The sequence below is a fragment of the Bradyrhizobium sp. Gha genome, from assembly GCF_900113735.1.
Taxonomy (GTDB): Bacteria; Pseudomonadota; Alphaproteobacteria; order Rhizobiales; family Xanthobacteraceae; genus Bradyrhizobium.
This window is the reverse complement of record NZ_FOQM01000013.1, coordinates 114,171-167,775: the sequence shown is the minus strand read 5'-3', so window position 1 is coordinate 167,775 and position 53,605 is coordinate 114,171. Positions and strand designations below refer to the sequence as shown.

The following is a 53,605-nucleotide window of genomic DNA, read 5'->3' as shown; positions in this document are numbered from 1 at the left end:
ATGCAACGCATCGCGCCGGGAGCCTCGAAGGATGGTGTCGTGGGCATCTATGTCTACATGCTGCGATGTGCGGACGGCTCCTTCTACATCGGAAGTGCCACCGGTGATGATACGTCCCAGCGGGTCGACCAGCACAATGCCGGCGCCTATCCGGGATATACTCATTCGCGGCGTCCGGTCGTCCTGGTGTGGTCCGAGCATTTCGATCGGATCACCGACGGCATCGCGGCGGAGCGGCAGCTCAAGGGCTGGAGCCGTGCGAAGAAGGAAGCCCTCATTCGGTCGGATTGGAAGGCTGTGAGCCAGTTTGCGCAACGGCGGGCTGGAGCGCCTAGGTCCAAGAAGTAGGCGTCAGGCAGTCGGGCGTTCATCCTTCGAGGCTCTCCATGGGACGCGTTGCGTCCCATGGAGAGCCTCGAAGGATGACGGAATGGAGAAGAGCTCTGGAACGTTGAGCCTAGAACGTATTCCGCAGCAGCGGGTACTTTGCCTCGATGCCGTCGAGACTGAAGGTGAATTCGACGACGCCCTCGGAGGCGGCGACGATGTCGTCGGCGGGGGGCGCGAAGGTCTGCAGGAACGAGACGATCGACTCCACCGGCGCAGCCGGCGCCGTTCGAGCAGCCGGCGCCATTCGAGCTGGCGGCGCCATTCGAGCTGGCGGCGCCATCGGGACGAGGGGTGCGGTGGGCACCTCGACGACCTCTGCGAGCACGCCCAGCGTGGGCTCGTACGTGACCGGCACGGCGGTCTCGGGCGCGATGTGCACGGCCTTTGGCTGCACGGTCTGGGTCTGCTCGCGCGGAAACACGCGCGGCATGGTCGCCGGCGACCAGCCGAATGCGGAGGTCACGCTGGCGGCAGCCGCGGCGACGTCCCCGCCACTCGCAAGCGCGCGCCAGGTCTGGACCGCACGCTTGGCTTCCTGGATGTTTTCAAGGAATGCGAGCTCGGAATGATAGCGGCGCCAGCGTCCGGTCTCGAACATTTCGGAGAGATGCTCCAGCCGCTGTTCGGCAAGAACGCACCAGCGTGCCGCAAGGTCGCGGTCAACAGCCGTGCTTTGGCGATGTGTCATAAACCAGCCCGTCAGGAGAAAATACGGACGCGACGCAACGCACACGAATCAATTTAAACGCGACGTGATTATTTTGTGGAAAAGTTTTGACTTGTCCAGCAACGACACGGCTTGCGTCACGAAATACCGTAGTCGCGCGGAGTTCGCAGGGGTTTGCGAGTCAAGCTGCGCACAAGCATAGCGGGCTTGCCGCGTCCCCGGTCCGGCCTCGCGACCACGATCGCAGCTGCGCCTCAACCGCAAGCTGATCACGCCTGGCGCTTGCACATGGCGATTCGAGACATCGGATGAGCCCAAAAGAAAAGACCCGTCCGGGGGGACAACCGGACGGGTCGAGCCATATGGGCGCTTGGGGTGGATGGGCGCTCGCGCCTGATATGACTGATGGGGAGGGATGACCGCTCCCACATAATTTGGTCGTGGCACCACGCCGAACGTTCAATGCGGCGTTCGATTTTTCGATCTTTGGCCGACGCGCAATGTTGTTGCGGGCGCTACTGCGCTGGCGGCCTATCCGCCTGAAGAATCGTGGATTTATCGCCGGAATCCGACAGCGAGGGCTGCTGCTCGAGGGCGCGGATGCCGGGGTCCTCGCGACGCTTCCCGGCATCTTCACGTTTAAGTGTAGCGGACGCGGCGGCGACCGGCGTCGTGCCGTCGGCCGGAATGGCCATCACCGCAGCAAACGCATCGGGCTCGCCGTCGCCATAGAGATCATCACGCCCGGGTGAACCGAGGTCGCGCGCGGTCTTGGCCAGCGTCATGCGCAGCGCTTCCGGCTTGAGCGCGTAGTTGCGCTCGAGCAGCAATGCCGCGACGCCGGAGACGTAGGCCGCCGAGAACGAGGTACCCGACGTGATCTGGTATTTGCCGTCGGGCGCCGGCAGGAAAATGTCGACGCCGGGCGCGGCCAGCGCGACGTAATTGCCGCGGTTCGACGCGGTGAACAGCTTGTCCTGCTGATCGGTTGCGCTCACTGCGATCACGTTGGGATTGGCCGCGGGATAGAGCGGCGGCGATTTGGCGCCGGCATTGCCGGCCGCCGCGATCAGCACCAGGCCGCGCTCGGCACTCGCCGCGATCGCGCGCTCGATCACCGCGTCCTTGGGACCGGCAAAGCTCATATTGACGATCTGGGCGCCGTGCTCGGCGGCATAATTGAGCGACCGCAGGATGACGTAGGACGAGCTCTCGGCACCGCCGGCAGTGCCGCCGAAGGCCCTGATGGCGATGATGCGCGCTTCCGGCGCGCTGCCCATCAGCTTCGCATGGGCCACGATCGCACCGGCAATGCCGGTGCCATGGATATGGGCGCCCTCGCCGCTGCCGAGCGCGTCGAAGACGTCGGTAATGGAATTGGCGAGTTCGGGATGTTTTGCGTCGATCCCGGAATCGATCACCGCAACGGTCACGTTGGCGCCGTGCACCAGCGTGTGCGCCTGCGGCAGCCGCAGCTTCGACAGCGCGTATTGCGCCGGATCGCCTTCGGTCGGCACCGCCGGCTTCTGATCCTGGAGTACATAGCGGAAGTTCGGCTGCAGCGAGCGTACGCTGCCATCAGCGGCGAACTCGCGGCGCGCCGCGTCGTAGGGCCGGCCGTCGCTGATGCGAAACAGGCCGACCGTAGCCCCGATCAGCGGGACATTCTCCGAAGAGACGCGGGTCAAGCCGTGGCGTCGCGCAAGCTCGTCGGCTTCGGCCGGCGACAGCGCGCCATCGATCTCGGCCACGAATTCGTTGGCGAAACTGCGCGACGACAAGGCAAGCGGCGTAGCATTGCCACGCCCCTTGCCGGCGCTCTTCTTGGCCGACCTGCCGGAGCCGTCGCCGCCGCCATTCGGCTGGCCGAGGCATTCGCCGTCGCGATAGCCGTTAGAGCAGGCCGGATAGAGATTTGGCGAGTAGCGCGCGTAGGGCAGCACGGGATTGACGGAATTCGGCGCAATCCGCGCGATGGTATGAACCGTCGGCGTCACGTGCGGCGTCACATGCGGACCGTGATCGCCTCCCACGACGCGCGCCGCGACGCCCGGAGAGATCGTCGGCGTACGCGTGGGAACGCTGATCGTCGGCGTGCGCATGATCGCCTGGGCGTCCGCCACTCCGATCCCGAGACAGGCGGCGAGCAGGAGCCCGGCTCCAGCCGAGGAAGCATAGGCACCGGCTCGCAGCTTACTCTCGGACTTGCGCATCATCGGTGCAGGCGATTAGGGCGCCGCCACGGCGAGGTTGACGAACTTCTCGCGCTGCATCCTGCCCAGGAGCGCGGCGAACTCGTCCTGGCTCATCGCCTTGTCGAACTGGAGGCGGAACATGCCGCCTTTGGCATCGCCGATGATCGAGGCCTGGTAATTGTCGAGCAGCGCCGTGATGTCGGCGACGCGCGCCTCGGGCGTGAAGCGCACCAGCGCCCGCGAAGGTGTAGCCGCCCCGAGCTCGCGCGTCATCGGCGCACCGGTCGAGAGCGAAGCAGTCTGGAAGGTCGCGGGCTGGGTCTTCATCAAGACGGCGCCGATGATGCCGGCCTGGAGCAGCAGCGCGATCGCGCCGAGGGTCGCCGACCAGGCCAGCGTGCGCGGCGACAGGCTCGCGAAGAACGTAGCGATACGCGCCGAGAGCGGCAGCGAACCGGTCGCCCGCGCGGGCTCAGCGTCGATTGCGGCGAACAGCTTCTGCATCGCGCGCGCCGACGGAGCACCCAGGCTCTCATTCAGGTGGATCGTCTCTTCGTATTCGCCGCGGATCGCCGCATATTGCTTTGCGAGTTCCGGATCGCTGGCAAGTGCTTCCTCGACGCGCCGGGTGTCGCGCGGGTTCAGCGTTCCGGCGGCGTACCACGGCAGCAGCAACTCGATCTCTCCGGGCTCTCGCTCCAGCATCTTCTTGCTCAAAGCCATCATGGCCAGCCTCGCTCAATGCCGGCTGCCTGCAGCAGTTCGGCCAATTTCTTGCGCGCATAGAAGAGGCGCGTCTTTACCGTGTTCTCCGGGATCCCGACGATCTCGGCCACCTCTTCCACTGATTTCTCGTGGTAGTAGACGAGGTCGACGATTTCCCGATGGTCCGGCGAGAGGCCCGTCAGACACTCCCGCAACGCTTCACTGGTATCTTTCTTCTGAACCGCCGTTTCTGGATTGTCGGATGAATCCTCGATCGCATTGGCGGCCTCGTCGTCCAATTCAAAATCCTTTCGGCGGCGAAGCGCAGAGAGGGCCTTGAATCGGGTGATTGCCAGCAGCCAGGTGGAAACGGCGGATCGGCCCTCGAACTTGCCGGCCTGACGCCAGACATCCAGAAAAACCTCGCTGATAAGGTCTTCCGCCGTCTGCTCGTCCCGCACGAGTCTCAGCCCGAACCTGTAAATCCTGACATGGTGCCGCCCGTACAGCACCTGCATGGCGAGCCGGTCACCCTGGGCGATCCTGGCGATCAGGACCTCGTCCGTAGCCGCCTGTGTCACGCTCAAAGCCGGTCTCGCAAGATTGGTCGGGTCGAGGCGGGGGACGGTTCGACGGGAGGGGCGAAATCAACCTACCGCGGTCATGCTGGGGATTGTGTGATCTACCCCACATGCGCGCGATTTTCTCGTCGCACACGCGGCCGTCGGTCTTTTGGCTCGATAACGGTAACATAATACGGGAATACTCTGTTGCGGACTTGCCGTGGCCGACACGGACGGCTCGATCGCGCCGACGTGTCACACGCCCCTGTGAACCATATGTCGCGCGGCGCCGGATTTGGTCCGGCGATATCGCCTGGGGATGCCAACTGACCGCCAATTCCCGCGCTGCCACAAGACCCCTCTCCGCGCGGAGCCCCCCGGGATTCGGCGCAAAAGGATACCAAACCTAAAGGCTTGCCACGTAGATTTTTTCGGCTGACATCCACCCATTGGCGAGGACCATGAGCACGGCCGCGACGTCCTTTCCGGAGAGGAGTGCCGCAGAGGTCGCGGATATCGTCCTCGCGCCCGAGGCGGCCGCCCCCGGAGCGCTGGCGCGCCGGGCCCGCCAGCGCCGGCAGATGTATATCGGCCAGGCCGTGAGCTATTCGCTCGGCGCCTCCGTGCTGCTGCTCTATGCCTATGACGGCGCCATCCACATCAACGTTCCATCGCTGTTCTGGGTCGGCGGCCTCCTGATCATCGGCATCTTCACGGTGATGTCGGAGGCCGGCGTCGGCGAGAAGCACGACGACCATTATCTCACGGTCTTCCAGATCTCAGCGCACATGGCGCTGCAATTCATTTTCCTCGTGTCGGTGCCGACGATCGGGATCGCCTTCATCAGCGTGCTGTTCCTGATCTTCGCCTTCGGGTCGCTGCGCATGACCTCGGTACAGGCGATGCTGACATGGGCGATCGCGACGGTCGCGCTTGCGGGCGTGTTCCTCGGCTCCGATCTGCCGATCGGCATGCCGGTTGCGACCCGGCTCGAGCGGATCGCGTCGATGCTGTGCTTCGTGCTGGTGATCGGCCAGTGCGCCTTCCTCGGCCTGTTCGGCGCCACGCTGCGCAAGATCCTGTACCGGCGCAGCATCGAGCTGAAGGCGGCCTATCGGCGCATCGAGGAGCTCGCCGAGCTCGACGAGCTGACCGGCTCCTACAACCGCCGCTGCATCATGCGGCTTCTCGACGCAGAGATCGAGAAGTCGCGGCAGGCCGCCGCGCCATGCGCCGTCGCGCTGATCGATCTCGACTGGTTCAAGCGCATCAACGACGCCCACGGCCATCCCGTCGGCGACGAGGTGCTGCGGACCTTCGCCATCACCATGTTCGCCAACATCCGCCCCGGCGACCGTTTCGGTCGTTATGGCGGCGAGGAGTTTCTGCTGCTGCTGCCGGGCACCGAGCGCGACGCCGCATCGCGCATGCTCGACCGGCTGCGCGGCATCGTCGCCGATCTCGACTGGAACGCATTCTCGCCCGGCATGCGCGTTACGATTTCCGCCGGCGTCGTGACGCTGCGCGACAATGATACTGCCGATACGTTTCTCGCGCGCGCCGACAGCGCGCTCTATTCCGCCAAGGCTCAGGGCCGCAACCGCATTGCCACGAGCTGACCAATCCATTTGTTGCCGGCAGGCAGGAACGCGCCGGACCGAACGCTCCAGGACAGGGCTATGACATCCAAATCCGTCAAATCATCAGAAAACATCCTGGACGAATTGCAGTCGGCGCTCGCGCACGGCACCGTAGCCCGCCGGGTCGAGACGCTGCGCCGGGTCACCGATCTCTTCCTCAACAACGTGGTCGATTATACCGAAGACCATGTCCGGGTGTTCGACGACGTCTTCCAATGCCTGATCGAGCAGATCGAGACCTCGGCGAGGGCGCTGCTCGCCGACCGCCTCGCCCCGATCGCAGCCGCGCCGCCGCAGACCATGCGTGCGCTTGCGCTCGACGACGTCATCGAGGTCGCAGGTCCCGTGCTGTCGAAATCAGAGCGGCTGGACGAAACGACCCTGCTGGATATCGCCCGCTACAAGAGCCAGGCCCACCTCAAGGCGATCTCGCTGCGGCGAGTGCTGTCGGAAGCACTGACCGACGTGCTGGTGACACGCGGCAACGAAGACGTCGTGCAGTCGACGGTCAACAATCCGGGCGCGCAGCTCTCCGAGGGCAGCCTGACCGATCTCGTCACCCGCGCCGAGCGCGACGACGACCTTGCCGCCTGCATCGGCCTGCGGCCCGACCTGCCGCGGCATCATTATCTGAAACTGGTCGCCAAGGCGTCGCTGAGCGTCCGCAGGAAGCTGGAGGCCGCTCATCCTGAACTCGCCGACGAAGTCTCGAGCGTGGTCCGGGAAGCCGCGCAGCGGGTCCGCGCCGCCGCCACGACCAAGCAGACCCAGATGGCACGCGCGCTGGTTAAATCGCTCCATGACGACGGCCGTCTGACCGAATACCAGGTCGCCGCCTTCGCCGAGCAGGGCAAGTTCGACGAGGCCAATGCCGGGCTCGCGGCGCTCGCCGACGTTCCGGTCGAGACCGCCGAGAACATGATGATCGAGAGCCAGGCCGAGGGTCTGATGATCCTCGCCAAGGTCGCCGGCATGCAATGGACGAGCGTTCGCGCGATCATCGCCATGCGCGATAAGCTCTCGGGCGGGCCGAAGGCCGACATGCTGACGCTGCGCGACACCTATGAGAGCCTGCGCAGCTCCACTGCCCAGCAGGTGCTGCGCTTCCACCGCATGCGGGGCACGACGTCGGCGGCCTAATACCGCAAGACCTTCGACCCGACCACCGCACCGATCGCGGTCACCGCCGCGGTCGCGATGGTGTACCAGGTCGCGACGAACAGCGGCGAGTCGTCCGTGCAATGCGAGGCGTAAAGGGTGGCGGCGAGCCCGGCCGACAACAGGCCGGCGAGCGCGCCGGAAAGCGCAGGCCGCGACGGCGCGCCGTGGCGCAGGCCGAACAACGCGCCCGCCAGCAACGGCAGCGACATTGCGGGGATCGCCGACAGGCACGCCCGCGAGTTCTTGCCGACGAGCCGCATCGTCATCGGCATGGCCGGCGCCATCATCGCCTCGCTGCCGATCGCGACTGCAAGCAATCCCACCGGCAGCAGCAGGAGCCAGCCCCAGCCGCGCATCAAGGCTTCCGGCCGCGACAGATGCAGGCTGATGATGATGGCGGGGATCGCCAGCGACAGCGTGACCGCGAACTTCATGTCGAAGAACGGGTTGTGCATGGCGCTCATCACGTCCGAGCGCACGCCGAGGAACGTCGCGAAGATCAGGATCGACAAGGGCGCCGCGACCAACAGTCCCGTGGTCAGCAAGGCGCCCACGCGCGGGGCGTGGCGGGCGTTGTCGGCCGCGAGCGTGCGAATGAGTTGATCGGTGTCCATGACTAGTGGTTCCGTAGTTTGGCGGTCAGGGCCGCAAGCCCCCGATGCAGCGCGACCCGCACCGCACCTTCGCTCATCGCAAATTTCGCCGCCGTGTCCTTGATCGAGGCGCTGTCGACCGCGATCGACTGCAACACGTCGCGCTGACGCTGCGGCAGCGTGTTGAGCTGCGTGGTGACCTCGCCCGCCGAGGCCGTCTCCTGTGGCGCTTCGCCGGGCAGCGTCTCGGCGAGATCGTCGATGTTGACGAAGATGCGCCGGCCGCGGCGCCTGAGCGCATCGATCAGCTTGTTGCGCGCGATCGCGAACAGCCAGGGCGCGAAGGGCGCTTCGCTGTCCCAGGTGTGCCGCTTCAGATGCACCGCCAACAAAATCTCCTGCACGATATCCTCGGCCTGATCAGGGGGCTGCCCGGCCCGCGTCAGGCCGCGCCTCGCAGCGGCGCGCAGCACCGGCGTGACCGCCTTCAACAGGCGATGATACGCTGCATCATCGCCTGCCATGGCCGACCGCATCAGGCCGGTCCACTCGTCCTCACGTCCGCGCACGCGCGCCCCTCACCATTGCAATTCGGCCGCTTTTTCAATTTGTTACGCCTCGGCCTGCACGATCACGAAGTCGTGATCATGGCCGGATCCTGCCCCGAAGCAGCCGCAGAAGCTGCGTCAGGGCTCATAACACCGATCGGAGCCTCCCGCATCCGTCAGGCCGCCGCGGCCGGCCGGTTTGCCCCGGATTTGCCCGGTGTGGCCCGAAGATTCCCATATTTTGCCCCGCTGTCGTCATGCCGCGGGGTCTCTGTTCGGTATCGGGATGGGCGAATTGGGGAGACCGTCAACATGATGAAAGCCAGCGGGCGCGCGGCATGGATTGTTTTGGCCGGACTATTGCTGCTGTTTGGAGCGGCAGTACAGGCCACGCCGAGTTCTGCCACCAGCGCAAAGCCGGACAAACAGACCGATGCAGCCAAGCCGGGCAAGCAGCGGCACCACGCCTCTCACCGCCACACCGACAGCAAGACGGCGCAGAAATCCGACGACAAGGCCAACAAGGCGGACGCGACGCCCCCTGCCGACGAGGCCAAGACGGACAAACAGGCAGACAACAAGGCCGCCAACGACGCCCCGCCCTCGAACCAGATGCCGCCGGAAGTTGCCAATGCCAACGCGCAGGTCGCCGCCGCCGACACGACGCCTGCCGCCGCAGCGTCGGCGATGACTGGCCGCGTCAACGACAATATGCAGGCGGCGACCGATAGTCCCGCTGCGGCTGGCGCCGAGAACCAGGTCGTGGCCGCCGATCAGCTCAACGACCTCGACCGCGCCCTGCAACAGGACAACCCGGCGGCGCCAAAGGCGGCGGTCGCCGCAACCGACGCACAGCCGCGCCCGGCGCCGGTGATGGCGAGCAGCCAGCCGAGCTCGGCCTGGGATCAGAGCTCCCTGATCGGCAAGATCTTCATTGGCGTCGGCACACTGCTGACGCTGGCCTCCGCCGCGCGCATGTTCATGGCCTGAGTCCTCGGGACGCGCTCACCTCGCGCGTTCCAGCCCCTTGAAGGCATCCGCGCCAGCGGGCACATTGCCCGCTCAAATCAAACGCGTGGGTGGAGCATGAGCACGTTCGAACACATCATCGTCGAAAGCCAGGGCGCGGTCGGCGTCATCAAGCTGAACCGGCCGAAGATGCTCAACGCGCTCTCCTTCGGCGTCTTTCGCGAGATTGCCGCGGCCGTCGACGATCTCGAAGCCGATGACGCGATCGGCTGCATCGTCGTCACCGGCAGCGAAAAGGCCTTTGCCGCCGGCGCCGACATCAAGGAGATGCAGCCGAAGAGCTTCATCGACATGTTCTCCGAGGATTTCGCCGCGATCGGCGGCGACCGCATCGCGCGCTGCCGCAAGCCGACCATCGCGGCGGTGGCGGGCTACGCGCTCGGTGGCGGCTGCGAGCTCGCCATGATGTGCGACTTCATCATCGCCGCCGATACCGCCAGGTTCGGCCAGCCCGAGATCACGCTCGGTACCATCCCCGGCATCGGCGGCACCCAGCGCCTGACCCGCGCGATCGGCAAATCCAAGGCGATGGATCTCTGCCTCACCGGTCGCATGATGGATGCGGCGGAAGCCGAGCGCTCGGGCCTCGTCAGCCGCATCGTACCCGCCGACAAGCTGATGGAAGAAACCATGGCGGCCGCGGAGAAGATCGCCGCGATGTCGCGGCCCGCGGTGACGATGGCCAAGGAAGCAGTCAACCGTGCCTTCGAGACCACCCTGGCCGAAGGCATGAGCGTCGAGCGCAATCTGTTCCACGCGACCTTTGCGCTGGAAGACCGTTCCGAGGGCATGGCCGCCTTCATCGAGAAGCGCAAGCCGGTGAACAAGAACCGATAAGGCTAGCTGGCGCGGCTCTGCTCCAGGGCCGCGCCGACCAGCGCGCGATAGACGCGCTCCGGCCAGGTTTTGGGGCGATCGAGGCCGAGGCGTGCGAGACAGGCCTGATCGGCCGTATCAGGCTTTCGCATCACCCCCAGCCACAGCAGGCTCGCCAGCGCACGCGATGAATGTTGGGCGTTTTGCAGTATCTCCAGCGCCGGAATAAGGCGCTGCTCCACCTCGGTGAAATCAGAGCCGAACGGAAACGACGGCAGCAGCCCGGCCTCGCGTGCGGGCTTGAGCGCTGCCGCGATCCGCTCAGGATGATTTTCGCGCCGGGCCGCAGGGATCTCGTAGCCCCGCGGCAGTTTGCCGGCGTCCTTTGCCATCCGCGCCAACTCGTCCTGGAAGCGCGAGTCGGCAATCCCCAGCATGGCCGCGATCACGTCGGCGTCCGATTTTCCCCTGAGATCGGCAACGCCGTATTCGGTGACGAAGACGTCGCGCAGATGCCGCGGAATCGTCTCGTGTCCGTAATGCCAGAGGATATTGGATTGCGGCGCGCCGCCGGTCTGCCGGGTCGCTTCGAAGGTCAGGACCGATCGCGCCCCACGAAGCGCAAAGGCCTGCGCCACGAAATTGTACTGGCCGCCGACACCGCTCACGACCTGGCCGTCGTCAAGCCCGTCCGACACAGCCGCGCCCAGTAGCGTCGCCATCATGGTGACATTGATGAAGCGTGCATCGACGCGGGCGCGCCGCTTCTCATCCTCCGTGCCGTAGATCTCATTCGTGAACGACACAGGCATCATCCGGATCCCCGCGATCCGGTCCGGCGGCATCTCGCGCAACGCGCGATAGAACGATTTGGGGCCGAGAAAGAAGGCGCCGTGCAACACCACGCCCTCGATGGCGCGCTTGAGAATGCCGGCGTCGATCAGGCCGATGAAGGCCTCGGTGACCATCTCGCTGACGCCGTAAAGGCCGGCCTCGAAAGCACCAGCTTCCTGCGCGACGGCTGGTCGCGTTGGAGACAACCGAGCGACAATCTCGCGAAACGCCGTGCTCTCGCGATGGCGCAGGATGAGGCCCTGCGCCACCGCATCGCCGACCTGCCCGATGCCGATCTGCAACGTGCCGCCGTCACGCACGAGGGCCGCCGCGTTGAGGCCAACGGCATATTTGGTATCCGAGATCGGCGCCGACGGCGGCGCGAACAGCGGAAAGTCGGTCGCTGCACTGTCCAGCACGGCGCTGAACTCGTCGGCCGCGAGATCGCCCTCGCCCGGCATGAATGGCAGCTCGGAATTCACCTGCGCGATCAGCCTGAACGCTGCGCGTCCGGCACGGCGTTCGCGCAGCACATCCAGCGTCGTGTCGGTGTTGCAGGACAGGCTGTAGCGCGGCACGCCGTCGATGATGCGCTTGGCCACCAACTGTGTCACCACGTTCATCCCGCGTGCAAGGAGATAGCTCGCCGCATGGGTATAATTGGCCGAGATGTAGTTCTGCTGCGCGATCGGCACGTGCAGCCAGCGCCCGGCGAGAAAGAAGAATTCGACGACGTTGATATTGGGCGGCAGCCGATTTTCGCGCAGCGCATCGGCATAGGCCAGATCGGGATACGAGCCGAACAGGCGGTCGATCACGGGCATGATGAAGCGCTGTTCGATCAGGGCCTTCGGCCTTGGCTTCTCCAGTGTCAGCGCCGACAGCAATGTCAGCTTGATGTCAGAATCGGCGCAGGCTCGCGCATAGAGCGCGTTGACCACATGATTGGCCTTGCCGAGGCCAAGCGGCAGTCCGACCACCAGATCGGTTCCGACGTCGCGAATGATCTCCTCGGCGAGCGCATCGGGATCGGAGAAGAACGTCGGCGTCATCCGTGGCGTCCGGACCGCATGACAGGCACACCTGACAGAATTGGACTGCGGGATCCTATAGCGCATTTGGGCTGGGGTGGGTGTGTGACGCACCTGCAACAAGCACGGAATACATGGAGGTTTTCCCCGCGGCAGTTTGCCTGCGGGACCGCCGCTGGGTAAACAGTTAAGAGAGCCGCCGTCGGCGGGGGCGGACAGCCGGGGTTTTGCGGGATTACATGATTGGGCGTGCCGCCAGAGCTGGTCGCGTGATGACGCGGCATCGATCGGGCGTGGGTCCTGTCCTGGCGACGTGGACGACGTTGGCGCTCTGCTGCCTGCCCGCCACGGCCCGTGCGGAGGCCCTGCCGGAAGCGCTGGCCAAGGCCTACCAGACCAATCCACAGCTCAATGCCGAGCGCGCAAGGCAGCGCGCCACCGACGAGAACGTGCCCCAGGCGCTGGCCGGTTATCGGCCGCAGATCGTGGCTAGCCTCAGCGCCGGCCTGCAGGCGGTGCGCAACCTGCTTCCTGACAACACCATCCAGACTGCAACGCTAAAGCCCTGGACCATCGGGGTCACGGTGTCGCAGACTCTGTTCAACGGCTTCCGGACCGCCAACAGCGTGCGGGTTGCCGAACTCCAGGTGCAGTCCGGCCGCGAAGCCCTGCGCAATGTCGGTCAGGGCGTGCTGCTCGACGCGGTGACCGCCTACACCAACGTGTTGGCGAACCAGTCGCTGGTTGAAGCGCAACGCTCCAACGTCGCCTTCCTGCGCGAGACGCTGTCCATCACCCAGCGCCGTCTCAACGCCGGCGACGTCACCCCGACCGACACCGCCCAGGCCGAGGCCCGCCTCAACCGAGGCCTTGCCGATCTGAACGCTGCCGAGGTCGCGCTCGCGGTGAGCCAGGCGACTTATACGCAGGTGATCGGCAATGCGCCCTCCGCACTTCGGCCCGCAGAGGTTGTCGATCGCTATCTGCCGAAGAGCCGCGAGGATTCGATCGCGATGGCGATCCACGAACATCCGGCGGTGATGGCAGCCAGCTTCGACGTCGACGTCGCCTCGACCAACATCCGCGTGGCCGAAGGCGCGCTGCTGCCGAGCGCCAGCCTCCAGGGCAGCGTCAGCCGCAGCCGCGACAGCGACCAGACGCTCGGCACCTTCGGCACCGACCAGGCCTCGATCGTCGCCAACGTCACCGCGCCGATCTATGACGGTGGCCAGGCGGCTTCACAGACGCGGCAGGCCAAGGAGGTGACGGCGCAGAGCCGCCTGGTACTCGACCAGGTGCGCAACCAGGCGCGCACCGCAGCTGTCAGCGCATGGGTCGCCAATGAGGGCGCCAAGATCGCGGTGTCGGCCTCGGAGTCCGAGGTGAAGGCCGCAACCGTCGCGCTCCAGGGCGTGCAGCGCGAGGCCGCCGGTGGACAGCGTACCACGGTGGACGTGCTGAACTCGCAGGCCGATCTGATCCAGGCCAGGGCCCGTCTGATCGGCGCGCTGCGCGACCGCGTCATCGCCTCGTACACGCTGCTCAGCGCCGTCGGCCATCTCGACGTCAAGACGCTGAGCCTGAACACGCCGGACTATCTGCCCGAGGTGCACTACCAGCAGGTCCGCGACGCTTGGCACGGTCTGCGCACGCCGTCGGGGCAGTAATTTCGAATCCTCGGGTCGCGAGAGGACACCTACTCGTTCGTCGAACGGGCCTCGCACGACCAAGCCGGTGATCGCGAGGGCCGCAGTCTCGCAAAACATGAGGCCTGGCTTACGGGTCTGCCCTGTCCGGTCGTCCGCCTTGACCTTCGCGGCCGACTGCGGAGCTGGTCGAGCAGCTATGCAGTGACTTGGCGGGACTGCCAGGCTGATATGCTATCTTTCGGCGCCTATCGAAACGCCGGAGCAGCCATGACCGACAAGATCTACGCGCGAGCCGCGCAACCCGCGACGCCGATCGATTTCGATGTGCCTGCGCATGCCTGCGATTGCCATACGCACATCCATGGCGATGTCGAACAGTTTCCGTTTTTCGCCGGGCGCGTCTATACGCCGGGACCTGCGAGTCCGGAAGAGATGGCGGCGCTGCACAGGGCGCTGCATATCGAGCGCGTGGTCATCGTCACGCCGAGCATTTACGGCACCGACAATTCCGCCAGCCTGTTCGGCATGAAGGTACGCGGCGCCACGGCGCGCGGCGTGGCCGTGATCGACGACGACACCACTGAAGCCCAGCTTGACGCGATGCATGCGGACGGCTTCCGCGGCATCCGCATCAATCTGGCAACCGACGGCGTCAGCAATCCCGATGTCGGCCGCGCTCGCTTCACCGCCGCCGTCGAGCGCATGACGGCACGCGGCTGGCACGTGCAGCTCTACACCACGCTGTCGATGATCTCGGCGATCAAGGATCTCGTCCTGGCCTCCCCGGTGCCCGCCGTGTTCGATCATTTTGGCGGGCTCGATGCCGCGCTCGGGCTGGAGCAGTCAGGATTTTCCGACCTCGTCGCGCTGGTCAGGTCAGGCAAGGCCTATGTGAAGATTTCGGGCGCCTATCGCTCATCGACGCTCGCACCCGACTATCAGGACATGGTGCCATACGCGCGCGCATTGATCGCGGCGAACCCGGACCGCATCGTCTGGGGCACCGATTGGCCGCATCCGGATTCTGCGCAGGTCGCTGGCCGCACGGCCACCGACCTCGCACCGTTCCACGCGATCGACGACGGCCGTTTACTTAACCAGCTTCCGCTGTGGGCGCCGGATGAGGAGGTGCGCAGGAAGATCCTGGCCGACAATCCGGCACGGCTCTACGGCTTTTGAGATCAGCGCGCGCGGCGGGAGAAGAAGGAGATCAGCACCGGCAAGGTCACCAGGATCACGACCGGCGCCAGCATCATGCCGGTGACGACCACGACCGCGAGCGGCTTCTGCACCTGCGAGCCGATACCTCCCGACAGCGCGGCCGGCAGCAGGCCGACGCCGGCAACGACGCAGGTCATCAGCACCGGCCTGAGCTGCAATTCGCCGGTGCGGACGACCGCACCCAGGCGATCCATACCTTCATCGATCAGCTGGTTGAACTGCGACAGGATGATGATGCCGTCCATCACGGCGATGCCGAACAGCGCGATGAACCCGATCGCCGCCGAGACGCTGAAAGCGGTGCCGGTGATCAGCAGGCCGAGCACGCCGCCGAAGATCGCCATCGGAATCACGCTCATGGCGAGCAGCGTGTCGGTCATCGAGCCGAAATTGAACCAGAGCAGGACAGCGATCAGCGCCAGCGAGATCGGCACCACGATCGACAAGCGCCGGATCGCATCCTGGAGATTTCCGAACTCGCCGACCCATTCCATGTGCGAGCCGGGCGGCAGCTGCACCTGATCGGCGATCTTCTGCTGCGCTTCGCGGATCGCGCTGCCGAGATCGCGCTCACGCACCGAGAACTTGATCGGCAAATAGCGTTCCTGCTGCTCGCGATAGATGTAGGCGGCGCCGGAGACCAGGCTGATCGTAGCGACCTCGCTGAGGGGAATCTGGGTGATCGAGCCGTTCGGCCCGGGCGCCCCGATCCTGATATTCTGGATCGCCTCCGCGCTGCGGCGATATTCCGGCGCAAGGCGAACGATGATCGGGAAGTGGCGATCGCTGCCCGGCTCGTAGAGATCGCCGGCGGTGTCGCCGCCGATCGCGACCTTGATTGTGGCGTTGATGTCGCCGGGCGCAAGGCCATAGCGCGCGGCCTTGGCGCGGTCGATGTCGATCTGCACGGTCGGCTGCCCGAGCGAGGTGAAGACCGCGAGGTCGGTGATGCCCTGCACCGTCGCCAGCACCGATTTGATCTTGTTGGCGGTGTCGGTCAGCGCCTGAAGGTCGCTGCCGAACAGCTTGATCGAGTTCTCGCCCTTCACGCCGGAGACGGCCTCCGAGACGTTGTCCTGCAGATATTGCGAGAAGTTGAACTCGACGCCGGGGAAGCGATCGTCGAGCTGCTTCAACAGCTCCGCGGTCAGCTCTTCCTTGTCATGCGTGCCGGGCCACTCGCTCGCGGGCTTCAGCGGCGCGAAGAATTCGGCGTTGAAGAAGCCGGCGGCGTCGGTGCCGTCGTCGGGACGGCCGTGCTGCGACACCACGGACTCGACCTCGGGCCGGGCCCGGATCAGCTTGCGCATCTCGTTGACGTAGGTGTTGCCCTCCTCGAGCGAAATGGTCGGCGGCAGCGTGGCGCGGATCCAGAGGTTACCCTCTTCGAGCTTGGGCAGGAATTCGAGGCCGAGCAGCCGGCCGAAGATGATCGTCATCACCACGAGGCCGACGGCACCGCCGAGCACGATGGTGCGGTTGGCGACGGCCCAGTTCAGCAACGGCATGTAGAGCCGGTGCAGGACCTGCATCACCCTGGTCTCGGTCTCCTCGACATGCGCCGGCAGGATGATCGCCGATAGCGCCGGCGTCACGGTGAAGGTCGCAAGCAGGCCGCCGGCGAGCGCGTAGGCATAGGTGCGCGCCATCGGTCCGAAGATGTTGCCCTCGACGCCCGACAGCGTGAACAGCGGCAGGAAGGCCGCGATGATGATCGCGGCGGCAAAGAAGATCGAGCGCGACACGTCGGCCGCGGCGCTGAGGATGGCGTGACTCTTCATGCCGAACAGCGTCTCTTGCGACATATGCTCGGATTCGGTCGGCGGTGTGGTCTGCGTGAGGCGGCGGAAGATCGCCTCCACCATGATGACGGTGGCATCCACGATCAGGCCGAAATCGATGGCGCCGACCGAGAGCAGGTTCGCCGATTCCCCGCGCAGCACCAGAATGATCACCGCGAAAAACAATGCGAACGGAATCGTGGCGCCGACGATCAGCGCGCTGCGGAGATCGCCGAGGAATATCCACTGCAGCAGCACGATCAGCAGGATGCCCACCACCATGTTGTGCAGAACCGTGTGGGTGGTGAGGTCGATCAGGTCCTTGCGGTCATAGATGCGCTCGATGCGCACGCCCGGCGGCAGGATGGTCGAGCCGTTGATCTGATTCACGAGCTGCTCGACGCGATTGATGGTCGGCGTGCTCTGCTCGCCGCGGCGCATCAGCACGATGCCTTGCACGATGTCGTCGGAATCGTCGAGGCCGGCGATGCCAAGCCGCGGTTTCTGGCCGACGGTGACGGTGGCGACGTCCTTCACCAGCACGGGATTGCCGTTGGTCTGGGCAACCATGGTGTTGGCGAGGTCGTCGATGGAGCGGATCAGGCCGACGCCGCGCACCACGGCCGATTGCTGGCCGATATCGACGGTGTTGCCGCCGACATTGACGTTGGAGTTGCTGACCGCCTGGAGCAGCTGCGGCAGCGTCAGGCCGTTGGCGACCAGCTTGTTGTTGTCGACCTGGATCTCATAGGTCTTGCTCTTGCCGCCCCACCCGGTGACGTCGATCACGCCGGGCACGGAGCGGAAGCGGCGCTGCAGGATCCAGTCCTGGATGGTCTTGAGGTCGAGCACGCTGTAGTTCGGCGGGCCGACCAGGCGATAGCGGAAGATTTCGCCGATCGGGCTCAGCGGCGAGATCTGCGGCTGCACGTTGCCCGGCAGCGGAGCGAGCTGCGCCAGGCGGTTCAAGACCTGCTGCAGCGCCTCTTCATAGGTGTAGGCGAAGGAAAACTGCAGTTTGACGTCGGAGAGCCCGTAGAGCGAGATGGTTCGGATGGTCGTCAGGTTCTTCAGGCCCGCCACCTGAGTCTCGATCGGGATCGTGATGTAGCGCTCGATCTCTTCGGCCGAGAGGCCCGGGCTCTGGGTCACGATGTCGACCATCGGAGGGGTCGGGTCGGGATAGGCCTCGATGTTGAGTTGGTTGAACGCGATCAGGCCGCCGATGAATACGGCGACGAACATGCCGACCATCAGGAAGCGCCGGTTGACGGCTAGGGCGACGAGACGGTCCATTCAGGTTTTCGCAGTTTCGAGGGCTCGTCGGTCAGCTACCGGACGCCGCGCGGTCGATGAACAGGCTGCCTTTGACGACAATCTGTTCCCCGGGCTTCAGGTTGCTGGTGACCTCGACGAGGTTGCCATTGATGAGGCCGATCTTGATCTGGCGGAGCTCGACCGACTTGTCTTCACGCGCGACCCAGATGCGGACCTGGTCGCCTTCGTAGATCAGCGCCTGCTTCGGCACCGCAGACGCCGCGCGATCGCCGGCCGAATAGATCGTGACGTTGGCGAACATTTCCGGCTTGAGCAGGCCGTCCTTGTTGTCGATGGTGGCGCGGACCAGCAGGCGGCGGGTATTCGGATCGATCGCGGCGGCGACGTAGTTGATCTTGGCCGTCAGCGGGCGGCCGGGCAGCGCCATCACATTGATGGAGATGTCTTGCCCGACGCTGACTTGCGCAGCGTCGCTCTCGCGCACGAAGGCGGTGAGCCAGACCGTGGACAGATCGCCGATCACGAAGACGGGATCGCTGGCGCCGGCGTTGACATATTGCCCCGGGCCGATCTTGCGCTGCACGACCGTGCCCGAGAGCGGCGCATAGATCGTGATTTCAGGGTTGATGGTGCCCTTGTCCTGGAACGCCTTGATCGTCTCGTCGGTGAAACCGAGGATACGCAGCTTGTTGTTCGCGGCCTCGAGCGCAGTCACCGCGGAGCGCATGTCGTTCTGCGCCTGAACCTGGGTCGCTTCCGCCTGCTGATAATCCTTGAGCGGGATGGCGCGGCCCTCATAGAGATCCTTGGCGCGCTTGTACTGGATGTCGGCAAGCTCGAGCGCCGACTTTGCCTTGTTCTGCGATGTCATCGCGGCGATGAAATCGTTCTGGGCCTGCACGGTGTCGGCGGCCTCGATCGTGAACAGCGGTTGTCCCTGGGTCACGGTCTCGCCCGGCTTGGCGAGCAGCTTGGTCACCCGGCCCGCATAGGGCGAGAACACCGGCGTCGAGCGGTCCTCATCGACTGCGACCTTGCCCTCTGTGACGTACTCGGCGCGGAAGGTCTTGGCATGGACCGGCTCGATCGTCAGCGTCGCCCATTCGGACGGCGTCGGCGTAAAATTCTGGGCGTTTTTGCGCGACTGGCTGGAGACTTCGGAGTTCTTCTTGTCCTTGGCGCCGGCAGAGAGGAAGCCGTACACACCAGCCCCGGCAAGCGCCAGTAAAACTACGGATGCGATCACCCGTCGTTTTGTAAGCAACTGCAATCGCTTGGTATTTTCAGCTACCATGGGGCCCGGTCATGTCTGCGACGATCTCGGCAGACGACTGCCTCATCGGTCGCGCTAATAGTGCCGAATTGAGATTTCAGACAACCTAAAAAACGTTGGCCGTCCTTCGGTTTGCGTTAAATTTTTGCGACATGTCAGCTTCACGTCAGCTTCGCGCCGGCCATTGCGGCGGGTGGCTGCCGAGCGGCATCGCCGGACGGCTCCATTGCGCCGGCGTCGTCGACAGCACGGCCGAATGGCGCACCGCCGTCAACGTGCCGAAGCCAGATGACATTGTTTCCATGAACGCAGTATGTACGGCCTCACCCGTAAGATCCGGGGTGTTGAGGCCGCCCTCGAGCCGGCCGAGATTCCACAGCCAACGTCCGGTCTGCGCCAGCGAGACACGCACGTGCCAGCTGCCGCCTTCGCGGGCCTGGCGCGCCTTGGCCATCATCGCGCCGAACGCCATCAGATAGCCGGTGGCGTGGTCGAGCATCTGCGCCGGCAATTCCTTGGGACCATCGATACCGGCTGCTTTTCCTTCCGCATGGTTGAAGCCCGTCGTGGTCTGCACCAGCGAATCGAACCCGCGCCGCTCGGCCCAGGGACCGGCATGGCCATAGGCGGACAGGGTGACGTAGACGATGCCGGGATTGATCTCCGCTGCCGCCTGCGGCGAGAAGCCGAGGGCGGCGAGGGCGTGGGGCCGATAGCCTTGCGACAAGATATCGGCATCCTTCAGCAGCGCGCGCATCTGCGCGCTGCCGGCCGTGCTCTTCAATTCTATGAACGTGGTGAGCTTGCCGCGGCCGGTGTCGATGGTCAGCCAGGGAATCGCCGGCAGGTCCGGCCCGGAGACCAGCAGCACGTCGGCGCCGTGGGCAGCGAGCGTGCGGCCGGCGACGGGACCTGCGATGACGCGGGAGAGGTCGAGTACACGCAGACCTGCGAGCGGACGATCGCTGTCAGACCAAGGCTTTTTGAACCACGGCTTTGGCGCGGCATCGCCGATCTTCTCGATCGAGATCAGCGGCAGCTCGGCAAGTGCGCGTGCCTGGGGCAGCGCCGACCATTCGTCGTGGGAGCGCATCAGAGCGACGACGCCACCGGCGGCATGGGCCGCGGTTTCAAAGTCCTCGCCCTTCCATTGCATCAGCGCGGCCTGCACCTTGTCGCGCTCGGGCTCGCAGCCGAGAACGTTGCAGACGGCTTCGCGGTGATGCGGGAAATTGGTGTGGCAGCGAACGAAGCGGCCGTCGCCGGTCCTGTAGACGCCGGCGATGGCGTCCCAGGCCGGTGGCGGCGGCTTGTCGTCGAGCCGCAGATAACGCTCCGAGCGGCATTCGACGACGGCGTGGCGCATATCGACCGTCACGTCCTGCGCCTCTCCACTGCGCAGCCGCCAGATCTCTGCGGCAGCAAGGCCCGCCGCAGCGATTGTCGTCTGCCCGGCGGCGGCGACGCGGAACGAGGACGGGATCTGCGGCTCCTCGCCGGTCAGCCGCACGCGCGCGAGCGCGGCCACGTCGCCGCCGGCGGAGGTCCAGACAGCCTTGAGAATGTCGGCAGGGCTTTGCATCGCGGCCTCTCTTGCTTGTCATTTAAGTCTAATCTTTTCGGAAAAGCCGCCGCGCACTTTTCCGGATCATGCGGTAGTTTTTGCGACCATCCCATGAGCACGGAAAGGATTGCAATGGCCGCCATCGATCCCCTCACCGCAGGCGCCGTGTTCGTCGCAACGGCGGCCACCGACGCGGTCTATGTCATGTTCACCTCCGCCGTGGTCGCACGCAAGCGCGTGCCGGCCGCGAGCTGGAGCGCGATCTGGTATCTGCTCTCGTCCTATGCCGTGATCAGCTATACCGAAAACGCCTTCTATGTGGCGTTCGCCGCGATCGGCTCCTGGGTCGGCGCCTATGCATCGCTGACCTTCCTGCATCGCCCGCCCGGCGGCCCGCCGGTGGGGGCTTCGCCGGAGTGAAGGGCGCTCTTCTCTCCGCGTCGTCATTGCGGGCGAAGGGAAGCAATCCAGGATGTGTCCGGGGGAACAGTCTGGATTGCTTCGTCGCAAGAGCTCCTCGCAATGATGTTGTGGAGGCTTCTGCATGTCTCCTCGACACGCTACACTCCCTGCACCCGACAAAAAGGAAAACCAAACGATGGATCTCGGTCTCAAGGGGAAAAACGCCGTGGTACTCGGCGGCACGCGCGGCATCGGGCGGGCGATTGCGGCGACGCTGGCCGGTGAAGGCAGCAATGTCGCGGTCTGCGCGCGCAATGCGGAGCAGGTTGCGGCGACCGTCACTGAACTGAAGGCGAGCAGCGTCCGCGCCGCCGGCGGCACAGTCGATGTCACCGACGGCGCTGCGCTGAAGGCATGGGTCGAGAGCGCGGCCAAAGAGCTCGGCGGCATCGACCTGCTGTTCGCCAATGCCGGTGCCATGGCGCAAGGCCACGATCCCGCATCGTGGGAGCAGAATTTCCGGCTCGACGTGCTCGGCGCCGTACATGCGTTCGACGCGGCGCGGCCGTTTCTCGAGGCTAGCGGCGAAAAGAGCGGCGATGCCGCCTTCGTCATCATCTCCTCGATCTCGGCGGCGCAGGCCGATCTCGCCAGTTCCTACGGCCCGATCAAGGCGGCGCTGATCCACATGGCCAAGGGACTGGCGCGGCAATATGCCAGGAAGAAGATCCGCGTGAATGTCGTCTCGCCCGGCACCGTCTACTTCAAGGGCGGCGTCTGGCACATGATCGAGCAGAACATGCCCGAGCGTTACAACGACGCGATGAAGCGCAATCCGATGGGGCGCATGGCGACGCCGCAGGAGATCGCGAACGCGGCGGTGTTTCTGGCGAGCCCGGTGTCGGGGTTCACCACGGGATCGAATCTGGTCGTGGATGGCGGGATATCGAACCGGGTGAATTTCTGAGGCGGGCACAGTGTCATCGCCGACGTGATCGGGCGATCTAGTGTTCCAGAGGCGGCTCGGCTAGCGCCGAGAAGCCGCGGCACACTGGACACCCGCGTTCGCGGGCCATGACACCGCGAATGTGGCGCGCGATCGCGTCAACAAACGCGTCATTGCGAGCGCAGCGAAGCAATCCAGAATCCCGCCGCGGAGACAGCCTGGTTTGCTTCGCTACGCGCGCAATGACGGTGTGGCGGCATCCCGCGCCCCACCTCTCAATGAAAATCCCGCGACGGCGGCAGGATGCGCACGTTGCGGGGATGGCGGATTTTTTGGGCCGGCATGTCCGTGAGGGAGCGCGGGTCCTCGTTGAGTGGTTCGACCACGGTGGCGCCTGCGGGCAGCGGATGCTTGCGGCTCAGGGCATCGTTGGCAAGGCCGACCAGATCGTGCGAACGGTCGATCATGCGTTGCGCGATCAGATGCGTTACCTTTTCTGGGCTGCTCTGGATATAGCCCTGAACCTCGATGAGGCGCGCACCCATCACTTCTTTCCGGTACTGCTCCATGACCTTGGGCCATACCACGACGTTGGCGATGCCGGTTTCGTCCTCCAGCGTCATGAACACCACGCCGCTGGCGCTGCCCGGGCGCTGACGCACCAGCACCACGCCGGCGCAGCGGACGCGGCGCCGCTCGTTCTCGTGACTGATCTCCTTGCAGGCAACGATGCGCTCGCGCGTAAACGCCTCGCGCAAGAACTCCATCGGGTGGCCTTTGAGCGACAGCCGGATGGTCTGGTAGTCGGCGACGACCTGTTCGGGACGTGGCATCACCGGGAGCGGCTTGGCCTGCTCGTCCGGCTGCTCGCGCGCAGTCGCTGCCTCGAACAGCGGCAGCGCCACGTCGTCGGGCAACCGCCGCACCTGCCACAGCGCCTCGCGGCGGTCGAGCCCGAGCGAGCGGAACGCATCGGCATCCGCCAGCAGGATCAGCGCGCGCTTGGGCAGGCCGGTATCGCGGGCGAAGTCTTCAAGCGAGGTGAAGGGACGGCGGTTGCGGGCGGCGATGATGCGGTCGGCCCAATCGGTTGCTCCGTCATTCCGGGGCGACGCGCCAGCGTCGAGCCCGGAATCCATTGCGCCAGGCGTATGCGGCCCGATCGATTCCGGGTTCGCGCCTGTCGGCGCGCCCCGGAATGACAGCTGGATGGCTTTGAGTCTTTCCGCATCCGGATCCAGCCAGTGAAAACCGTCGATCTGGCGAAAACCCAGGCGAACGGCACAATATCTGTCGTCAGTGTTCTCCAGCGTGTTCTGTGCAAAGCTGTAGGACACATCGATCTCGCGAACCTCGACACCGTTCTTGCGGGCGTCGCCGACAATCTGTGCCGGCGCGTAAAAGCCCATCGGCTGCGAGTTCAGGAGACCGCAGCAGAAGGCATCAGGGTGATGATATTTCAGCCATGACGAGATATAGACGAGCTGGGCAAAGCTCGCGGCATGACTCTCCGGGAAGCCATACGAGCCAAAACCCTTGATCTGGTCGAAGCAGCTTCTGGCGAAATTGGCATCATAGCCGCGCGCGACCATGTTGCCGATCAGCTTCTCTTCGTACTGGCCGATGGTGCCGACATTGCGAAAGGTCGCCATCGAGCGGCGCAGCCCGTTGGCTTCTTCGGGCGTGAATTTCGCCGCCTCAATCGCGATGCGCATCGCCTGCTCCTGGAACAGGGGCACGCCCTTGGTCTTGTGCAGCACCTTGTAGAGCTCGTCCGCGGGACCATGCTCGGGCGATGGCGAAGGATAGGTCACCTTCTCCAGGCCGTTCCGCCGCCGCAGATAGGGATGCACCATATCGCCCTGGATCGGTCCCGGGCGCACGATCGCGACCTCGATAACGAGATCATAGAAGGTTCGCGGCTTCAGCCGCGGCAGCATGTTCATTTGCGCGCGGCTCTCGACCTGGAACACGCCGAGCGACTCGCCGGCACACAGCATGTCGTAAACCTTGGGATCGTCCTGCGGAACGCTCGCCAGAACAAGCCGCTCGCCCTTGTGCTGATCGATCAGATCAAAACATTTGCGGATGCAAGTCAGCATGCCCAGCGCGAGCACGTCGACTTTCATCATATTCAGCGCGTCGACGTCATCCTTGTCCCATTCGATGAAGGTGCGGTCGTTCATCGCGGCGTTGCCGATCGGCACATAGGTGTCGAGCCGGTCCTGCGTCAGCACATAGCCGCCGACATGCTGCGACAGATGGCGCGGGAATTCGATCAGCTCGGTCGCCAGCTCGACTGCGAGGTTGATCATGGGATTTTGCGGATCGAGCCCGGCCTGCCGGACCTGCATGTCGTTGAGGCCCTTGCCCCAGCTGCCCCACACGGTGTCGGCGAGCGCCGCGGTGACGTCCTCGGTCAGGCCCAGCGCCTTGCCGACATCGCGGATGGCGCTGCGCGGACGATAATGGATGACGGTGGCGATGATGGCGGCGCGGTGGCGGCCGTAGCGGCGATAGACATATTGCATCACCTCCTCGCGCCGCGAATGCTCGAAATCGACGTCGATGTCGGGCGGCTCCAGCCGTTCCTTGGAGATGAAGCGCTCGAACAGCAGATCGACCTTGGTCGGATCGACCGAGGTGATGCCGAGCACGTAGCACACCGCCGAATTCGCCGCAGAACCCCGTCCCTGGCACAGAATGTTCTGGCTGCGCGCGTAGTGGACGATGTCGTGCACGGTGAGGAAGTAATGCGCGTATTTCAGCTCTGATATCAGCGCGAGCTCTTTCTTCAGCGTCGCACGCAGCTTCTCGTCAATGTTCTCGATACCGCCGAAATATTTGTCGACTCCGGCCCAGGTCAGGTCCTCCAGATGTCCCTGCGCGGTCTTGCCCGGCGGCACCGGCTCATCAGGATATTGGTATTTGAGCTGGTCGAGCGTGAAGTCGATCCTGTCCGCAAAGCGCATGGTCTCTGCGATCGCCCCGGGGACATCGCGGAACAGCCGCGCCATCTCGCGGGGCGTTTTCAGAAAACGCTCGGCATTGGCTTCCAGCCTTCGTCCGACCGCCTCGATCGTGGTCTTTTCCCTGATACAGGTGAGCACATCCTGAAGCGGACGACGGCCGGGATCGTGATAGAGCACCTCGTTGGTCGCAAGCAGCGGAACTTTTGCCTTTTCGGCGAGATCGTCGAGCCGCGCCAGACGGCGCCGGTCGTCGCCGCGATAAATCAGGCTCGCCGCCAGCCATACCCCCTCGGCGCGGCTTGCTTTCAACCTTGCAAGAATATCCAACGCTTGTGCCGGCTCGAAGCGATGCGGCAGCGCCAGGACCAGGAGCTGACCTTCCGAAAACTCCAGCAGATCGGCGAAGGAGAGACGGCACCCGCCCTTCTCGATCCGCGTGATGTCGTCGCCGCGTTTGCCTCTGGTGAGAAGCTGGCAGAGCCGACCATAGGCGGCGCGGTCGCCCGGATAGACGAAAATGTCGGGCGTACCGTCGATGAAGACGATGCGCGCACCGACCAACAATTTGGGCTTATGCAGCACCTTGTCATTGTCGAGCTCCTTCCAGGCGCGCACCACGCCGGCGAGCGTATTGTGATCGGCGATGCCGATCACGGGAAGGCCGAGCTTGCTGGCCTGATGCACATAGGCGCGCGGATCCGAGCCGCCGCGCAGGAAGGAGAAGTTGGTGGTGATGCCGATCTCGGCATAAGCAGGCGTGTTCATGCGAAGAGACCGTGCACATACCAGTTGGGCGGAGCAGGCTTGCCGTCGGCGTCGAACACTTCCCCTTCGTAAAGACCATCGCGAAAAATCCAGAAGCGCAGGCCCTCGGCATCCTCGATGCGGAAATAATCCCGCGTCAGCTGCTTGCCGTCCTGGCGCCACCATTCCATCGCGATGCGTTCGGGTCCCTCTACCCGCACCACCGCATGTTTTGCCCGGCGCCAGGTGAATTGATGCGGCGGACCATCGGGCACGGTCGCGAACGGCACGGTGACCGGCTCCGGCTTGTCGAACAGCCGCAGGGGCCGCAGCGGCGGCTCGCCCTCGGCACGATCTGGCCATTTGGCCTGCATGGCAGCCGCGAGATGATGCTGGGCGGGCGCAGCCAGCACCGCCCGCTCAGGGATATGGGTATCCTGCGGCAGGTGCACGACGACGCGCTTTCCGCCGATGCGTGCGGCGATGCGGTCGATCAGCGCGGCGAGCTCGTCATTATCGTGGACATGGGCATCGAGATCGCGCTGCTCCTGCACCACGATCTCGGTGCGGCTCGCCGACAGCCGCACCATGTCGAAGCCGAAACCGGGATCGAGCGGATCGGCGAGCGCGTCGAGCCGTTCGCGGAACAGACGATCGATGACTTTGCTTCGCGTCACGGGACGTCCGGTCTCAACCATGATCGCGCGCACCACGCCGTCGGTGCGGAAGAACGCGGCCTCCAACCGCCGCGCGCCCTTGCCCTGCTTCTCCATGGACGCGATCAACGTATCGGCCAACCGCGACAGCGTCATCGCGATCATGGTGTCGGTCGCGATCGGCTCGGCAAAACGCTTTTCGACGATGTAGTCAGGCACCGGCTTGCGCGGACTAATGGGCGAATCGCCCTGCCCCAGCGCATGCGCGAGCAGCGTGGAGAACCGCGCGCCGAACCGCGCCGTGATCTCGGAGGCGTTGCGCGAGGCGACATCGCCGATGGTCTTCAGCCCGGCGCGGCGTAGGCCGGTGGTGATCGTCTCCTCCGCACCGAGCGCGGACACCGGAAACCGGTCGATTGCCGCCGCTTCCCCACCGTCGGCAACGATGATCCCGGAGCCCTGCCGCGTCAGTGTGCGCGCGCAGACCGAGGTGCCGGCGATCGCCGCGCTGACGGCAAAGCCTTGTCGGCCGAGTGCCCGGACCAGCGTCTGCAATAGGGCGGCTTCCCCGCCGAACAGATGCGCGCAGCCCGTGATGTCGAGGAACAACCCGTGCGGCGGATCGAGCGCCACCAGCGGCGTGAAGCGGTCACACCAATCGGCGATGTCACTGAGCGTCTTCGCATCGGCCACGACATCGGCGTCGAACACTTTCAAGTCCGGGCACATCGCCCGGGCATTCGCCAGCGGCTGACCAATATGCAAGCCGAGGCGCTCGGCGGTTTCGTCCAGTGCGTGGATCACCAGCGCATTGTTGTCCTTGATGACAACGATGCTCGGACCATTATTATTTTTACCCAGCCCGGCGCTGCTGAAAAACCGCTGGATCCGGTCGATGGGCAGGCGCGGCAGCCAGAGGCTGAGAATACGCCGACGGTTCACTGAACTGGCACTCATCACACTTCCATTCCATGATCCACCGGCCACACGGGCCATGACGATTGCGCAACAGCTCGACATCGAAGCGCGGCGCGCCCCAGACGTCCCAAGGCGCCGCAGGCATTGATGCCGATCCCGGCGGCGAATGCGCCGCGCGCAGCATCCATCGCGTCTCCGCGGTCGAGGGCAACGGTTGTGCTGCCATCCGCAGCAACAAACCGGTAACGCCGGATGATTGCGCGGCGAGCGTCAGCTTGCGGCTCGCGACGAGATCGAACTGCCTCGTCTCGCCCCAGAGCTCGAGCACGACGGCGCCGAGCGCATCGCAGGCGAGCGCATCGGCCGACGTGCGCAGCGCGCTCTCCACATCGGCCGCGCGCACCATCACCACGCCGCGTGGATCGAGGCCAAGCTCGGCGAGCCCGCTCATCGACAGCGCGCCGGTTTCGAGTTCCGAAAAATCTTGTCGTACCCACAGCAGCGGCCGCTGTGCCGTGACGCGACCCGCCAGCGCGGTGACAAAGCCGGTCGCGGCCGCACCCTGCCGGCCTTCGCAAAACACCTCATGGACCGCCGCGCGCGCGAGGCCGCCTTTCAGCGCGCGATCGACCTCGCCGTGACCGAGCGCGACACGCTCGTGATGATGCACGACCTCCGCCGTCTCGATCCGCTCGATCTGGCTGCGCAAGGTCGCAAGCGCGCTCATGCGTGCGCCGCTCATGCTCGCCGCTCCTTCAGAGGTGATGGCCGGTGGCTCTCAAAAGAGAAACCAACGGCTGGCTCATTTGTTCATGATATGTTCTAATATAAAGCTAACGGCAGCCGAAGAGTCAAATCGAATTGCGTTCGATCGATTCATGAGCCAAATCAAAGGGATTCCGGAATGGACGTACAACGCAAGCTGGAAATTCTCGCAGACGCCGCCAAGTACGACGCCTCCTGCGCCTCCAGCGGCACCGAGAAGCGGGATTCCAGCGACGGCAAGGGCATGGGCTCGACCGCGCCCGGCATGGGCATCTGCCATTCCTACGCGCCGGATGGACGCTGCATCTCCCTGCTCAAGGTGCTGCTGACCAACGCCTGCAACTACGATTGCCTCTATTGCGTCAACCGCGCCTCCTCCAACGTGCCGCGCGCCCGCTTCACCATCGATGAAGTGGTCAAGCTGACGCTCGATTTCTACCGGCGCAATTACATCGAGGGCCTGTTTCTCTCCTCCGGCATCATCCGCAGCCCCGACTACACCATGGAGCAAGTGGTCGGCGTCGCGCGAAAACTGCGCGAGGACCATCACTTCCGCGGCTACATCCATCTCAAGACCATTCCGGAAGCCGACGATGCGCTGATCGCGGAAGCCGGCAAATATGCCGACCGTCTCTCCATCAATATCGAAATGCCAGAGGCGACAAGCCTGCAGCAATTCGCCCCGGAAAAAGACGTGCGTGCGATCCGCCGCACCATGGGCCGGTTGCGGCTGAAGCTCGACGAAGCCGAGGAAGCTCGCCGCGCGAAGACGAGGACAAGACCGCATCGCTTCGCACCGGCTGGCCAAAGCACGCAGATGATCGTCGGCGCAGACAGCGCGAACGATCACACTATCCTCCACACCAGCGCCAATCTCTATGGCTCCTACCGTCTCAGGCGGGTCTATTACTCCGCCTTCAGCCCGATCCCCGATGCGAGCCGCGCATTGCCCCTGGTCCGGCCGCCGCTGCTGCGTGAGCACCGGCTCTACCAGGCCGACTGGCTGATGCGGTTCTACGGTTTCGACGTCGGTGAGATCGTCGACGATAGCGCGATGCTGCCGCTCGACATCGATCCAAAGCTCGCCTGGGCGCTACGGCATCGCGATCGCTTTCCGCTCGACGTCAACAGCGCCAGCCGCGAAGAGCTGCTGCGCGTGCCGGGCTTCGGCACCAAGGCGGTCGAGCGCATCATCGCGACGCGGCGCACCACCACGATCCGCCTGTCCGATCTCGCGCGGCTGCACGTACCCAAGCACAAGGCGCTGCCGTTCATCGTGCTCAGCGATCACCAGCCCTCGCCGCATCGCCTCGACGAGGCGCGGCTGATCGAACGGTTCAAGCCGAAAGCAACGCAATTGGGGTTTGGCTTCTGATGCAGTACATCACCCTCGACACCGAGACCGATTTCGACGGCTGGCGCAAAGCTGCTCGCACGCTCGTGCTGCATCACATGGCGCCCGCCGATGTCACCTGGGCCGTGCAGGGCGGCGAAGCCGAGCTGTTCGCGCCGCCCGCGCCCTCTCCGATTCTCGAGGTGAACGAGGGCACCTTCAGCGTATCAGCAAAATTCATCGAGCTGGCGAAAGCGGCAATCCTGCACCGCGACGGCGAGCGTTTTGCGATCCTCTATCGCCTGCTCTGGCGATTGAAGGACAATCACGACCTCATCGAAGTCGCGACGGATACCGACGTCGCGCTGGTCACGGCCATGGCGAGAGCTGTTCATCGCGACGAGCACAAGATGCACGCCTTCGTTCGCTTTCGCGAAATCGGGCGCGAGCGTGCCGCCCATTACGTCGCCTGGTTCGAGCCGGAGCACCATATCGTCGAGCTCGCCGCGCCGTTTTTCGCGCGGCGCTTTGCGGACATGCCGTGGTCGATCCTGACGCCCGATCTCTGCGCGCATTGGGATGGCCACGCGCTTTCGTTCACGCCGGGCGTGAGCAAGAACGAAGCACCGAGCGAAGACCGGCTGGAGGAAACCTGGCGGCGTTATTACGCCAGCATCTTCAATCCGGCGCGGTTGAAGGTGAAGGCGATGCAGGCTGAGATGCCGAAGAAATACTGGAGGAACCTGCCCGAGGCTTCGATCATTAAACCCCTGATCGAGGACGCCGAACGCATGACCGGCGCCATGATCGCCAACGCCCCAACCGATCCGCACAAGCCTCAGAAGCGGCCGGAGGCCTCGATGACCCGCAAACACGCCGCCAACGTTCTCGATGCACTTCGCGAGGAGGCCGCGCATTGCCGCGCCTGCCCGCTCTACAAGGACGCGACACAGACCGTGTTCGGCGAGGGACCAAAGAGCGCCACCATCATGCTGGTCGGCGAGCAGCCCGGCGACAAGGAAGACCTTGCCGGCCGTCCCTTCGTCGGGCCGGCCGGACAGATGCTCGATCGCGCGCTGGAGGAGGCCGGCGTCGACCGCAAAAAGGTCTATGTCACCAACGCGGTCAAACACTTCAAATTCGTGCCGCGCGGAAAAATCCGCCTGCACCAGAAGCCGAACACGTCCGAGATCCGGGCATGCCGGCAATGGTATGAGCGGGAAGTCTCAGTCATCCAGCCCGATCTCGTGGTCGCGATGGGCGCCACCGCGGCGCAGAGCGTGTTCGGCAAGATCACACCCATCGGCAAGACCCGCGGCCGGCTCATAGACCTCGCCGACGGACGCAAAGCTCTGGTGACGGTGCATCCGTCCTACCTGCTGCGGCTCCCTGATCCGGAGGCGAAGGTGCAGGAATATCAGCGCTTTGTCGAAGACCTGACGATCGCGGCCGGCGTGCAGAAGAAGTCGGCCCACGCCGCCTGAGACGCTGCCACGCTCAGCAACTGAGCGTATAAGCTCCATCATTTCAACCTCCTGCCCCGCCATTTCAACCGCCTGTCACATGCCACGCGCAAAATCGGGGCCTTGGGACAGGAGAATTTCCAATGAGTGACGTTGCTTTGCCAGGCTCCATCGAGCCGGCCTTGAGTAAGGGGCCAGACCTCAATCGCGGATTTCACCCCCTCACCGGCGTGATCTACATGGGCGTGATCGCCGCCGCACTGCTCTTCGTCGCCTACAGCATCTGGGTCGACGTCGATGCATCAGGTGCGCAGGTCAAGACCTTCGCTCCCTTCCTCCTGCTCTTCGTCGCGCTCCTGATCGCACTCGGCTTCGAGTTCGTGAACGGCTTCCACGACACCGCCAACGCGGTCGCGACCGTGATCTACACCCGCTCGCTACCCGCCCACGTCGCCGTGGTGTGGTCCGGCATGTTCAACCTGTTCGGCGTGCTGCTGTCCTCGGGCGCGGTCGCGTTCGGCATCGTCTCGCTGCTCCCGGTCGAGCTGATCCTCCAGGTCGGCTCCAGCGCCGGCTTCGCGATGGTGTTCGCGTTGTTGATCGCCGCCATCATCTGGAACGTCGGCACCTGGTATTTCGGCTTGCCGGCCTCGAGCTCGCACACGCTGATCGGCTCGATCATGGGCGTCGGCATCATGAATGCCGTCCTGCATGGCCGCAGCGGCACCAGCGGCGTCGACTGGAGCCAGGCCACCAACATCGGCAAGGCGCTGCTGCTGTCGCCTCTGTTCGGCTTCGCGCTTGCCGCCGGCCTGCTCCTGATCCTGCGTACCGTTCTGCTGCGCGTCACGCCCACCCTGTTCGGCGAGCCGAAGGGCGACCAGCCGCCGCCGTGGTGGATCCGTGGCATCCTGATCCTCACCTGCACGCTGGTGAGCTTCTTCCACGGCTCCAACGACGGTCAGAAGGGAATGGGCCTGATCATGCTGATCCTGATCGGCACCGTGCCGACCGCCTACGCGCTCAACCGCGCGCTGCCGGAGAGCCAGCTCGCAGCATTCAGCCAGAACTCGGAAGCTGCCAGCAAGATCACCGAAGGCAAGGCCGCCGGCTACAGCGTGATCGGCAATCCCCGCCCTGCCGTGACGAACTATGTCGCGCAGCACGAGGTCGACGCCGGTACATTCCCGTCGCTCGCCGTGCTCGTGCGCGACATCGCCAAGCAGGTGGCGACCTACGGCTCGCTCGCCAAGCTGCCCGCCGACCTCGTCGGCAACACCCGCAACGACATGTACCTCGTTTCGGAGGCGCTGCGCTTCCTGATGAAGGACAAGGAAGCCGAGCTCAGTGCCGCCGACGTCACCGTGCTCAACGCCTATAAGGGCTCACTCGACAGCGCCACGAAGTTCATTCCCGGTTGGGTGAAGATCGTGGTCGCCGTCGCGCTTGGCCTTGGCACCATGGTCGGCTGGAAGCGCATCGTGGTCACGGTCGGCGAGAAGATCGGCAAGACCCACCTGACCTACGCGCAGGGAGCCTGCGCGGAGATCACCGCGGCCGCCACCATCGCTGCCGCCGATGTCTATGGCCTGCCGGTCTCGACCACGCACGTGCTGTCATCGGGCATCGCCGGCACCATGGCCGCCAACGGATCGGGCCTGCAATGGGCGACGATCCGCAACATCGCGATGGCCTGGGTCCTGACCCTGCCGGCCGCGATGCTGATCTCGGGCGTGCTCTATTATCTGTTCTCGCACGTGTTCTGAGCCACGACACGGCCCACCACAAAAAGGGCCCGTGCGATGCACGGGCCCTTTTCATTTGCGAATTTCGCTTGAGCGCCTCACGACGCCGCGAGCTGTTCCTCGACCAGCTTGACCCAGTAGGACGTGCCGAACACGATCGCCTCGTCGTTGAAGTTGTAGGCGGGGTGATGCAGGCCGGCGCTGTCGCCATTGCCGCAGAAGATGAACGCGCCGGGACGCGCTTCCAGCATGTAGGCAAAGTCCTCGCCGCCCATCAGCGGCGGCATCTGATGCACGTTGGCATCGCCGGCGACCTGCTTGGCAATGCGCGTCGCCACCTCGGTCTCCGCGGCGTGGTTGTTCACGACGGGATAGTTGCGCTGGTAGCGCAGATCGATCTTGGCACCGGTGATCTGCGCCACCCCCGCAACCACTTCGCGCACCCGCTTCTCGACGAGCTTGCGCACCTCCGGCGACAGGGTCCGGATGGTGCCCTTCAGCGTCGCGGTTTGCGGAATGACGTTACGGGCATTGCCGGCGTGAAACTCGCAGATCGAGATCACCGCCGATTCCAACGGATCGACACTGCGCGCAACGATCGACTGCAACGCCGTGATCACCTGCGCACCGACCAGAACGGAATCAATGCATTTATGCGGCCGCGCGGCGTGGCCGCCGAGGCCCTCGATATTGATGTCGACCTCGTCGGTCGCCGCCATGATGGGGCCGGGCCGGATCGCAAACGAGCCGATCGGAATGCCGGGACCGTTATGCATGCCGTAGACCTGCTCGATGCCGAAGCGCTCCATCATGCCGTCCTTGACCATGGCCGCGCCGCCGGCGCCGCCTTCTTCGGCCGGCTGGAAGATCACGATCGCATCGCCGGCGAAGTTGCGGGTCTCGGCCAGGTAGCGCGCAGCACCGAGCAGCATCGCGGTGTGGCCGTCATGGCCGCAGGCGTGCATCTTGCCCGGAGTCTTCGAGGCGTACGGCAGGTTGGTCTGCTCCTCGACGGGCAGCGCGTCCATGTCGGCGCGCAGACCGATCACCTTGAGCCCCTCGCCGGCCGGCTTGCTGCCTTTGATCACACCGACCACGCCGGTCTGGCCGATGCCGGTCACGACCTCGTCGCAACCGAATTCGCGCAGGCGATCCGCGACGAATGCTGCGGTGCGATGGACGTCATACAGCAACTCGGGATGCTGGTGGATGTCCCGTCGCCAGGCCTGGATATCCGGTTGAAGGTCGGCGACGCGGTTCACGATAGGCATGGAGGGTCTCGAGCTTTGTTGGAAATGCAGCCCTGTCTACCATGCAAGCGCCAGTCCACCCAACTGCTTGGGATCGGGTCTAGCCCTGCCCGTGCGACATGGCCGGGCTTGTCCCGGTCGTCTCCGTCTGCCTATTAGGTTGGAACGTTTAGAGATCATCCGGGTGGAAGCAGTATGCCAAGGCGACTCGAAGGTGAGTTTGATTATATTGTCGTTGGCGCCGGCACGGCCGGCTGCATCCTTGCCAACCGGCTGTCGGCGGAGCCCAGGAATCGCGTCCTCGTTCTCGAGGCCGGCGGTGACGATAACTGGATCTGGTTCCACATTCCGGTCGGCTATCTGTTCGCCATCGGCAATCCACGCTCGGACTGGATGTTCAAGACCGAGGCCGAGCCGGGCCTGAACGGCCGCGCGCTCGCCTATCCCAGAGGCAAGGTGATCGGGGGCTGCTCGGCGATCAACGCCATGATCTCGATGCGCGGCCAGGCCGCTGACTACGATCACTGGCGCCAGCTCGGCATGACCGGCTGGGGTTATGACGACGTGCTGCCGCTGTTTAGACGGCTCGAGGATCACTTCCTGGGCGCAAGCGAGCATCACGGCTCCGGCGGCGGCTGGCGCATCGAGGCGCCGCGGCTGTCGTGGGAGGTTCTCGATGCCGTCGGCGATGCCGCAGAAGAAATGGGCATCAAGCGCATCCCTGACTTCAACACCGGCGACAACGAAGGCACCAGCTATTTCCACGTCAACCAGAAGCGCGGCCGACGCTGGTCGTCGGCGCGAGGCTTCCTCAAGCCGGCGTTGAACCGCTCCAATTTGCGGCTCGAGAATCACGTCCTGGTCGACCGTTTGATCATCGAGCAGGGCCGCGCCGTCGGCCTCCGCTTCATCCAGAACGGCGAGATCATCGAGGCGCGCGCCAACCGCGAAGTGATCTTGTCAGCTGGCTCGATCGGCTCTGTGCAGGTGCTGCATCGTTCCGGCATCGGACCTGCCGACTGGCTGTCGCCGCTCGGCATCGACATCGTCATGGACAAGCCCGGCGTCGGGCGCAATCTGCAGGACCACCTCCAGCAGCGCGCGATCTACAAGGTCGAAGGCGTGCGGACGCTGAACGAAACTTATTACAACTTGTTCCGCCGCGGCCTGATGGGCCTCGACTATGCCTTCCGCCGCCGTGGGCCGCTGACCATGGCGCCGTCGCAGCTCGGCATCTTCACGCGCTCCGATGCGACACGCGCGCGCGCCAACATCCAGTTTCACGTGCAGCCGCTGTCGCTCGACAAGTTCGGCGATCCCCTGCACCGCTTCCCTGCCATCACGGTCAGCGCCTGCAATCTCCAGCCCACTTCGCGCGGCACCGTGCGGCTGCGCTCGTCCATCCCGGACGAGAAACCGATCATCGCGCCAAACTATCTGTCGACCGACGATGACCGGCAGGTCGGCGCCGACGCCATCCGCACCACGCGCCGCCTGATGCAGCAGAAGGCGCTCGCAAAATATCGCCCGAGCGAATATCTGCCCGGACCCACCGTCGGCGACGACGATGCCTCGCTCGCAAAAGCCGCCGGCGATATCGGTACCACGATCTTCCATCCGGTCGGCACGGCCAAGATGGGCACAGTGAGCGACCCCATGGCCGTGGTCGACGAGCGCCTGCGCTTCTATGGCCTTGGCGGTCTGCGCGTCGTCGATGCGTCGATCATGCCGACGATCACTTCGGGCAATACCAACACGCCGACTGCGATGATCGCCGAGAAGGGCGCGGCGATGATTTTGGAGGATGCGAAGTAGCATCCGGTCATGATGATCTGTCACCGCTTTTCATCGGCCTATTTTTCAAAGGTCTCGTGCCCCCGACGCGGCGCAGCACGCAGTGACGCGCCGCAGAGCCGGGGCCCATCACCTCACGAAAACGTCATCGCTCCCCGCGAATAAGCCGACTCCTTCCCCGATCACCTCCCCCGAAGCCCAATTCCGGGCCAAAGGAGACGTGCGATGAGCGGACACGATCACGGCGAAGACGGCGTCAGCCGTCGCAAGGTGCTCGAGTGCATGACTTGGGCCGGCACCGGGGTGCTCTGGACCATCACGGGCGGCGTCCCGCGCTCGCTGGGCATCATCGATTCGGCCGAGGCCGCCACAGCCGCGGCGCCCGGCATGGCCTTCCTCCAGATCAGCGACAGCCATGTCGGATTCGACAAGCCGGCCAACCCGAACGCGCTGGGCACGCTGGAGGAAGCCGTCAACAAGATCAATGCGATGCCGACCAAGCCGTCGTTCATGATCCACACCGGCGATATCACCCATCTGTCCAAGGCGTCCGAGTTCGACAACGCCGATCGCATCATCTCGCAGTCCAAGTTGGACGTGCACTACGTGCCGGGCGAGCATGATTTCCTCGACGAGGAAGTGAAGTTCTATCGCGAGCGTTACGGCCGCGGCACCAAGGGCGCGGGCTGGTATTCCTTCGACGCCGGCGGCGTGCACTTCGTCGGCCTCGTCAACGTCGTCGACCTCAAGGCCGGCGGCCTCGGCAATCTGGGCGCCGAGCAGCTCGCCTGGCTCGAGGACGATCTCCGTGGCAAGTCGAAATCGACGCCCATCGTCTTGTTCGCGCATATCCCGCTCTGGACCGTCTATCCGGAATGGGGTTGGGGTACCGAGGACGGCGGCCGCGCGCTCGAATACGTCAAGGGCTTTGGTTCGGTCACCGTTCTCAACGGCCACATCCATCAGGTGATGCAGAAGGTCGAGGGCAACCTCACCTTCCACACCGCGCGCTCGACCGCCTTTCCGCAGCCGGCACCGGGCACCGCCCCTTCCCCCGGGCCGATGAAGGTCGAGGACGCCAAGCTCCGTTCGATGCTGGGGGTCGCGAGCATCAACTTCAAGCAGAACGAGCAGCGGCTCGCGATCATCGACACGCCGCTCCAGGGTTGATTCAGGGCTGAACGGAAGCTGACAAATGAGGACACTCAATCGCCGCGACTTCGGGGTCGACCTCGGTCTCACTTTGGCCGCGGCCATCCTGCTGCCGCTCACGACCGCCCGTGCCGAAGGCACCGAGATGGAGGTGCATATCGACAACTTCGTCTTCCAGCCGGCGGAGCTCAAGATCAAGGTGGGCACGACCGTGACGTGGACCAACCGGGACGACATCCCGCACACCGTGGTGTCGGCCGGCAAGTTCAGGTCCAAGGCCCTGGACACCGACGACAAGTTCACGTTCACCTTCACCGATGCGGGCGACTACAAGTATTTTTGTTCGTTGCACCCGCATATGACGGGGATGATCAAGGTTGAGTAACGTCTCCAACCAAGGCATCTCTGTCTTGCCCGGCCGGTGGTCCCACGCCGGCCGGGCCCGCGTGCCTGCGGTCAGGCCCAAAGGCGAAACCACGGACGAAACGCAGCAAGAGGCAAAGCGAGAGGCGATGCCCGTCAGCGACGATTTCCAGAAGGCGCAGCGCTTCCGCGAGGCGGCCCTGCCCTATCTCGACGACGTCTACACGCTCGCACGCTATCTGCTGCGCGACGCCTCCGACGCGGAGGACGCGGTGCAGGAATGCTATCTGCGCGCGCTGAAGCACTTTGACAGCTATCGAGGCCCGGCCATGAAGCCGTGGCTGTTCGCGATCCTGCGCAATGTCTGCAACGCCGAATATGCCCGGCGCGCGCATTCGCACGCCGCGATCGAGGACACGCCCGGCGCCACCGACCAGACGCCGATGTGGCAGGAGAACGAGGCGAGCCCGGAGAAGGAAGTCTTGCGTAACCGCGACGCCGGCGCCATCCGCAAGATGATCGACGCACTCGCCGAGCCGTTCAGGGAGACCTTCGTGCTGCGGGAGATCAACAACCTGTCCTATCGCGAAATTGCGGAGGCCGTCGGCGTCCCCGTCGGCACCGTGATGTCCCGCCTCGCTCGTGCCCGCGCCATGCTGCGCGCGGCCTGGACGGCGGAAGAGGAGCACTCGAAATGACCTGCGACGAAGCAAAAACCCTGCTTCACGCGCTGCTCGACAACGAGCTCGATGCCGGCCACGCGCGCGCGGTCGAAGCCCATATCGCCACCTGCTCGGCCTGCGCGGCCGAATTCGAAGCCCAACGCGAGATGAAGCGCGTGCTGGCCGACACCGAGCTGCGCTACAGCGCGCCGGCTAGTCTGCGTGCCCGTATCGAGGCGTCGATGCCGCAAGCGCGGCCGCAGCCGAGCCGGCGTTCCGTGCTGCGAGGTTTCGCAATGGGCTCGGCGGTCTCTGCGCTCGCCGCCTCCGGCGTCTTCGCGGTGGTGCTGCGTCAGGACGACCAGCAGCGCATCCTTTCGGAGGTCGTCTCCGCGCATCTGCGTTCGCTCCAGGCCGGCCACCTTATCGACGTCGTCTCGTCCGACCAACACACGGTCAAACCCTGGTTCAACGGCAAGCTCGACGTCGCCCCGCCCGTGATCGACCTCACTGCGCAAGGCTTTACGCTGGTCGGCGGCCGGCTCGACTATGTCGATGCCCGCGCCATCGGTGCCGTCGTCTACCGGCGACGGCAGCACATCATCAACCTGTTCGTGGCACAGACCGCGAGCATCGAGCATCGGCCGCCGAAGACGCAGACCATGCAGGGCTTCAACTGCCGCCGCTGGGGCGAGCGCGGCCTGAACTTCTGGGCCGTCAGCGATATCGGCGGCGACGAGCTCACCGAGTTCGTGGACAAGTTCGAGGCGGCGATGAAGGCGAATGTGGAGGGGTAGTCATCTCGCCGTCATTGCCGAGATGCCGCGGCAAGAGATCAAGCCGACCGCCGCACCGCGTTGTCGACCAGCGTCTTGCCGAGCGACCAGATCGCACCGGGGACCTTGTGGCTGCCGGCGATGACGTCGTCGAAGGCGCGCTCGATCCAGCTGCAGTCTTCTTCGGTGATGGTGAGCGGCGGCAGCAGCTTGATGGTGTGGCTGCCATGGCCGGCGACCTGGGTGAGGATCTTGTGATCCTTGAACAGCGGCACGGTGATGAGCTGGCAGAACAGGCCCTTGTTGGCGGCCTCCAGCACGTTCCACGAGGCCCGCAGCCGCAGCGATTTCGGCGGCCCGAACTCGATGCCGATCATCAGGCCCTTGCCGCGGACTTCCTTCAGCAGTTCGTAGCCGGGCACCATACGCGTGAGCGCCAGGCGAAGTTCGGCGCCGCGCTTGGCGGCGGACTCGATCAGCTTCTCCGATTCCATCACATCGAGCGTGGCAATGCCCGCGGCCATCGCGAGATCGTTCTTGGAGAACGTCGAACCGTGCACCACCGCGCGGTCCATTTGGTTGAAGATCTTGTCGAAGATGCTCTTGCGCGTCAGCACGGCGCCGACAGGCACGTGGCCGCCCGAGAGCGACTTCGACAGCAGCACCATGTCGGGCTCGACGTTCCAGTGCTCGACCGCAAGAAAGCGTCCGGTGCGGCCCATGCCGGTCTGGATCTCGTCGGCGACGAACAGCGTGCCGTATTTCTTGCAGAGCGCGGCCGCGCCCGGCAGGAACTCGTCAGAGGGCATGTTGACGCCCTTGCCCTGGATCGGCTCGACCACAAAGGCCGCGACCTCGCGCGAGGCCAGCGCCTTCTCGAGCGCGGCGAGATCATTGAACGGAACCGAGGTGCAACCCGGCAGCAGCGGCTCGAAGCCGGTGCGGAAGTTCGGATCACCTGTCAGCGACAGCGCGCCGTAGGTGAGGCCATGGTAGCCGTGGGCGCAATAGACGATGCCGGGGCGGCCGGTTGCGCCGCGGGCGAACTTGATCGCGGCCTCGACGCATTCCGCGCCGGAATTGGCGAAGAACGCCTTGTCGAGATAGGGAACATACTTCAGGAGCCGCTCGGCCAGCACGCCGGCGAGCACCGAAACATCGAACTGGACGAGATTGGGCAGATCGGCGTCGAGGACGCTTTTCAGCGCGTCCCGCATCACCGGATGATTGCGTCCGATCGCGAACACGCCGAAACCGGACAGGAGGTCGAGATAGCGCGCGCCCTCGCGATCGTAGAGGTACTGCCCCTGCCCCTTCTGGAAGCCGACATCGTAGCCGATGGTCTTGAGAACCCGGACGAACTGTTCGTTCAGGTGCCTATTATGCAGGATGCTGCGCTGGGCCTGACGGTCCGCGAACAACTGGGACATGTCTGGAATTGGACTGTTCATCCGCTACATACTTCGGTTGAGGGCCGCTTCGTCAACTGAAAACGGTCAGCGAACGGAAAAGGGTCTGTGCGGCCTTTTGCCCTTTTTCGGACCATCTTCGCAAGCACAGCTTTAGACCATGTTGTACTGCCGAGGAACACTCATGCGTTTGGCCTTTTACACCGGACTAATACTGGCAGGCGGTTACACCGGCCTGACACCAGCGCTCGCGGCCGATCCCACCGGCGACTGGCGGGTTGCCGACGGCGTCGCCAACATCCGAGTCGCCCAATGCAATGGCAGCATGTGGGGCGCCGTTTCCTGGGAAAAGAAGCCCGGCGGCCGCGACGAGAACAACCCGGATGTCTCAAAAAAGAACAGGCCGACGCTGGGCATGGCGACCCTGATCAACATGAAGAAGACCGCCGGCGCCGAGCAGTGGGAAGGTCAGGTCTACAACGCCAAAGATGGCCAGATGTATAGTGCGACCATCACGCCTGTCGGCGCTGACCAGCTCGAGATCAAGGGCTGCGTGCTGGGCTTCCTGTGCGGCGGCGAGACCTGGACCCGCGTCGGTCCCCCGATTCCCTCGAGCCCCGCCAACGCCATGGCAAAGAGCGCGCCAAAAACCACGGGGGCGGCGCCGAAGGCGGCGTCGGGCGCCGCAGCACCCGCACCGATGACAGCGGCGCCAAAGACTGCGGCCGCGGCCAAGCCTGGTCAGAAAGGTGCCCCCGATCCCGTCGGTGACATCTGCCTACTCCCTGAGATTGCGGGGTTTACCCATTAGGGCCGGCTGAAACAGCAGCACTGCGGCAAGCGTCGTCACCAGCGAGAGTGCGAGCAGCTTGCCCATGCTGGACGTGCCCGGATGGCTCGACAGCCACAGGCTGCCGAATGCGGTCGCCGTCGTCAGTGCGCTGAAAAAGATCGCGCGCGTCAGGCTGGTCTGAAGCAGGTTTGTCCTGCCGGATCGCCAAGCCACGACATAATAGATCTTGAAGGCGACACCGACGCCGAGCAGCAGCGGAAACGCGACGATGTTGGCGAAGTTGAGCGGCAGGCCGATCAGCACGCAGATCTCGAGCGTGACCGCGCCTGCAACCAGCAACGGCACCAGCGTCATCGCAACGTCGACCAGGCGGCGCAGGGTGATCCACAGCAAGAGGCTAATCACCAGCAGCGCGTAGATGCCGGCATGGATGAACGCTCTCACCACGGTGTCACCGGATTTCAGGATGGAGACCGGTCCGCCGATCGCCGTCGGCTCCGCCTCGAGCACGGCCGCCGCGAACTTGCGCAGCGTGTCGTTGTCGTTGGGATCGCCCTTCGGCTGAGCTTCGACGCGGATGATGCCATCCTTGCTCTTCCAGGCGCTGACGAGATCGGGCGGCAGTGACTTCAGAGTGACAGGCTCGGCCTGCATCGCCTTCCTGAGCTGGTCGAACACGATCTTCATCGGCGTTACGAATACGTCCTGCGCCTTGTTGCGGGTCGCTTCGTCGGCATTGGCGAGCTTTTCGAGCGCGTCCGCCAGGCGGCGCGAGGCGACCGCGCCAGGGCCCTTTGCGTCACCTGCCGTGCGGCGCAGATTGTCGACCGAGGATTTCAGCGCCTCGACATTCTCCTGATCCGACGGCGCCGCGTCGATCTGATCCGGATTGAGCGCGGGATTCAGGATCTTGGCGCCCTGCGCGATCAGCTTCAGCTTCGGCTGCTGGTCCTCCGGCACGAAACTGTCGAGCGACATCACCCGCAGCACCTCCGGCACCTTCTCGAGCTTCGCTTCGACCTGCTTGGCCTGCTCTTCAGACGTGGTCATCACGTTGATGGCGTTGGCGCCGGTGTTGGGGTCCTTGCGCAAGTCGAGGAAGGTCGCGATCGACTCGGCGTTCGGGTTGCGCAGGTTCATCGGGTTGAAGTCGAACTTCATGAAGTAGAGCAGTGGCAGGCCGGCGACCGCGAGCAGCAGCGTGCCACCAACGACCAGCACGCGGTGCTTCTCCAGGAAGTGATCGAGCGGTGCGAGGAATGCGTAGCCGACCGGTTCCTTTTCGCCGGGCGGGTTGAGCAGCTTGAGCATTGCCGGCAGCACGGTGATCGAGGAGATGAACGCCACCAGCATGCCGACGCCGGCGATCTGCCCCAGCTCGGCGATGCCCTTGTAGTCGGTCGGGATGAAGCAGAGGAAGCCGGCTGCGGTGGCCATCGCAGCGAGCGACAGCGGGATCGCCGAGCGTCTGGCAGCAAGCACCAGCGCCTTGCCGAGATCATCGACCTTATAACGTTCCGAGCGGTAGCGGACGCTGTATTGGATACCGAAATCGACGCCGAGGCCGACGAACAGCACCGCGAACGCGATCGACAGCAGATTGAGCGAGCCGACCATCATCAGGCCGGCGGCGGTGGTGATCGCGAGGCCGACGAAGAGATTGACGAATACGGCGAAGATGATCTTCGCTGAATGCAGCGCCAGCCACAGGATGAACAGCACGACCACAACGGTGCCGATGCCGTTGACGACGGCGCCCTCCTGGACGGTCGCGTATTCCTCGTTGGCAATCGGAACCGGACCGGTCAGCCGCACGCGCGCGTGGTACTTGGTCGCGAAGTCGAGATCCGCCGCCGCCTTGCGGATCGCGTCGGTGGCGTCCTTGCCAGGCTCAAGCGCGTTGTAGTCAAGGATCGGCTTGAATTCGATGAAGGCGCGCTTGTCCGAGTCCTGTAGCGGCTGGTCGCTGACGAGCTCACGCCAGGAGAAGGTCGCGTTGCCCTTGTTGAGCACGGTCTCGACCGTCTGCGAGATCAGATTGAACGGCCGCTCGGTGCTATCGAGCTTGACCTGACCACGCTTGACGCCGGCGAGCCCGGTCTCCAGCGCACCGGTGAGGCCGCGGATCGACGGATCGCCGGCCATGATCTCGATCAGGGGCGCCGCGGATTCGAACTGGCCGGTGATCTTGCCGACCTCTTCGGTCGGAAGAAACAGCAGGCCGTTCTTCTCGAAGAACTCGCCGGTGCCGAGTTGCTGAATGGCGACGAAATTGACCTTGTCGTCCTTCAACTTGGCATACAGCGTGTCCGCCGCCGCCGTCGTCAGCTCCGGCGTCGCGCCTTCGACGACCGCCAGGATCGTCGCATCGCGGTCGAAGGCACGGTCGAACTGCTGGTCGCGCTGACGCCAGTCGAGTTTCTGCGAGATCAAGGAATTGATGTCGGTATTGATGGCGAAGTGCCGGGACGTGTAATAGGCCGCCCCCACCGCCAGCAGGAGCCCCAGAACGACGACGAGGGAGGCAAACCGGGTACAGGCCCTGACGATGGCAACGACTACGCTTTGCAGCACTTCTTTTCTTTCTGGTGTTAACAGCCTGCCGGAAACGCCCGGCTGTTTATCGGAGTTCCCGGGCGAAACCTATTGCTGTTTTGAGTAACTCCCGCTGGAACCAGGTTCGAAGTAAACTGCGGGAGACCATGGCAAAATCTTGCGGCGCGGCCGGTATAGCCGGGGAGTTGAGGCCGTAAAGTGACGAAGGGGTGAGCCAGAACTGTTGCCGTTTTGCTCACCAAGAGCAGCGTATTATACTACCTCTGATTCACCCATCCGGGAACCCGAGGTCTACTGCACCTTCCCTTATTGCCGATTTTTTGACACAAAGTGCTGTGCTTGCAGGTGCGCCGCGCCAGCCGTCAGGTGGGCAGTTACAGCGGCTGCGATACCAATGGTGCGGATTTTGCAGCATTGGTCCTTATCAGAGTGCCCCCGGGGACAATTGAGCGGATTGGTGCAATTTGCGTGATGGACGTCCAATGGAAGTTTATCTGGCGCAGCCGCGCGGCTTTTGCGCGGGCGTGGTGCGCGCCATCGAGATCGTGGAGCGGGCGCTGGAGAAATACGGGCCGCCCGTCTATGTGCGCCACGAGATCGTGCACAACAAATACGTCGTCGAGAGCCTGAAGAACAAGGGCGCCATCTTCGTCGAGGAGCTGTCCGAGGTTCCGCCGAAGGCCGTGACGGTATTCAGTGCCCATGGCGTGGCCCGCAGTGTCGAGGAAGAGGCAGCCGCGCGCGATCTTCCCGTGCTCAACGCCACCTGCCCACTGGTCACGAAAGTTCACAATCAGGGGAAACGCTACATCACGAAAGGCCGCACCCTGATCCTGATCGGCCATGCCGGCCACCCCGAGGTGGAGGGCACGATGGGCCAGGTTCCCGGGCCGGTTCTGCTGGTCCAGAGCGTCGACGAGGCCAGGGCCCTGGCGCTGCCGGCGGATACGCCAGTGGCCTACATCACCCAGACCACACTGTCCGTCGACGATACCAGGGACATTATCGGAGCCCTTCAGGCCAAATTTACAGATATTCAAGGCCCAGACATCCGGGATATCTGCTATGCGACACAGAACCGCCAATCTGCGGTAAGGGACTTGAGCAAGCTGGTGGACGTGATTTTGGTGGTGGGCGCCGCCAATAGCTCGAACTCGAACCGGCTCCGCGAGATCGGCACTGAGGCCGGTGTCGCGAGTTATCTGATCGCCGATGGAAGCGAGCTCAATCCCGAGTGGTTGAATGGCGCCAGGTCCGTCGGCCTCACGGCCGGCGCCTCGGCGCCCGAGGTGCTGGTGGATGACGTGATCGAAGCGCTGCGGCGGATCGGACCGGTGACGGTCTCGGTACTCCCCGGCCGCGAGGAAAACATCGAATTCCGGCTTCCGGCCGAATTGGCTGCGAGCTGACCTACCTGAATTTGAAGCCCAGAAAGAAACGTGTAATGGCAATCCCCTTCTTCAAGGAAATGCGTATCGGCGGCTATTTGCTCAAGCAGAAACTGCTTGGCCGCAAACGCTATCCGCTCGTGCTGATGCTGGAACCCTTGTTCCGCTGTAACCTCGCCTGCGTCGGCTGCGGCAAGATCGATTATCCGGATGCGATCCTCAACCGCCGCATGACCGCGCAGGAATGCTGGGACGCGGCCGACGAGTGCGGCGCCCCGATGGTGGCGATTCCCGGCGGCGAGCCGCTGATCCACAAGGAGATCGGCGAGATCGTGCGCGGCCTCGTCGCGCGCAAGAAGTTCGTCTCGCTCTGCACCAACGCGCTGCTGCTCGAGAAGAAGCTCGACCTGTTCGAGCCGTCGCCCTACCTGTTCTTCTCCGTCCATCTCGACGGCCTCAAGGACCATCACGACAAGGCCGTGTCGCAGCAGGGCGTGTTCGACCGCGCCGTCTCCGCGATCAAGGCGGCGAAGGCCCGCGGCTTCACCGTCAACGTCAACGCCACCATCTTCGACGGCCATCCGGCCGAGGAGATCGCGAAATTCCTCGACCTCACCGTCGAGCTCGGCGTCGGCGTCTCGATGTCGCCCGGCTATGCCTATGAGCGCGCGCCGGACCAGGAGCACTTCCTCAACCGCACCAAGACCAAGAAGCTGTTCCGCGACGTCTTCGCGCTTGGCAAGGGCAAGAAGTGGAACTTCATGCACTCCGGCCTGTTCCTCGACTTCCTCGCCGGGAACCAGGAGTACGAGTGCACGCCGTGGGGCATGCCCGCGCGCAACATTTTCGGCTGGCAGAAGCCCTGCTACCTGCTCGGTGAAGGCTACGCCAAAACCTTCAAGGAGCTGATGGACACCACCGACTGGGAGACCTACGGAACCGGCAAGTACGAGAAGTGCGCCGACTGTATGGCCCATTGCGGCTACGAGCCCACGGCCGCGACCGCAGCCCTCAACAACCCGATCAAGGCGATGTGGGTGTCGCTGCGCGGCATCAAGACCTCAGGCCCCATGGCGCCGGAGATCGACATGTCGAAGCAGCGCCCGGCGCAGTACATCTTCTCGGAGCAGGTCCAGAAGAAGCTCTCCGAGATCCGCAAGGACGAGGCCGAAGCCGCCGCGGCGAAGGCTGCGCGGAAGGCTTCGACAGCCGCATAAGGGCGCCAGCCGGCGAAAACAACAAGGCCCGGTCGTCGATCGCGATCGGGCCTTTTCTTTTGTTCGGGCCTAGCTAGAGCCCGTAGCCCGCATGAAGGCACGCGGGCGGCGGACAAGTCGCTCTGCACGGATCAAAAACAAATCAAAAACAAAAAGGCCCGATCGCATCGCGACCGGGCCTTTTGTTTTGTTCAGTTCGAAGACGCCTTCAGGCCGCTTCAGCGGCGAGCGCCTCGCTGTCCGCGAGCTCCGTACCGATCAGAAAATCGCGGCAGCCGCGCAAGGAGCGCAGCGCGCGGTTGAAGTCGATTCCCGTAGAGACCAGGGCATGCAGCGTCGCGGGATTGCGCACGATGCCGCGCAGGACGGCAGCGAGGTCGATCTGGCCGTTCGGCTTGATGGCTGCGCGGGCGATGGCCGGCAGCGCGCGGTGAGCGGGGTCGCTGATGACGCGGACCGCGGCGAACGGCAGGCCGGCCTCGGCGGCGTAGGCGGCGGCGATGTGGCTTTCCATGTCGACGGCAAAGGCGCCGGTTTCGGAATGCAGCGCCGCCTTGCACGATGAGCCGGTGACCACTTCCTCGGCACCGGCAAGGCTGCCGCGCACCACCCGGCGCCGGCCGGAGGTCAGCTTGTCGATGAGGTCGTCACTGAGCGAGAGGCCGGCGCCCCAGCGGTCATCGCCCGAAAGCACCTCGGTCGCCACCACGACGTCGCCGGAGCGCAAGCTCGGGTCGAGCCCGCCGGCCACACCGAACGAGATCACGCCGCGAATCGAATCAGGATCCACCACCGTCAGCAGCGCCCGCAACTGCGCCGGGCTGCTCGACGAGCAAATGACGGCCATGCCGGGCCCGGCCGCAATGCGGGCCTCCTGCACCAGTCCGGTCACAATCAATATCGGGCGCGGATCAATGGCTTGACCCGCGGTCACACAGTCCCCCGTCCCCGTCGTCACATCCCGACCCCTACCACCCTGCTGTTGGTGTTCCGCAAGTTCCGATATCGCGCCAGCGCCCACAGCGGGAAGAACTTCGGGTAACCATGATACCGCAGATAGAACACGCGGGGGAAGCCTGTGGCGGTGTAACGCTGTTCATCCCACAGTCCTTTTTCGTTCTGTGTTGCAATCAGGTACTCCACCCCGCGGGCGACGGCCGGGTGATCAACCTCGCCTGCAGCCATCAGGGCAAGCAAGGCCCATGCCGTTTGCGAGGCTGTCGACGGGGCCGGTTCCCACCCCCTGTAGTCCAGCCGGTAGCTGACGGCGTCCTCGCCCCAGCCGCCGTCCTTGTTCTGGATCGAGGCGAGCCAGCCGGCCGCCTTGCGCATCATCGGGTCGCTGTGGGGGACTCCGGCCATGTTCAGCGCGCAGAGCACCGACCAGGTTCCATAGATGAAGTTCATGCCCCAGCGGCCGTACCAGGACCCCTCGGGGTGCTGGGTCTTGCGCAGATAGGCGACGCCATCGGCGACCTGCTTGCTGGTCTTCTCGGTCTCGCCGAGCTGGGCCAGCATCGAGATGCAGCGCCCGGTGACGTCCTCAGTCGGGGGATCGAGCAACGCGCCGTGGTCCGAGAACGGGATGTTGTTGAGGTAGTATTCGAGGTTGTTGACGTCGAAGGCCGCCCAGCCGCCGTCGTCGCTCTGCATGCCCCCGATCCACTCGCGGCCGCGGTCGATCGCGGCATCATAGCCGGCGACGCCGTGCTCGCGGCGCATGCGGTCCATCGACATCACCACCACGGCGGTGTCGTCGAGATCGGGGTAATGCGGATTGTTGTACTGGAACGCCCAGCCGCCGGGACGCACGTCGGGCCGCTTCACCGCCCAGTCGCCCTTCACCTGAAGCTCCTGCCGCGGGATCAGCCAGTCGAGGCCCTGCTTGGCCGCAGGCACCGCCTTGTCGCCGCCGGCCTCTAACAGCGCATGCGCGGTCAGCGTCGTGTCCCACACCGGCGAGACGCAGGGCTGGCAATAGGCTTCATCGCCGTTGATGACGAGCAGCTTGTCGATGCCCCGGCGCGTGATCGCGCGGGGCGGGAAGTTCTCGTCCTTGCCGAGCGCGTCGTACATCATGACGATGTTGGCCATGGGCGGATAGATCGCGCCCATGCCGTCCTCGCCGTTGAGCCGCTCCTCAGTGAAGGCAAGCGCGGCATCGATCGCGCGCTTGCGCAGGCGTTTCGGAAACATCGGCTCGATCACGCGCAAGATGCCGTCGAGCGCGCGGAACAGCACGAACCAGGCCATGCTCTGGTGCGGCGCCTTGGCGGTCATCCCGATCGAGCGCGGATCCTGCAGGAACAATTCGTCGATGCCCACGCCCTTGGGATTCTTCGCGCGCGGCTTCAGCGCGGCGATCACCATCAGCGGCACCATGGTGGTGCGCGCCCAATACGAGATCTTGTTGAGGTGGAACGGCGACCAGAACGGCAGCAGCACGATCTCGATCGGCAGCACCGGCACCGCGCGCCAGGTCACGACGCCGAAGGTCGCGAGCAGGAAGCGGGTGAAGACGTTGCTGTTGACGGCACCGCCGCGCGCATGGATCGCCTCCCGCGCACGCACCATATGCGGGGCATCCACGGAATCGCCGATCATCTTCAGGGCGAAATAAGCCTTCACGCTGGCGCTCATGTCGAACTCGCCGTCATGCACCAGCGGCCAGCCGCCATGAGCACCCTGAACGCGGCGCAGATAATTGCCGATCTTGGCCTCGAGCGCGGTGTCGACCGGCTCGGCGAGATAATGGCGCAGCAGGATGTATTCGGCCGGAATGGTGCAGTCGGCCTCGAGCTCGAAAACCCAATGGCCGTCGGATTGCTGCAAGCCGATCACGCCTTGCGTGGCTGACGCAATGCTCGATTCCAAAGCTTCGCGGCTGGTCGCGTTCACGGAATCCATGTCGCTCGATTGCTCCTGATGTCGATTGAAGATGGCCGGGACATTGCCCGCAGGGCCCTCGTCAGGATCCTTTGGCGGCCAAAACCAGATCGGCGGCGCGATCACCTGACCGGACCGATCCCTCGATCGTTGCAGGCAGTCCCGTAGCAGTCCAGTCGCCGGCAAGGAACAGATTTTTCAGCGCAGTGGCCGGCCCCGGGCGCAGGGCATTCTGCGCCGGCGTTGCCGCAAATGTGGCGCGGCGCTCACGCACGATCTGCCACGGCGGCAACTCGCCGGAGACACCGCCGGCTGCGCAGACGTCGCTCCAAATCGCCTGCGCGAGTTCCTCGCGCGGCATGTCGACGAGACGATCGCCATTGCTGATGGTGACCGACAGCCGGTTCGGGAACGCGAACAGCCATTCCACGACACCGCCGATGACGCCGAGGATCGGCGCCGAACCCGGCGGCGGCTCAAAGCGGAAATGCGCATTCACGATGGCGCGGAATTCGGTCGGCGCAGTCAGGCCCGGCAGCAGGCTCGTCGCCGCGCGGGGCGGCACCGCCATCACGATCACATCGCCCGCAGCAAGCTGGACCACGTCCTCGCCGCCGAAATTGAGCGCGCTGACCTTGCCGTCGGTGGTGACGAAGGAGCGCAGCTCATGGCCGAGCTGAACGGTGTGCCCGCGCTCAGTCAGGAATTTCACGGCGGGCTCGATCAGCACGGCGCTGAGGCCGTCGCGCGCGATCAGGGGACGGCAGGCCTGCCCGCCCGCCAGCAGCGTCTCGCGCACGATCGCGCCGGCAAGCCCGGCCGAGCCCTCGGGCGGATCGACGTTGAGCGCGGCGAGCAGCAGCGGCTGCACCAGGCGATGATAGAGCGTGCCTTCGCACGGAATGGACTTGCCGACCAGCGTCTGCTCCGACGCCCAGATCAGCGGCGCCAACTTGAGATAATCGGTGAGACCCGTATCAGGGACGCGGCGGCTCTCGTCGAGCACCCAGGCAGGCCAGCGGCCATTGCCGAGATCGATCTGCCAGCGCTGTCCGGTCTTGATGTCGACGAAGGGAAACTGCGCGCTGTCGGGCCCGACCAGGCCCGCCTCGGTGCCGATCGCGCGCGCATAGGCCCGCGCGTGGCTGTTGCCCGACAGCAGCAGATGATTGCCATTGTCGATCATGAGATTGGTAGCGCCGTCGAAATAGGAGCGGCAGCGGCCGCCGGCCTGGTGCGTCGCCTCGTGCACGGCGACCTTGTAGCCGGCATTGCCGAGCCGCACGGCGGCGGAGAGGCCGGAAATTCCGGCGCCAATGATGTGAGCTGTGTTTTGCATCAGATGAAAGCGTAGCGGAGCAGGATCGCGAAGCGTGCGACCTTCGACACACGCACAGGCTCGCGTGGCGCGTTGAAGCCGCGCGCGATCAGAAGGTCCAGAATGGAATGGTAGTATTTCGACATGATCCTGGGCGCGCGCACCGCGCGGCGCCTGTTGCGGTTCATGATCTCGTCCGACTTCTCGAAATGCGCCTTCGCGCGCTGCGTCAGCGGCAGGCAGACTTTCGGCAGCGCGCGCTCGGCGATCACGCGGTTCGGATCGTTGGAGGTGATGCCGGCATGCAGCAGCGCCTCGCGCGGCAGATAGAGCCGGCCGAGCGTCGCATCCTCGTCGATGTCGCGCAGGATGTTGGTGAGCTGGAGCGCGCGGCCGAGATGATGAGCGAGTTGGATGCCGTCGTCCTCGGGCAGGCCGAACACCCGCACCGACAAGCGTCCCACGGCGCTGGCGACGCGATCGCAGTAGAGGTCCAGCGTCGCCATGTCGGGCGCGCGGATATCCTGCGGCACATCCATCTCCATGCCGTCGACGATCGCGAGAAAATCCTCGCGCTTCAGCCCGAAGGCCTTCACCGAGGCGACATAGTCCTTCAGCCGCGGCGGAGGATTGCCCCGGTAGAGCGCATCGATGTCGTTGCGCCATTGCTGAAGCGCGGCGAGCCGAACGTCGCGCGGACCGTCGGAATCGGCGATGTCGTCGACCTGGCGGCAGAAGCTGTAGATCTGGAACATCGCCTCGCGCTGGTCGCGCGGCAGGATGCGCATCGCAGCGTAGAAGGAACTGTTCGATGCGGACGAGCCATAATCGGCGCCGGGCGCGGTCGCCTCAAGCGTCATGGGCAGCCCCCGGATTCGAGATGGCCTTGCGGCCGATCGCGCGGCGGCCGATTTCGCCGATCATCCCGGCGAGGCTGAACATGAGCAGTTCGAACTTGTTCAGATGCACGCGCTCGCGCAGGGGATCGCGTACCTTCAACAGGCGCACGATACGATCGGCGTAAGCCTGGATCACCGCGACATCGACCCCGAGACGGATATCCCGGATCTCCGCAGCCAGCGACCTGCCCTCGTTGAGCAATGCTTCGTTGCGCACCGCGAGGCCCTGAAGGCAGGCCAGCATCGCCGGCGGCGATTGTGCAAGCCCGAGTTGCTCGACGGTGGCGCCGTGTGCTGCCAGCGCATCGCGCGGCAGATAGACACGATTGAGCTCGCGGAAATCCTTGCCGCAATCCTGGAGGTGGTTGTTGATCTGCAGGCCCGCACACAGCGCATCCGACGCCGCCCAGGTCGAGGTCGCCTCGCCATGAACGTCGAGCATGAAGCGGCCGACCGGCATGGCCGAATAGCGGCAATAGTGGATGACCTCGTCCCAGGTCTCGTAGCGCAGCTTGGTCACGTCCATGCGAAAGGCGATGAGCACGTCGAGCGCATGGCGCGGCGCCATGGCTCGCTCGGCCAGCGCGCGCCTCAGCGCGACGGCCTCGGCCTGGGTATCGCCCTTGCCGAGCAGTTCCGCCTCGAGCAGGTCGAGATAACGAAGCTTTTCCTCGGCCGGCAGGCTCGCGTGGTCGGCGATGTCGTCGGCGGTGCGGACGAAATTGTAATAGGCCAGGATCAGGGCGCGATGTCGCGGATGAATGATCCAGGACGCGACGGGAAAATTCTCGTCGCGGTCACCCTTGCCGGATCGCAATTCGCTCGCAGAGGTCATCGAGGGCTGATCAACAGTCGTTTGGACAGGAGGGGCTTTTTCGCTCGCGCGGCACATGCCGGCGCTGCCGCGGCCCCCATATAGGGGAATACGGCCGCAAAACCAATCCTGTCTCGCGATGGCAGCCCCGCGGATCGGACTTGAAAAGGCGGCCCCGGGGGCCGCCTTTGTGGGCCAGGGGCCGAGCTTACTGGTTGTGGTTCTTCAGGACCTGGTCGCAGGCCTGCGAGATCTTGGCCCGGTTTTCCTTGAGGCAGGCCAGGACGGTGAAATCGCCCTGGTCGATAACCGGACGGCAGAACTTCTGCACATCGCGCGTGCAGGCCTTCTGCTCGGCTTCGGTGCCGCGGCCGCCCTGCTGGGCGAACGCAGCCGTGGACAGGGAGGCCGACAGCACGGTGAGAGCGACGAAAAGCTTACGCATTGTATTCCTTCATTCTGACGGCAGAATCGCACCAATCCCGGACAGCACAGGGCAGACGACGGGAACGGATTGTTCTGATGGCAAGTTACCGCGGGACGAGAGCGGCACCGGAGAAGGCCACAAGCGCTGGTAAATGCGGCCAAATTGGCGCCGCGCGTACCAAATCAGGTCTTCCCCGATCTTCCTTGGCAGAGGTAACAATTTGATACTACATCGAAATTCTGAGGCGCGGCGTTTTACGGCGGACCTGTTGCAGAGCTGCATCTGTCAGATCGGCCATTCCGGCCGGAAACACATGGAAACAGAGGGGATCCGGGCCCGGACCGTTGCGAGGCCGCTCTACGAGCCTGAAATCCTGGGCGGCCAGGCTTTTGGACCTGACGCAGCCTCTTGAACCTGACCCAGCCTCACAACACTAAACGTTCGATGTGGCGAGACGATCTGCGATGCAGCAGGCGTCGTTCCAAAACGGGATATTGATGATGAAATTCTTTGGGCGATCTGAACTGGCAATCAAGGCGGCCGGCATTGGCGCTGCGCTGCTCTTCTCAGTTGCGGCAAGCCACGCTCAGTCGTCCGGTCCCTTCGCCGGTTTCGACGGGGCATGGACCGGCACCGGCACAGTGTCGCTGTCCGATGGCTCGACCGAGCGCATCCGCTGCAAGGCGGACTACAAGGTCGCCGGCACCGGCCTCAGCCTCAAGCAGGCGCTGCACTGCGCGTCCGACAGCTACAAGTTCGACCTCACGAGCGACGTGACCAGCCAGGGCGAGCGGATCTCCGGCAACTGGAGCGAGTCCAACCGCAACATCTTCGGCAATCTGCAAGGCACCGCCGGCGGCGGCCAGATCGACGTGTTCGTCGAGGCCAACGGCTTTGCCGCAAATCTGTCGCTGCGCACCAACGGCTCCAAGCAGACCGTGCAGATCTCGTCCAAGGGCGAGATCCGCGGCGTCAACATCACCATGACGAAGGGCTGATCGTCCTCTCTTCTCGAAAGA

43 protein-coding genes are annotated in these 53,605 nt (G+C 64.6%); 21 read left to right on the top strand and 22 right to left on the bottom strand.

The genetic code is table 11. The features are described from left to right. The first annotated feature begins 39 nt into the window (after window positions 1-39). A complete protein-coding gene (locus BM222_RS18025) occupies window positions 40-348 on the top strand; it encodes a GIY-YIG nuclease family protein (RefSeq protein WP_092229887.1) in 309 nt (102 codons plus the stop codon). A 109-nt stretch (window positions 349-457) separates the two neighbouring features. Here the strand turns inward: BM222_RS18025 and BM222_RS18020 are convergent, their stop codons facing one another. The 4 genes from BM222_RS18020 to BM222_RS18005 form a co-directional block, all read right to left on the bottom strand. Next, a complete protein-coding gene (locus BM222_RS18020; protein ID WP_092229851.1) occupies window positions 458-1,078 on the bottom strand; it encodes a TIGR03809 family protein in 621 nt (206 codons plus the stop codon). A gap of 494 nt (window positions 1,079-1,572) precedes the next feature. Next, the gene (locus BM222_RS18015) at window positions 1,573-3,273 is read right to left on the bottom strand and encodes a S8 family serine peptidase (protein ID WP_092229849.1); all 1,701 of its coding nucleotides are present in this window, start codon (window positions 3,271-3,273) and stop codon (window positions 1,573-1,575) included. 12 nt (window positions 3,274-3,285) lie between these two features. Then, the gene (locus BM222_RS18010) at window positions 3,286-3,978 is read right to left on the bottom strand and encodes a hypothetical protein (protein ID WP_092229847.1); all 693 of its coding nucleotides are present in this window, start codon (window positions 3,976-3,978) and stop codon (window positions 3,286-3,288) included. Beyond that, complete coding sequence (locus BM222_RS18005) at window positions 3,975-4,544, bottom strand: sigma-70 family RNA polymerase sigma factor (protein WP_177243292.1); 570 nt, start codon at window positions 4,542-4,544, stop codon at window positions 3,975-3,977. The genes BM222_RS18010 and BM222_RS18005 overlap by 4 nt, the downstream gene beginning before the upstream one ends. Window positions 4,545-4,981: 437 nt before the next feature. Here BM222_RS18005 and BM222_RS18000 point away from each other — a divergent pair, with 437 nt between their 5' ends. Then, window positions 4,982-6,139, top strand: coding sequence for a GGDEF domain-containing protein (locus tag BM222_RS18000; RefSeq protein WP_092229845.1), 1,158 nt, complete (start codon window positions 4,982-4,984; stop codon window positions 6,137-6,139). 60 nt (window positions 6,140-6,199) lie between these two features. Beyond that, a complete protein-coding gene (locus BM222_RS17995; RefSeq protein WP_092229843.1) occupies window positions 6,200-7,300 on the top strand; it encodes a DUF2336 domain-containing protein in 1,101 nt (366 codons plus the stop codon). On the opposite strand, the gene BM222_RS17990 is transcribed toward BM222_RS17995, so the two are convergent. Both BM222_RS17990 and BM222_RS17985 read right to left on the bottom strand, forming a co-directional pair. Further along, window positions 7,297-7,935 carry an NrsF family protein gene (locus tag BM222_RS17990; protein ID WP_092229841.1) on the bottom strand — a complete coding sequence of 213 codons (639 nt, stop codon included), beginning with the start codon at window positions 7,933-7,935 and terminating at the stop codon, window positions 7,297-7,299. The genes BM222_RS17995 and BM222_RS17990 overlap by 4 nt on opposite strands. Window positions 7,936-7,937: 2 nt before the next feature. Then, window positions 7,938-8,483: a sigma-70 family RNA polymerase sigma factor gene (locus BM222_RS17985; protein WP_092229838.1), complete on the bottom strand. Its 546-nt coding sequence runs from the start codon at window positions 8,481-8,483 to the stop codon at window positions 7,938-7,940. 291 nt (window positions 8,484-8,774) lie between these two features. Here BM222_RS17985 and BM222_RS17980 point away from each other — a divergent pair, with 291 nt between their 5' ends. Next, window positions 8,775-9,452: a hypothetical protein gene (locus tag BM222_RS17980; RefSeq protein WP_092229836.1), complete on the top strand. Its 678-nt coding sequence runs from the start codon at window positions 8,775-8,777 to the stop codon at window positions 9,450-9,452. 96 nt (window positions 9,453-9,548) lie between these two features. Next, the gene (locus BM222_RS17975) at window positions 9,549-10,328 is read left to right on the top strand and encodes an enoyl-CoA hydratase (protein WP_092229834.1); all 780 of its coding nucleotides are present in this window, start codon (window positions 9,549-9,551) and stop codon (window positions 10,326-10,328) included. Window positions 10,329-10,330: 2 nt separating this feature from the next. Here BM222_RS17975 and BM222_RS17970 read toward each other — a convergent pair whose 3' ends face one another. After that, window positions 10,331-12,193, bottom strand: a complete 1,863-nt coding sequence (locus BM222_RS17970) for an acetyl-CoA hydrolase/transferase C-terminal domain-containing protein (RefSeq protein ID WP_092229832.1) — start codon at window positions 12,191-12,193, stop codon at window positions 10,331-10,333. 218 nt (window positions 12,194-12,411) lie between these two features. On the opposite strand from BM222_RS17970, the gene BM222_RS17965 reads away from it, so the two are divergent. Together BM222_RS17965 and BM222_RS17960 are read left to right on the top strand one after the other, a co-directional pair. Continuing rightward, the gene (locus tag BM222_RS17965) at window positions 12,412-13,839 is read left to right on the top strand and encodes a TolC family outer membrane protein (RefSeq protein WP_092229831.1); all 1,428 of its coding nucleotides are present in this window, start codon (window positions 12,412-12,414) and stop codon (window positions 13,837-13,839) included. A 210-nt stretch (window positions 13,840-14,049) separates the two neighbouring features. Next, complete coding sequence (locus BM222_RS17960; RefSeq protein WP_092229829.1) at window positions 14,050-15,000, top strand: amidohydrolase family protein; 951 nt, start codon at window positions 14,050-14,052, stop codon at window positions 14,998-15,000. Window positions 15,001-15,002: 2 nt separating this feature from the next. Here BM222_RS17960 and BM222_RS17955 read toward each other — a convergent pair whose 3' ends face one another. The 3 genes from BM222_RS17955 to BM222_RS17945 form a co-directional block, all read right to left on the bottom strand. Then, a complete protein-coding gene (locus BM222_RS17955; RefSeq protein WP_092229827.1) occupies window positions 15,003-18,119 on the bottom strand; it encodes an efflux RND transporter permease subunit in 3,117 nt (1,038 codons plus the stop codon). Between the two features lie 31 nt (window positions 18,120-18,150). Beyond that, on the bottom strand, window positions 18,151-19,395 hold the full coding sequence (locus BM222_RS17950; RefSeq protein WP_092229825.1) for an efflux RND transporter periplasmic adaptor subunit: 1,245 nt from the start codon (window positions 19,393-19,395) through the stop codon (window positions 18,151-18,153). Between the two features lie 145 nt (window positions 19,396-19,540). Then, entirely contained in the window at window positions 19,541-20,956 is a 1,416-nt protein-coding gene (locus BM222_RS17945; RefSeq protein WP_092229823.1) for a CoA transferase, read from the bottom strand. Window positions 20,957-21,070: 114 nt separating this feature from the next. On the opposite strand from BM222_RS17945, the gene BM222_RS17940 reads away from it, so the two are divergent. After that, window positions 21,071-21,358, top strand: a complete 288-nt coding sequence (locus tag BM222_RS17940) for a hypothetical protein (RefSeq protein WP_092229821.1) — start codon at window positions 21,071-21,073, stop codon at window positions 21,356-21,358. Window positions 21,359-21,536: 178 nt separating this feature from the next. Beyond that, window positions 21,537-22,307: an SDR family NAD(P)-dependent oxidoreductase gene (locus BM222_RS17935; protein WP_092229819.1), complete on the top strand. Its 771-nt coding sequence runs from the start codon at window positions 21,537-21,539 to the stop codon at window positions 22,305-22,307. 254 nt (window positions 22,308-22,561) lie between these two features. Here the strand turns inward: BM222_RS17935 and BM222_RS17930 are convergent, their stop codons facing one another. From BM222_RS17930 to BM222_RS17920, 3 genes are read right to left on the bottom strand one after another with little or no spacing between them, the layout of a single operon-like run. Further along, window positions 22,562-26,023, bottom strand: coding sequence for an error-prone DNA polymerase (locus BM222_RS17930; protein WP_092229817.1), 3,462 nt, complete (start codon window positions 26,021-26,023; stop codon window positions 22,562-22,564). Beyond that, window positions 26,020-27,615, bottom strand: coding sequence for a Y-family DNA polymerase (locus tag BM222_RS17925; RefSeq protein ID WP_177243289.1), 1,596 nt, complete (start codon window positions 27,613-27,615; stop codon window positions 26,020-26,022). The genes BM222_RS17930 and BM222_RS17925 overlap by 4 nt, the downstream gene beginning before the upstream one ends. Next, window positions 27,512-28,318, bottom strand: coding sequence for an ImuA family protein (locus BM222_RS17920; RefSeq protein WP_092229815.1), 807 nt, complete (start codon window positions 28,316-28,318; stop codon window positions 27,512-27,514). Before BM222_RS17920 ends, BM222_RS17925 begins: the two co-directional genes overlap by 104 nt. Before the next feature lie 162 nt (window positions 28,319-28,480). Between BM222_RS17920 and BM222_RS17915 the strand changes: the two genes are divergently transcribed. From BM222_RS17915 to BM222_RS17905, 3 genes are all read left to right on the top strand, one after another. After that, window positions 28,481-29,716 (top strand): putative DNA modification/repair radical SAM protein, encoded by a 1,236-nt coding sequence (locus BM222_RS17915; RefSeq protein WP_092229813.1) that lies wholly within the window; start codon window positions 28,481-28,483, stop codon window positions 29,714-29,716. Then, window positions 29,716-31,158: a UdgX family uracil-DNA binding protein gene (locus BM222_RS17910; protein ID WP_092229812.1), complete on the top strand. Its 1,443-nt coding sequence runs from the start codon at window positions 29,716-29,718 to the stop codon at window positions 31,156-31,158. The genes BM222_RS17915 and BM222_RS17910 overlap by 1 nt, the downstream gene beginning before the upstream one ends. 122 nt (window positions 31,159-31,280) lie before the next feature. Beyond that, window positions 31,281-32,903, top strand: coding sequence for an inorganic phosphate transporter (locus BM222_RS17905; RefSeq protein WP_092229810.1), 1,623 nt, complete (start codon window positions 31,281-31,283; stop codon window positions 32,901-32,903). Between the two features lie 77 nt (window positions 32,904-32,980). On the opposite strand, the gene BM222_RS17900 is transcribed toward BM222_RS17905, so the two are convergent. After that, the gene (locus BM222_RS17900; protein WP_092229808.1) at window positions 32,981-34,153 is read right to left on the bottom strand and encodes a M20 aminoacylase family protein; all 1,173 of its coding nucleotides are present in this window, start codon (window positions 34,151-34,153) and stop codon (window positions 32,981-32,983) included. Window positions 34,154-34,327: 174 nt separating this feature from the next. Here BM222_RS17900 and BM222_RS17895 point away from each other — a divergent pair, with 174 nt between their 5' ends. The 5 genes from BM222_RS17895 to BM222_RS17875 all read left to right on the top strand — a co-directional run bounded on the left by BM222_RS17895 (window position 34,328) and on the right by BM222_RS17875 (window position 38,900). Next, complete coding sequence (locus BM222_RS17895; RefSeq protein WP_092229806.1) at window positions 34,328-35,947, top strand: GMC family oxidoreductase; 1,620 nt, start codon at window positions 34,328-34,330, stop codon at window positions 35,945-35,947. A 204-nt stretch (window positions 35,948-36,151) separates the two neighbouring features. Continuing rightward, a complete protein-coding gene (locus BM222_RS17890) occupies window positions 36,152-37,096 on the top strand; it encodes a metallophosphoesterase family protein (protein ID WP_092229804.1) in 945 nt (314 codons plus the stop codon). Between the two features lie 25 nt (window positions 37,097-37,121). Further along, the gene (locus BM222_RS17885; RefSeq protein WP_092229802.1) at window positions 37,122-37,463 is read left to right on the top strand and encodes a cupredoxin domain-containing protein; all 342 of its coding nucleotides are present in this window, start codon (window positions 37,122-37,124) and stop codon (window positions 37,461-37,463) included. Window positions 37,464-37,590: 127 nt separating this feature from the next. Further along, window positions 37,591-38,139 carry a sigma-70 family RNA polymerase sigma factor gene (locus tag BM222_RS17880; RefSeq protein ID WP_177243288.1) on the top strand — a complete coding sequence of 183 codons (549 nt, stop codon included), beginning with the start codon at window positions 37,591-37,593 and terminating at the stop codon, window positions 38,137-38,139. After that, on the top strand, window positions 38,136-38,900 hold the full coding sequence (locus tag BM222_RS17875; protein ID WP_092229800.1) for an anti-sigma factor family protein: 765 nt from the start codon (window positions 38,136-38,138) through the stop codon (window positions 38,898-38,900). The genes BM222_RS17880 and BM222_RS17875 overlap by 4 nt, the downstream gene beginning before the upstream one ends. Window positions 38,901-38,938: 38 nt before the next feature. Here the strand turns inward: BM222_RS17875 and hpnO are convergent, their stop codons facing one another. Further along, a complete protein-coding gene (hpnO, locus tag BM222_RS17870) occupies window positions 38,939-40,330 on the bottom strand; it encodes an aminobacteriohopanetriol synthase HpnO (protein WP_092229798.1) in 1,392 nt (463 codons plus the stop codon). 142 nt (window positions 40,331-40,472) lie between these two features. Between hpnO and BM222_RS17865 the strand changes: the two genes are divergently transcribed. After that, the gene (locus BM222_RS17865; RefSeq protein ID WP_177243287.1) at window positions 40,473-41,099 is read left to right on the top strand and encodes a DUF2147 domain-containing protein; all 627 of its coding nucleotides are present in this window, start codon (window positions 40,473-40,475) and stop codon (window positions 41,097-41,099) included. On the opposite strand, the gene hpnN is transcribed toward BM222_RS17865, so the two are convergent. After that, a complete protein-coding gene (hpnN, locus tag BM222_RS17860) occupies window positions 41,067-43,655 on the bottom strand; it encodes a hopanoid transporter HpnN (RefSeq protein WP_092229794.1) in 2,589 nt (862 codons plus the stop codon). The two genes, BM222_RS17865 and hpnN, sit on opposite strands and share 33 nt — an antisense overlap. Window positions 43,656-44,119: 464 nt before the next feature. On the opposite strand from hpnN, the gene ispH reads away from it, so the two are divergent. Together ispH and hpnH are read left to right on the top strand one after the other, a co-directional pair. After that, window positions 44,120-45,046: a 4-hydroxy-3-methylbut-2-enyl diphosphate reductase gene (gene ispH, locus BM222_RS17855; RefSeq protein WP_092229792.1), complete on the top strand. Its 927-nt coding sequence runs from the start codon at window positions 44,120-44,122 to the stop codon at window positions 45,044-45,046. 35 nt (window positions 45,047-45,081) lie between these two features. Further along, entirely contained in the window at window positions 45,082-46,242 is a 1,161-nt protein-coding gene (hpnH, locus tag BM222_RS17850) for an adenosyl-hopene transferase HpnH (protein ID WP_092229790.1), read from the top strand. Between the two features lie 208 nt (window positions 46,243-46,450). On the opposite strand, the gene BM222_RS17845 is transcribed toward hpnH, so the two are convergent. The 6 genes from BM222_RS17845 to BM222_RS17820 form a co-directional block, all read right to left on the bottom strand. After that, window positions 46,451-47,200 carry a phosphorylase gene (locus tag BM222_RS17845; RefSeq protein ID WP_177243286.1) on the bottom strand — a complete coding sequence of 250 codons (750 nt, stop codon included), beginning with the start codon at window positions 47,198-47,200 and terminating at the stop codon, window positions 46,451-46,453. After that, window positions 47,197-49,149 (bottom strand): squalene--hopene cyclase, encoded by a 1,953-nt coding sequence (gene shc, locus BM222_RS17840; protein WP_092229876.1) that lies wholly within the window; start codon window positions 49,147-49,149, stop codon window positions 47,197-47,199. The genes BM222_RS17845 and shc overlap by 4 nt, the downstream gene beginning before the upstream one ends. 61 nt (window positions 49,150-49,210) lie before the next feature. Beyond that, window positions 49,211-50,467, bottom strand: coding sequence for a hydroxysqualene dehydroxylase HpnE (gene hpnE, locus BM222_RS17835; RefSeq protein WP_092229788.1), 1,257 nt, complete (start codon window positions 50,465-50,467; stop codon window positions 49,211-49,213). Continuing rightward, window positions 50,467-51,306: a presqualene diphosphate synthase HpnD gene (hpnD, locus tag BM222_RS17830; RefSeq protein WP_092229786.1), complete on the bottom strand. Its 840-nt coding sequence runs from the start codon at window positions 51,304-51,306 to the stop codon at window positions 50,467-50,469. Before hpnD ends, hpnE begins: the two co-directional genes overlap by 1 nt. Next, window positions 51,296-52,180 (bottom strand): squalene synthase HpnC, encoded by an 885-nt coding sequence (gene hpnC, locus BM222_RS17825; RefSeq protein ID WP_177243285.1) that lies wholly within the window; start codon window positions 52,178-52,180, stop codon window positions 51,296-51,298. Before hpnC ends, hpnD begins: the two co-directional genes overlap by 11 nt. A gap of 187 nt (window positions 52,181-52,367) precedes the next feature. Continuing rightward, window positions 52,368-52,604 carry a cysteine rich repeat-containing protein gene (locus tag BM222_RS17820; protein WP_092229783.1) on the bottom strand — a complete coding sequence of 79 codons (237 nt, stop codon included), beginning with the start codon at window positions 52,602-52,604 and terminating at the stop codon, window positions 52,368-52,370. A gap of 482 nt (window positions 52,605-53,086) precedes the next feature. Between BM222_RS17820 and BM222_RS17810 the strand changes: the two genes are divergently transcribed. Then, window positions 53,087-53,584 carry a hypothetical protein gene (locus BM222_RS17810; protein WP_092229874.1) on the top strand — a complete coding sequence of 166 codons (498 nt, stop codon included), beginning with the start codon at window positions 53,087-53,089 and terminating at the stop codon, window positions 53,582-53,584. Window positions 53,585-53,605: the final 21 nt, after the last annotated feature.

Coding starts and splice junctions, on each gene's coding strand:
- hpnO (WP_092229798.1), bottom strand. CDS start 40,330: ATGAACAGTCCAATTCCAGACATGTCCCAGTTGTTCGCGGACCGTCAG.
- BM222_RS17900 (WP_092229808.1), bottom strand. CDS start 34,153: ATGCCTATCGTGAACCGCGTCGCCGACCTTCAACCGGATATCCAGGCC.
- shc (WP_092229876.1), bottom strand. CDS start 49,149: ATGGATTCCGTGAACGCGACCAGCCGCGAAGCTTTGGAATCGAGCATT.
- BM222_RS17890 (WP_092229804.1), top strand. CDS start 36,152: ATGAGCGGACACGATCACGGCGAAGACGGCGTCAGCCGTCGCAAGGTG.
- BM222_RS17915 (WP_092229813.1), top strand. CDS start 28,481: ATGGACGTACAACGCAAGCTGGAAATTCTCGCAGACGCCGCCAAGTAC.
- BM222_RS17980 (WP_092229836.1), top strand. CDS start 8,775: ATGATGAAAGCCAGCGGGCGCGCGGCATGGATTGTTTTGGCCGGACTA.
- BM222_RS17885 (WP_092229802.1), top strand. CDS start 37,122: ATGAGGACACTCAATCGCCGCGACTTCGGGGTCGACCTCGGTCTCACT.
- BM222_RS18010 (WP_092229847.1), bottom strand. CDS start 3,978: ATGATGGCTTTGAGCAAGAAGATGCTGGAGCGAGAGCCCGGAGAGATC.
- BM222_RS18020 (WP_092229851.1), bottom strand. CDS start 1,078: ATGACACATCGCCAAAGCACGGCTGTTGACCGCGACCTTGCGGCACGC.
- BM222_RS17910 (WP_092229812.1), top strand. CDS start 29,716: ATGCAGTACATCACCCTCGACACCGAGACCGATTTCGACGGCTGGCGC.
- BM222_RS18015 (WP_092229849.1), bottom strand. CDS start 3,273: ATGATGCGCAAGTCCGAGAGTAAGCTGCGAGCCGGTGCCTATGCTTCC.
- BM222_RS17865 (WP_177243287.1), top strand. CDS start 40,473: ATGCGTTTGGCCTTTTACACCGGACTAATACTGGCAGGCGGTTACACC.
- BM222_RS17960 (WP_092229829.1), top strand. CDS start 14,050: ATGCTATCTTTCGGCGCCTATCGAAACGCCGGAGCAGCCATGACCGAC.
- BM222_RS17955 (WP_092229827.1), bottom strand. CDS start 18,119: ATGGACCGTCTCGTCGCCCTAGCCGTCAACCGGCGCTTCCTGATGGTC.
- ispH (WP_092229792.1), top strand. CDS start 44,120: ATGGAAGTTTATCTGGCGCAGCCGCGCGGCTTTTGCGCGGGCGTGGTG.
- BM222_RS17820 (WP_092229783.1), bottom strand. CDS start 52,604: ATGCGTAAGCTTTTCGTCGCTCTCACCGTGCTGTCGGCCTCCCTGTCC.
- BM222_RS17905 (WP_092229810.1), top strand. CDS start 31,281: ATGAGTGACGTTGCTTTGCCAGGCTCCATCGAGCCGGCCTTGAGTAAG.
- hpnH (WP_092229790.1), top strand. CDS start 45,082: ATGGCAATCCCCTTCTTCAAGGAAATGCGTATCGGCGGCTATTTGCTC.
- BM222_RS17940 (WP_092229821.1), top strand. CDS start 21,071: ATGGCCGCCATCGATCCCCTCACCGCAGGCGCCGTGTTCGTCGCAACG.
- BM222_RS17950 (WP_092229825.1), bottom strand. CDS start 19,395: ATGGTAGCTGAAAATACCAAGCGATTGCAGTTGCTTACAAAACGACGG.
- BM222_RS17895 (WP_092229806.1), top strand. CDS start 34,328: ATGCCAAGGCGACTCGAAGGTGAGTTTGATTATATTGTCGTTGGCGCC.
- hpnE (WP_092229788.1), bottom strand. CDS start 50,467: ATGCAAAACACAGCTCACATCATTGGCGCCGGAATTTCCGGCCTCTCC.
- BM222_RS17990 (WP_092229841.1), bottom strand. CDS start 7,935: ATGGACACCGATCAACTCATTCGCACGCTCGCGGCCGACAACGCCCGC.
- BM222_RS17975 (WP_092229834.1), top strand. CDS start 9,549: ATGAGCACGTTCGAACACATCATCGTCGAAAGCCAGGGCGCGGTCGGC.
- BM222_RS18000 (WP_092229845.1), top strand. CDS start 4,982: ATGAGCACGGCCGCGACGTCCTTTCCGGAGAGGAGTGCCGCAGAGGTC.
- BM222_RS17920 (WP_092229815.1), bottom strand. CDS start 28,318: ATGAGCGGCGCACGCATGAGCGCGCTTGCGACCTTGCGCAGCCAGATC.
- BM222_RS17945 (WP_092229823.1), bottom strand. CDS start 20,956: ATGCAAAGCCCTGCCGACATTCTCAAGGCTGTCTGGACCTCCGCCGGC.
- hpnC (WP_177243285.1), bottom strand. CDS start 52,180: ATGACCTCTGCGAGCGAATTGCGATCCGGCAAGGGTGACCGCGACGAG.
- BM222_RS17810 (WP_092229874.1), top strand. CDS start 53,087: ATGAAATTCTTTGGGCGATCTGAACTGGCAATCAAGGCGGCCGGCATT.
- BM222_RS17965 (WP_092229831.1), top strand. CDS start 12,412: ATGATTGGGCGTGCCGCCAGAGCTGGTCGCGTGATGACGCGGCATCGA.
- hpnD (WP_092229786.1), bottom strand. CDS start 51,306: ATGACGCTTGAGGCGACCGCGCCCGGCGCCGATTATGGCTCGTCCGCA.
- BM222_RS17875 (WP_092229800.1), top strand. CDS start 38,136: ATGACCTGCGACGAAGCAAAAACCCTGCTTCACGCGCTGCTCGACAAC.
- BM222_RS17930 (WP_092229817.1), bottom strand. CDS start 26,023: ATGAACACGCCTGCTTATGCCGAGATCGGCATCACCACCAACTTCTCC.
- BM222_RS17935 (WP_092229819.1), top strand. CDS start 21,537: ATGGATCTCGGTCTCAAGGGGAAAAACGCCGTGGTACTCGGCGGCACG.
- BM222_RS17995 (WP_092229843.1), top strand. CDS start 6,200: ATGACATCCAAATCCGTCAAATCATCAGAAAACATCCTGGACGAATTG.
- BM222_RS17880 (WP_177243288.1), top strand. CDS start 37,591: ATGCCCGTCAGCGACGATTTCCAGAAGGCGCAGCGCTTCCGCGAGGCG.
- BM222_RS17925 (WP_177243289.1), bottom strand. CDS start 27,615: ATGAGTGCCAGTTCAGTGAACCGTCGGCGTATTCTCAGCCTCTGGCTG.
- BM222_RS17970 (WP_092229832.1), bottom strand. CDS start 12,193: ATGACGCCGACGTTCTTCTCCGATCCCGATGCGCTCGCCGAGGAGATC.